The following is a 56,719-nucleotide window of genomic DNA, read 5'->3' as shown; positions in this document are numbered from 1 at the left end:
CTCGACGCCGCCTGCGCGGCCGGGACGCGGGCGGTGGAGGTGGCCGGACGCATCTCCTCGGCGCGCACCACCGAGTACGTACGCGACCTGCTGCACCGCCTGGAGCCGTACGGGGACGAGCCCCGCGTGGCCGAGCTGCGGGAACGGGCCCGTCCGCTCCTCGTCGCCCCCGCATAGGCCTGTCGCCCCGGCACAGGCCCTTCCCGGGCGGGGCCCCGGGGCTCCACCGGTACGCCCCGGTTTCGCCGGATCCGGAGAAGGCCCGGGGCGGGTCCGGGGAAGGCCCGGGGGAGAAACGTCCCGCCACGCAGACGCCTTCCCTGGTTTGAGCCCGTTGTCAGTGGGTCAGTGCACTATCGGGGTGGGAGGTGGCGTGATGATGACGCACGCGGCGTACGACTGCGATGTGCTGGTGATCGGTGGCGGAATCGTCGGTCTGTCGACCGCGTACGCGATCACGCGCACCGCGCCCGGGACCAGGGTCACGGTGCTGGAGAAGGAGTGGGGCCCGGCCAAGCACCAGACGGGACGCAACAGCGGGGTGATCCACAGCGGCATCTACTACGCGCCGGGCTCGCTCAAGGCGCGCTACGCGGTGCGGGGCGCCGCCGAGCTGGTGGACTTCTGCGCGGAGCACGACATCGCCCACGCGGTGACGGGCAAGCTGATCGTCGCGACCGACAGGGGAGAGCTGCCCCGGCTGCACGCCCTGGTGCAGCGCGGACGGGCCCACGGCCTGCCGGTCCGGGAGCTCGGCCCCGCCCAGATCGCGGAGTACGAGCCACGGGTGCGCGGCCTCGCGGCGATCCGGGTGGGGACGACGGGGGTGTGCGACTTCACCGCGGTCGCCGTCCGGTTCGCCGCCGAGGTGAGCGCCTCGGGCGGCCGGATCCGTTACGGCGCGGAGGTCGTCGCCGTCGACCGGCGCCCCTGGGGTGTCGCGGTGCGCACGGCCGACGGCCAGGTGGTCAGGGCCCGTGTGCTGGTCAACTGCGCGGGACTGCACAGCGACCGGGTGGCGCGTCTCGCGGGCGACGATCCGGGCGCGCGCATCGTGCCGTTCCGCGGGGAGTACTACGAGCTGGCCAGGCCGGAGCTGGTGCGGGGGCTGGTCTATCCGGTCCCGGACCCGGCGTTCCCCTTCCTCGGGGTCCATCTGACCCGGGGCGTCGACGGCACGGTCCACGTCGGCCCGAACGCCGTGCCGGCCCTGGCCCGCGAGGGATACGGCCGGGCGGTCGTCCACCCGCGCGAGCTGGCCGCCACCCTGGCCTGGCCCGGCTCCTGGCGGATCGCCCGGCGCCACTGGCGGTACGGGGCGGGCGAGGTGCACAGATCCCTGTCGAAGAGCGCGTTCACCCGGGCCGTGCAGCGGCTGCTGCCGGAGGTGACGGAGGCCGATCTGCGGCCCTCCCCGGCCGGGGTCAGGGCCCAGGCGGTCCTGCGGGACGGCACGCTGGTGGACGACTTCCTGATCCGGGACGCCCCGCACACCGTGCACGTGCTGAACGCCCCGTCCCCCGCCGCGACCGCGTCCCTGCCCATCGGGAGGGAGGTGGCGCGACGGGCCCTGCTGCGGGCTCGCGCGACGGGGTGGGCGCCTCCCGCCGTAGAATCGGGTCATTGTGTCTGAGCCCCTGAACCCCACCCCAGAGACGCCCGGCGCCGCCGCGGAGACGCCCGGCGCCACGCCGGAGACCGGCCCCGGTGCCACGCCGGACGCGGACGCCGCGGAGCGGCGCGCCGCCTCCTTCGAGCGACAGCGCAGGCTGCGCCAGGAGCCCCGCTTCCCCGGCGGCCCGGCCGCCGACCCGGCGGGCTCGCACCACGAGCGCCGGATCCGCAGCTTCCAGCCCCGCCGCAGCCGGGTGACCGCCGGCCAGGAGGACGCCCTCCAGCGGCTGTGGCCCAAGTGGGGCCTGGACATCGACGGCAAGGGCGTCCTCGACCTCCCCACGCTGTTCGACGGCCTCCCGGTGGTCCTGGAGATCGGCTTCGGCATGGGCGAGGCGACGGCGCAGATGGCGGCCGACGACCCCGGCACCGGGATCCTGGCCGTCGACGTCCACACCCCCGGCCAGGGCAACCTGCTGGGTCTCGCGGACCGGGCCGGGGTGTCCAACGTCCGTGTCGCCAACGGCGACGCGATCATCCTGCTCCGCGAGATGCTGGAGCCTGCCGCTCTGGACGGGCTCCGGGTGTATTTCCCCGATCCGTGGCCCAAGAAGCGGCACCACAAGAGGCGGCTGATCCAGCCGGAGTTCCTCGACCTGGTGGCGCGACGGCTGAAGCCGGGCGCGCTCGTCCACTGCGCGACGGACTGGGAGCCGTACGCGGAGCAGATGCTGGAAGTCCTGACGGCCCACCCCCTGTTCGAGAACACCCAGGCAGACGGCGGCTACGCGCCGCGGCCCGCGTTCCGGCCGCTGACCCGCTTCGAGGGCCAGGGCCTGGACAAGGGCCACGTCGTGCACGACGTGCTGTTCACCCGTCGCTGATCAGCCACGCACCGCCCTCTCGGCCACGGCGGCATGGCCAGGTGTCAGTGACCCTCGTTAGGGTCGTCGGGTGTACCAGGGGTCCGTGCAGCACCAGCAGCCGGACGTCCCGGTTCTCGAGGAGCAGAAGCTCGACGAGTTCCTGGGCGCCGTCCCGGAGCGAGGCCAGTGGCGTTACCGGCCCCGCCGCGTCGGCATGGTCTGGCGCAGCAAGGCGTTCCGCGCCGGTGCGCTGATCACGGTGCTCGCGCTCTGCGGTCTGGTGATCCTGGCCCTGGTGCGCCGGCAGACGGGCACCGAGGGCTTCCTGGTGGGGCTGGGGCTGGCCGTGCTGCCCGTGCCGCTGCTGATGGCGGCGTTCCGCTGGCTCGACCGGGTCGAGCCGGGCCCCTGGCGGAACCTGCTGTTCGCGTTCTCCTGGGGCGCGTGCGCCGCCGCCCTCGTGGCGATCATCGCCAACTCCTTCGCGACCCGGTGGATAGCGACGGCCACCGCGGACCCGGCGGGCGCCGACACCCTCGGGGCCACGGTCGTCGCCCCGGTCGTCGAGGAGAGCGCGAAGGCCATCGCGGTCCTGCTGATCTTCCTCTTCCGCAGACGGCAGTTCGGCGGGATCGTCGACGGCATCGTGGTCGCCGGGTTCACCGCGACCGGCTTCGCCTTCACCGAGAACATCCTCTACCTGGGCAACGCCTTCGGCGAGGACCAGCAGATGGGGACCACGGGCTTCGCCTCGGTGACGGCGGGGACGTTCTTCGTCCGCGTGGTCATGTCGCCGTTCGCGCACCCCTTGTTCACCGTGCTCTCCGGCATCGGCTTCGGCATCGCGGCGCTCGGCGGCTCGCGCCACCGGGTGCGCCGGGTCGTCCTGCCCCTGCTCGGGCTCACCCTCGCCATGGGCATGCACGCCCTGTGGAACGGCTCGTCGGCCTTCGGGCCGTACGGCTTCTACGCGGTGTACGGCGCGTTCATGGTGCCGTGCTTCGGGCTGGTGACCTGGCTGGCGGTCTGGTCACGCCAGCGGGAGCTGCGCACGCTCTCCACCGAGCTGCCGGTGTACGCGGCGGCCGGCTGGCTGACCCCCGCCGAGCCGCTCGCACTGGCCTCGATGCGGGCGCGGGGCATGGCCCGCGACATGGCCAGGCACTGGAACAGCCACCCGGACCGCGCCCGGGGCAGGGCCGCGGCCCGCGCCGTCGCGGAGTACGAGTCGTTCGCCACGTCCCTGGCCATGCTGCGCCGGAGGGCACGCCATGACGGCGCGGGCCCCGACTTCGCCCTCCGCGAGCAGGAGTTGCTGCACCATCTGTGGCAGCGCCGGGAGACCGCGGCGCCGGCTCTGACGTACGCGGCCCACGCGACGGGGCGGCTACGCACCTTCCGCCCGCAGGCCCCGCCGCCGTTCCCCCGTCAGTTCCCGTACGGCGGCCCGCCGCAGCACCTCCCCGCACCGCACCGGCACTACGGCGGCCACAACCCGTACCTGGAGGACGGCGGGCGCCCCGCCGGTCCGTCCTAGGCGGGCGCCCCGCCGGTCCGTCCTAGGCGGACGCCTCGGTCAGCTCCGCCAGCTCCCGGTCGGTCAGCCGGAGTTCCGCCACCGCCACCAGCGCCGGCAGCTGCTCGACCGTACGCGCGGAGGCGATGGGCGCGGTCACGGTCGGCCGCGAGGCCAGCCAGGCGAGGGCCACGGTGGCGATCTCCGCACCGTGCTCCTGGGCGATCCTGTCGAGCGCCGCGAGCACCTTGCGCCCGCGCTCGGTCTCCAGGTGCTTGGCCGCACCCTCGGCCCGCGCGCTCTCGACCGAGGCGCCCGCCCGGTACTTGCCGGTGAGGAAACCCGCGGCGAGCGCGAAGTACGGGACGGCGGCGAGACCGGAAGCGGCCGCCGTGTCCTGGAGCGCGCCCTCGTAGGTGTCGCGCGAGACGAGGTTGTAGTGCGGCTGCAGCGCGACGTAGCGGGCGAGGCCCTCGCGCTCGGAGAAGTCCAGGGAGGCCTGGAGCCGCTCGGGGCTGATGTTGGAGGCGGCGATCTCCCGGACCGTGCCCGCCTTCACCAGCTGGTCGAGCGCGGTGATGATCTCCTCGACGGGGACGCTCTCGTCGTCGAAGTGCGTGTAGTAGAGGTCGATGTGGTCGGTGCCGAGCCGGCGCAGGGACGCCTCGGCCGCCGCCTTGATCGTGGTGGGCGAGAGGCCCTTGTACGCGGGATGGGCGCCGACCTTCGTGGCGATGACGACATCGTCGCGGCGGGAGCGGGCCGCCAGCCACTTGCCGATGAGGGTCTCCGACTCACCGCCCTCGTTGCCCGGGACCCAGGCGGAGTAGGAGTCGGCGGTGTCGATGAAGTTGCCTCCGGCCGCCACGTACGCGTCGAGAACGGCGAAGGTGCGGTCCTCGTCGGCCGTCCAGCCGAAGACGTTGCCGCCGAGGGCGAGGGGGAAGACCTGGAGGCTCGAGGAACCGAGCGGGCGCAGAGAAGTCATACCCGGCGACAACGATCCGACTGAGGCGACTATTCCGTTTAGGGCCCGGACAGACCGACGGCCCTGACGTCGGGGGGTGGTGCGTCAGGGCCGTCGGGGTTCCGGTGCGCCGCGTGCGGCGCCGGCGTCCGAACGGGGTCGGTCAGCCGGCCCGACCAGGATCGGCCGGTGACCGAACGAAACCGGTCAGCGAAACCGGTCAGCGGGACCGGTCAGCCGGTCCGATCGGGAAAAGCCGGTCTCCGAGCGGGAGGAGCCGGTCTGCGAGCGGGATCAGATCGAGAGACCCTTGCTGCTCAGCCAGCCCATCGGGTCGATGCCGGTGCCGTCCGGGGTGTGGACCTCCAGGTGGAGGTGCGGTCCGGTCACGTTGCCGGTGGCGCCGACGCGGCCGATGGTCTCGCCCGTGGTGACCTTCTGTCCGGCGGTGACGTCCATCGAGGACTGGTGGCAGTACCAGATCTCCGTGCCGTCATCGAGCTCCAGGACCGTGCGGTAGCCGTACGAGCCGGACCAGCCGGCCGACTTCACGGTGCCGCTGTGCACGGCCTTGACCGGCGTGCCGGTAGGAGCCGCGAAGTCCAGGCCGGTGTGGTGGCCGGACGACCACATAGAACCGGACTGCCCGTAGGTCGAGGTGATGGTGTACGAGGAGGTCGGAACGGCGTAGCTGGCGGCGAGCTTGGCGAGGCGCTCGGCCTCGGCCTTCTTCTTCGCCGCCTCTTCGGCCGCCTTCTTCTTCGCGGCGGCCTTCGCCTCCGCCTCGCTCTGCTGCTTCGCCGCCTCGGCCGCGGCCGCCTCGGCCGCCGCCTGCTCCTCCGCCGCCTTGGCCTCGGCCTCGGCTCCGGCCTGCTGCTGCTCGGCCTGCTGGAGGATGCGCGCGCGGAGCGCCTCACCCGCGTCGGTGGTGCCCTGCTCGGCCTCGGCGGCGGTGATGCCCGCGCTCGTCAGCGGGGCGGACGCGGCGACCGTCTCGTGGTCCGCGTCGGTGTCGCCGGACATGAACGCACCCACGCCGGGAAGGGACTTGGCGTCAGGGAGATTGTCCGCGATGGAATCGGGAAGAGAAATGGAGACCGGCGGCTTGCTCTGGGCGGTGGCCATGCCACCCGCTCCGACGGCCGCGATGACGCCGACGCCGAGGACGGTGGAGCTACGGGCGAGACCGCGCTGCTTGGCCACGCGGTGCCGGCCGCGTACGGGACGGATGGACTCCTCGGTGGGGTTCCATTCCTCCCAAGTCCTGTCCTCGTGACCGAGGCTGTCGGCCCTGAAGGATGACGGGGCCTCGGGGGCAGGCTGATTGGACGCCACGTGGGCGCACTCCTTTCCTTCCTTCTCGCCTACCGGGTTAGCTGACGGGTTCGGAGCAGGAAGGTCTCCTACGGACCCCTTCGCCTCTCGCGAGACACAGGTGTCCGATTCACCCCATGTAGGTGGTTCCCCGGTTCCCTTGCGGAATTCGGCGCTGCGCACGGTGCCGTCTCTTGCGACGGCGGGTACAACCGCGCTGCGTTATCGAACGTTAATAGACACCCGGGTCCGATTCCAAGCTGTTCCCGTAGATCAGTCATGGCTGCGGCCTGGACTTTAAGGTGTCAAACGGGCGCAAACGGGCGAGTTGAGCGCCCCTCATCCGGCCGCCAGTTTCTGACGGTACGTCAAATGTTATGCGGAGCGAGGTCCTTCGACTACCGACGGTCGCGACCGGTCATTCACGGTCCCGCCCCACGATCTTCACCGTCGTCCGCCGCTCCTGCTGACCCCGCGCAGGACGGCCGACCGCGAGGAGCGCGAGGTCGTCCGTCGACCGGCCGCCGGTGTGCAGCCGTACGTCGTCGGTGAGCGCGGACAGAAGCTCCTCGGGCCCCGGGAAGAGCCGGCCGCGCAGCCGGGCCGCCGGATCGTAGAAGACGCCCTTCGCGTCCCGCGCCTCCGAGAGCCCGTCGGTGAACGTCAGGAACATCGACCCGGCCGGCAGTGTCCACTCGTCCGACCGGTCCGGCCACGCGTCCAGCCCCATCCCGAGCGGCAGCGCGGGCGCCGTCGGCGCCAGCACGTCGAGCGTCCCGTCCGCGTGCAGGACGAGCGGCTCGGGGTGCCCGCGGTTGACGACCCGCAGGACGTCCGACCCGGACGGGATCTCCGCGACCACAGCGGTGACGAACCCCTCCATGGAGTCGAGCCCGCCCCGCCGCGAGCCCTCACGGGCCAGCGCCCGCTCCAGCCGCTGCACGACCCCCTCCAGCGACATCTCCTGCTCGGCGGCCTCCCGGAACGCACCGATCACGACGGCCACCGCGGCCACGGCGTCCAGCCCCTTGCCCCGTACGTCCCCGAGGACCAGGCGCACCCCGTACGGCGTGTCCGCGACCGCGAACAGGTCGCCGCCGACGAACTCGTCCGCCTGGGCCGCCTCGTACCGCGCCGCGACCTGCAGCCCGCCGATGCGGTCATCGGGCGTCGGGAGCACCGCGCGCATCGCGGTCTCCGCGATGACCCTCGCCGAGGCCAGCTGTTCGTTCCTGCGGCGCACCACGCGGTTGATGACGAGGGAGAGCGCGGAGACCGTGACCAGGGTGAGCAGGTCGGTGACCGGCACGACTCTGCCGAGCTCGCCGTCCGAGATCCGGATGGCCAGCACCACGAGGATCGCGGCCGCCCCGACACGGACGGTGCTGGCCAGCGAGAAGAAGGGTGCGGCGATCAGCGGCGCCGCGGCGAAGAGCGGAACAGCGGAGACCACGGTCGGCGTCGCGAGGTCGAGAACGACGCCGGCACCGATCATCAGAGCCGGCAGCGCGCGCACGAAAATCCGGGAACGGGAGTTCCCAGGTGCGGTCCCCCGCCGTCCGTCCCGCTTCCCCACCTGTGCGCTCCTGCCCGCTCCACCCACGGGTGCGGACGGTACCGCGCCCCACCCAGGCTGGCCGGAGCCGCGCCGAACGGCGACTCTTCATCGGCCGAAGGGAGGAGCGCCCGGAGCCCCCGCCCGCCGGTGGTCAGCCGGGTAGCCGGTGCTGCGCGTAGATCGTCAGTGCGTCCCGTACGAAGACGGCGGTTCCGTCCCCGTGGCGATCGTAGTTCCTCCCGAACCGGGGATCGGCGACGTACATCTCCCCGATGCCTGTGACATACGCGCGCGTGACCTCCATGGTCACCGACAGCCACGCGCAGTGCCGACGCGCGATGTCCTGCACCTCGTCGCTGCCGGCCTCCAGGCCGGCCGCCCTGGCCGCCCCGTAGTCCCGGGCGATGGCATCGTGCGCGTCCTGGAAGCGGGCGCGCCCGTCCTCGCTCAGCCCGCGCCACCACCGGCCGCTCCGCTCGTACGCCTCCTCGCCCCAACGCTCGGTGACCTCCTGCTCGTACGCCGTGTGGTCGAAGCCGTCGAGCACTTCCTCGGCCATGAGTTCCTCCCCTTCCTCGGTCCTGCGGAGAGTGGTCCGCACCGAGGCGATCTGCCGCCCGATGCGCTCGCGCTCCTGTTCCAGCAGGCGCAGATGGGCCCGGAGCGCCGCCGAGGTGTCCCGCTGCCCTTCCAGCACGTCCTTGATCGCGGGCAGCGGGAGCCCCAGCTCCCGCAGGAGCAGAACGCGCTGGAGCCGGACCAGGGCCTCCTGGTCGTAATAGCGGTAGCCGTTGGCACCCGTGCGGCTCGGCACGAGGAGACCGATGTCGCCGTAGTGCCGGAGCGTCCGGCTCGTGGTGCCGGCCCGTCGGGCGATTTCCTGGATGGACCACTCCATGCCGGAACGCTAGATCTTTACGCAGCGTCAAGGTCAAGCCCCGCAGGGACGGCCGGGTGCCGGCATACGACAGAGGCCCGGATCCTCGAAAGGATCCGGGCCTCTGTCTTCAGTAGCGGGGACAGGATTTGAACCTGCGACCTCTGGGTTATGAGCCCAGCGAGCTACCGAGCTGCTCCACCCCGCGCCGTTGTGATTGCAACTCTACGCCATCCGGGACGGTGCTCCGACCACTTATGGCCGCACCCGCCCCGCGCCCCTGACGAGCGGGGGCCCCACGCCCCCGGCGCAATGCGTCAACACAGGGCGCATACCGTGCAGTTGCCGGGCGCGGTGACGCGCTCAAGGGTGTTTCCGCACCCCCCGATCTCGCGCGTCGCCCGCCTGGAGGGCTACCGGATGTCCACACCACACAGACCCGCCCGATCCCCCCGGCCACGCCGCAGGGCCGAGCCGGAGCCGTGCCCCGGCCAGGACCCGGGGCACGGCTCCGCGATTGCGCGGCATCCGGCGCGGCGGGACGCTGGAGGGGCAAGCCTTTCGGTGTTCGGTCCCGTCTGCGCGGCATTCCAGGTGCCGGCGTCGGCCCAGCTGCCTCACCCGACGCGGGGGTGTGCCAGGGGAGGCCGGGCGCATGTGTGCGCTAGGAGACGATCATGGACGGCACCCTGCTCGAAACGATGAGAACAGCTCTGCGCGGCCCGGTCATCGGCCCGGACGACCAGGAGTACGGGCAGGCCCGGGCGGTCTACAACGGCATGATCGACAAGAGGCCGGCAGCCGTGGTCCGGTGCCGCGACACGGCGGATGTCATGGCTGCCGTCGACTTCGTCCGCGAGAACGGCCTGGACGTCGCCGTCCGGGGCGGCGGGCACAGCGGCCCCGGCCTCGGCCTCCGGGACGACGCCGTGACGCTCGACCTCTCGCCCATGCACGGCGTACGGGTCGACCCGGCCACCCAGACCGCCCAGGCGGACGGCGGTGCGACGCTGGGAGACCTCGACCACGTCACCCATGCCTTCGGCCTCGCCACCCCGGCGGGGATCATGTCCACGACCGGCGTCGGCGGGCTCACCCTCGGCGGCGGGCACGGCTACCTCACCCGGAAGTACGGCCTCTCGGTGGACAACCTGGTCTCCGCGGACGTGGTCCTGGCCGACGGCAGCTTCGTCGCCACGAATCCGAGCGAGCACCCCGACCTGTTCTGGGCGCTCCGTGGCGGCGGCGGCAACTTCGGCATCGTCACGTCGTTCGACTTCGAGCTGCACCCCGTCGACACAGTGGGCGTCGGTATCACCGTCTGGCCCCTGGAGCTCTTCCATGACGTCATGCGCTGGTACCGCGACTTCCTGCCGCAGGCACCGGACGACCTGTACGGCTTCTTCGCCTCGCTGAGCGTCCCGCCGGGCCCGCCCTTCCCCGAGGAGATACACGGCCGGAAGATGTGCGGGGTCATCTGGTCCTCGACGGCCGACCCGGACTCCCTGGGCGAGACCCTCGCCGTGGTGAACGAACCGGGGCCGCCCGCCTTCCACTTCACCTCGCCGATGCCCTATCCGGCGCTGCAGTCGATGTTCGACACACTGATGCCGTCCGGCCTCCAGTGGTACTGGCGCGGGGACTTCTTCGACCGGATCACGGACGACGCCGTCGACGTGCACGCCGCCTTCGCCGAGAAGCTCCCCACCGGCCTGTCGACCATGCACCTGTACCCGGTCGACGGAGCCGCCGGCCGGGTCGGCCCCGACGACACCGCCTGGGCCTACCGCGACGCGCTCTGGTCGGGCGTCATCGCCGGCATCGATCCCGACCCGGCCAACGCGGCGGCGCTGCGGGAGTGGGCCGTAGGCTACTGGGAGGCGCTGCACCCGCACTCCATGGGTGGCGGCTACGTGAACTTCCTCGGCACGGGCGAGTCCCAGGACCGGGTCCGGGCCACCTACCGCGGCCACCACGACCGGCTCGCGGAGATCAAGCGGTCCTACGACCCGCACAACCTCTTCCACGCAAACCAGAACATCGAGCCCGCACCGCCGCACTGACCGTCACGCCGGGCTCGCAATACCGGGGGAAAGCCGTGCTGGGAGGGTTACAGTCTGCATGCACCGCTTGATGATCCGGACGCCCCCGGAGCGGCGCGGCACCGGTAGCGGCACATCGTCGCCCTACCGGTCAGGACCGGTCCGGCATGCACCGCAGCGATTCGGTCACGGGGCTCTCACCGCACACCTACGTACAGGACACCTGAGATGACCGACACGCCTGCCCGCACGGCCCAGCGCCACCACGACGCGGCCTCCGCGGCCACGACCGCCGACACGGGCGCCTCGCCGCTGCCCACTCCTCAGTACGCGGGCCTGTTCATCGAGCCCGACCTGCCCCCGGTCGCCGACGAGCCCGAATGACCGGGCTGCCGTGACCGGCCCCGCGGGTCCCTCCGGGAGCGGCCGGCCCGAGTGACCGGTACGGCCGCACGGTCGTTGGGAGACCATGCGCATCCGTATCGGCGTGGTCGTCCTCGCAGTGGTCCTGCTGATCGCCGCGTTCATCTCGAACATCCCGACAGAGGCCGAGACCGAGGCGGCCTGCCGGCGGGCCCTCGACAACACGTCGACGTGGACCTTCCGGCCGGACGTCTGCCTGGACGTGTCCGCGGAGACCTACCGGACGTTCCTCCTGATGTACCAGTTGCGGGAGGAGGGCCTGGACTGAGGGGGAGGGCGGGCCTCCGGCCCGTCAGCCCTGTTGTTCCTTCCACTCCGCCTGGGCCTCGTCGAGGTCCTCGGCGAACGTGTCCAGGAAGTCCTTGGCGCTGGTCTTGCCGAGCAGCACCTTCTGGAAGCCCGATTCGCTGTCGGCCTTGGACAGGGTGTTCCAGTCCGGCAGGTAGTAGGGCAGCTGGACGATCTTGGTGTCGCCCGAGAACAGCGCCTCGGCACCGAGCCGGGTGGTCTCGGCCTCGTCGAGCCAGGGGTCCTCGGCGGCTTCCTTGTTGGCCGGGATCAGGCCGGCGGACTCGCTGAACTTGGAGTTCGAGGCGTGGGACGCGGCGAACTCGATGAACTTCCAGGCCGCCGCCTTGTTCTCGGACGACTTGAGCAGCCCCAGGCCGGAGACCGGGTTGGAGACCATCACCCGGGTGCCGTCGGCCAGTTCGGGCTGCGGGATGCCGCGGAACCTGTCGGCGCCGAGTGAGCTCACGTGGTCCTGGTAGGACCCCAGGTTGTGGTTGAGCATGGCGATGCTGCCGGAGTCGAACTGGGCGACCATCTTGGTGAAGTCGTTGTTGAGGTCGGCCTCCGGGGTGGCCTTCCCGTACAGGCCCGCGTACTTCTCCAGCGCCGCCACGTTCTTCGGGTCGTTGACCGTCGTCCTCGTCCCGGACTCGTCCCAGAAGGAGTCGATGCCCGACTGCCCGTACATCGCGTCCAGCGCCTGCGCGATCGAGCCCGGGCCGCCGCGGATGGTGTAGCCGAACCGGTTCTTCTGCCGGTCCGTCAGCTTCGCGGCGGACCTGTAGAAGTCGTCCCAGGTGTCCGGCTCGCCCAGCCCGGCCTTCTTGAACAGGTCCGTACGGTAATAGAGGACGCCGTTGGTGGCGGAGATCGGCACCGTGTACATCTCGTCCCGGCCGGCGGCGCTCCGCACGTTCTCGATCATCGCCTCGTTAAGCTTGCCCTTGAGGGAGCTCGCCTCGACCCGGTCGTCCAGCGGCTCCAGCGCGTCCTGCGCGGTGATCCCGGCGACCATCGCGGCCCCCACGCCCCCGACGTCCGGCAGACCGCCGCCTTGGATGGCGGTGTCGTACTTGGACTGGGCCTCGGTGGACGCGATCCCCACGTACTGCACGTCGATGTCCGGGTTCGCCTTCTCGAAGTCCGCGATGATCTCTTTCCAGATCGCCGTACGGACACCCCCGTTCTCGTCCCAGAACACGATCTTCCCGGTGCCCGAGCCCTCCGCGCCCTTGGCGCCGGTGATCCCGCTGCCGTCGTCACCGCAGGCGGTGGCTGTGAGGGCCAGGGCGGAGACCAGGGATATCGCGGCGGCGAGTCGGCCGTTGCGGAGTTCGGTCATGGTCGGCTCTCTTCTCTGAGTGCTCACCTGCGGGGCGCTCGGCACCGTGCCGCCGCAACGTGTAGCCGTGGGGGGAGACTCGGCTCTCATATCGCGTCTCATATATGACATACGAAGACACGCGAAGAACGTAGAGTCGGCCCGTTCCCAGGGTCAATGCCCGTGCAGCAGAAAGTTCGTGGGCCCCGCACGCCGACGAGAGCCGCCCCGGTCACGCCTCCACGGCACCTGTCGCTTTGCATCGCGCACATGAGGTGGCCCGTTCGTGGAGCGCATCCCGGACCCGGGCGGGGGCATGGCCCGCAAGTTCCGCATCACCGAGGAGGGCGCGAGGACGCTCGACGCGGCACACGAAGGCATGGTCGGTCACTGCGCGGGTCATGGCCGACTGGCCCGACGAGGACGTCTCGGGGAGCAGTTTCCTCACATGCCGGCAGCAGGAAGCCCTTCACTCCGCTTCGGAAAAAATCTACCGTGGTCAAGGTAGACATTCGCCTTCGTGTGTGGCTACAGTTTCCCTCGTAGCCAGGACAGCAAAGAGGGCACGGCAGACATGAACTGCCGTGCACGCAGGATCAGAACACGCGGAACGGCGGTGGAGCGGGGGAGCCGGAAACGGTGGGTTCCCTCACTGGCTGCCGGGCCGAGCGGCCCTCGGGGCCGCACGCAGTACAGCAGGATCCGCAGTGACAACCGATACAGAGAACAAGGTAAGGAGCAGACACCATCAGGATCGCCCGGGCGCGAAGAAGCACCGCCCGGGTACCGCAGGCCCCAGAACGGAAGGTGGTCCCCGGTCACGCATACGCGATCCCCGTACCTCCGCCCTCTCAGGCGGACAGGCGGAACAAGAAGGCCGGCGCAGTCAGCCGGTAGATGGTGTTGAACGCTCGGGGCCCGGGTGCCGTAAGGCACCCGGGCCCCTCGGACGTGTCCCCGAAAGAAGAGGTGCTATGCCCCCTCGCAGTCCCCGCCCCGCCGACAGCCTCGACGACGACGATTACCCCGCCTACACGATGGGCCGTGCCGCCGCCATGCTCGGCACCACCCCCGCCTTCCTCCGCGCCCTCGGCGAGATGCGCCTGATCACCCCGCTGCGCTCGGAAGGCGGCCACCGCCGGTACTCCCGCTACCAACTGCGCATCGCCGCCCGTGCCCGTGAGTTCGTCGACCGGGGCACCAAGATCGAGGATGCCTGTCGCATCGTCATCCTCGAAGACCAACTCGAAGAAGCCCAGCGCATCAACGCCGAGCACCGGGCCGCGTCGAAATCCGGAACCCCGTAAGGCGGGTCTGACACCAGGTCTCCTGCACGCCCGCCCTTCCGCTCACGCACGTGTCCAGGCACGACGAAGCGCCTCGACCGGCCGAAGCCGGTCGAGGCGCTGAGCAGCAGGTCAGAGGATTGAGCCCTCTCCTGCACCAGGTAGGCCGTGTGGGACTCGAACCCACAACCAACGGATTAAAAGTCCGCTGCTCTGACCAATTGAGCTAACGGCCCCTGATGGATCACCCCCGAGCATAGCTGCCCCGGGCCCGGCAGCCGATCGGGTATCGGGTGCCGGGCCCTGTCACGGCCGGGGCGGGCCGGTCAGTCCGTGCTCGTGCGCTTGTGATCCTGGGCTTCCGGCTTGAGGAACCAGTGGCGGGCCGAGACCAGCCACCAGACCGCGGCGAAGCCGAGCACCACCAGCACAGCCAGCGGGGCGTAGTTGAAGCTCTCCCAGGTCACCGGGGACACCTGGGGCAGCATGAAGAGCACCGTGATCACCGCGACCCAGGTCACCGCGATGACGCCGATGGGGCGGGACCACCGGCCAAGGTGCCAGGGCCCCCGCACGAAGTCGTCGCCCCGCAGGAGCCTGAGCAGCGTGGGGATGACGTAGGCGATGTAGAGGCCGATGACAGCGATGGACGTCACGGCGGCGTACGCGGTGACGTTGATGAGGTACGGCAGGCCGAGGGCCAGGGCACCGAGAGCGGCCAGCCAGACCGCCGCGACGGGCGTGCGGGTGCGGGGGCTGACCGTGTGCCAGACGCGGGAGAACGGCAGCGCCCCGTCGCGCGAGAAGGCGTAGATCATGCGGCTGTTGGCGGTCACCGAGGCCATCCCGCAGAACAGCTGGGCCCCGATCACGACGAGCAGCAGGAGCTTGCCCGTGGTGGCTCCCAGCGCGTCCAGGAGGATCTGGGCGGGCGGGGCGCCGGTCGGGGAGTTGAGCGCGCCGTCGTACGACTGGATGGCGAAGGTGAAGCCGAGCAGGAGCACGAAGCCGGCGATCCAGGACGTCCAGATCGACTGCACGATGCCGCGCGGGCCCGCCACGGCCGCGTCGTGGGTCTCCTCCGTCATATGGGCGGAGGCGTCGTACCCCGTGAAGGTGTACTGCGCCATCAGCAGGCCGATCATCACGACGTAGAAGCCGCTCCCCCAGCCGGTGTTGTTGACGAACTCGGTGAACACGTACGAAGCCGACTGGTGCGAGTCCGGCACGAAGGTGAGCGCCCCCACGATGACGGCGACCCCCACGACGTGCCACCACACACTGACATTGTTCAGGACGGCCACGATGCCGACCCCGAACGTGTTCAGCAGGCCGTGCAGGATCAGGATCGCCGCGAAGAGCAGGATCGTACGGCCGGGTGTGACCTCGAAACCGAACTGGAGGTTCAGGTACGCCCCGAGGAAGGACGCCGCCCCGAAGTCGATGCCGGCGGTGACGGCCACCTGGCCGAGCACGTTGAACCAGCCCGCGAACCAGGCCCACGCCGCGGCCGAACGCGGCGGAGCCAGGCGGTGGGCCCAGAAGTACAGGCCCGCGGACGTCGGGTACGCCGAACAGATCTCGGCCATCGCCAGGCCGACGAACAGCGTCATCAGCCCGACGCCGACCCATCCCCAGGTGATGACGGCGGGACCGCCGGTGTTCATGCCGAACAGATACAGCGTCAGGCAGCCGGAGAGCACCGAGATGATCGTGAACGAGACGGCGTAGTTGGAGAAGGCGGACATCCGGCGCGCGAGCACCTGGGTGTAGCCGAGTTCTGCCAGCCGCTCCTCGTCGGAGGTGGGCGCGGATGGACTCCGGAGGGCGTCCGGCGGTGGCTCTGCCGCCACGGCTTCGTCGTTTGTCATGCCCCCAGCGATGCCCTGGCACGGACGCCGGAAACGCCGCGGGGCCCGTACGCCACCGAAGTGTCGTACGGGCCCCGCGGTCGGTCAGCCTGTCAGCCGGACTCAGCCGTTGCGCTTCCAGCGCGGCTTGTCGTCCCGGCGGCCGAAGGTACCGGTGCCGGTACCCGTGCCGGTGCCACCACGGTGGTCGTCGCGGCGGCCGGTCGGGCGGTCGCCGCCGCCGGAGCGGAAGCCGCCCGAGGGACGGTCGTCACGACGGTCGCGGTTGAACGGACGGTCGCTGCCACCGGAGCGGAAGCCACCGGACGGACGCTCGTCACGACGGTCGCGGTTGAACGACGGACGGTCGTTGTCACGACGCTCGAACGAACGGCCACCCCGGTCGTCACGACGGTCGCCGCCACCGGAGCGGAAGCCGCCCGAGGGACGGTCGTCACGACGGTCGCGGTTGAACGACGGACGGTCGTTGTCACGACGCTCGAACGAACGGCCACCCCGGTCGTCACGACGGTCGCCGCCACCGGAGCGGAAGCCACCGGACGGGCGGTCGTCACGACGGTCGTTGCTGCCGCGGAACGACGGGCGGTCGTTGCTCCCGCGGTAGCCGGTCCCACCGGAGGGACGGCCACTGCGCTCGCCGGTACCACGGTCGTTGCCACCGCGGTAACCCCCGCGGTCGCCGCCACGGTCGTCACGGCGGTTGAAGTTGCCCCGGTCGTCACGACGATCGTCGCGCGCGGCCGGCTGCTCCGGGACGGACACCGCTGCGATGAGCGCCGCCTCGGCCTCGGCGGCCACCTCGGCCACCGCCGCCTCCGGGTCGTCGCCCCGCTCGCGGGCGGCACGGGCGACCAGACGGTCGGCCTCCTCGCGCAGCTCGACGGCACGGCGCTGGACGCGCTCCAGCTGCTTGGTGAGGTCGGCCGCCTCGCGCTCGGCCTGCTTGGCCGCGTTGTTCGCGGAGTCGGCCTGGACCTCGGTCAGCGAACGGGCACCGGTGATCTCGGCGACCTCGGGCTCGAAGACGCCCGCGCCCTGCACGATGTGGCGCGAGGCGTCGACGCCCGCGTCCTCCATCAGGCGGAAGATCTGACGGCGCTGGTGCGGAAGCGCCAGCGAGACGACGACACCGGACTTGCCGGCGCGCGCGGTACGGCCCGAGCGGTGCAGGTAGTCCTTGTGGTCGCCGGCCGGGTCCACGTTGAGGACGAGGTCGATGCCGTCGACGTGGATGCCGCGGGCGGCGACGTCGGTGGCGACGAGGGCGTTGACGTAGCCCTTCTTGAAGTCCTCGAGGACGCGGGTACGAGCGCCCTGCGTCATGCCGCCGTGCAGCGCGTCGGCCTTCACGCCGGACTCGATGAGCTGCTCGGCGATGCGGTCGGCGCCCAGCTGGGTGCGGACGAAGATGATCGTGCGGCCCTTGCGGGCGGCGATCGCGGCCGTGACGGGCGCCTTGTCCTTCGGCTTCACCACGAGGACGTGGTGCGACATCGTGGAGACGTTGCCCTGGGCGCTGTCGACCTCGTGCGTGACCGGGTTGCTCAGGTAGCGCTTGACGAGCGTGCCGATCTCGTTCTCCATGGTGGCGGAGAAGAGCATGCGCTGGCCGCCACCGGGGATCTGGTCGAGCAGCTCGGTGACCTCGGGCAGGAAGCCCAGGTCCGACATCTGGTCGGCCTCGTCGAGGACCGCGACCTGGACGTTCTCCAGGGAGCAGGCGCCACGGTTGATGATGTCGCGCAGCCGGCCCGGGGTGGCGACGAGGACGTCGACACCGCGCTCCAGCGCGTAGATCTGGTTGCCCATCGACGTACCGCCGCAGACGACCTTCATCTTCAGGCCGAGCACGTCGCCGTAAGGCTGCAGCGCGTCCGCGACCTGCATCGCGAGCTCACGGGTCGGCGTGAGGATGATCGCGCGGGGCTTCTTCTTCTCGGTGTGGCCGCCGGACAGCGCGGCCAGGGTGGGCAGACCGAAGGAGAGGGTCTTGCCGGAGCCGGTACGGCCACGGCCGAGGATGTCCTTGCCGGCCAGGGCGTCCGGGATGGTCGCGGCCTGGATCGGGAAGGGGGCCGTCACACCGTTCTGCGCGAGCTTGCGCACGATGCCGTCGGGCAGTCCGAGCGAGGCGAAGGTGATGCTCGGCTCGGCGTCCTCGTCGGACGCGGCCTCGTCGGAGGTCTCCGTGGCGGAGCTCTCCGCGATCGGGGCCTCCGTCGCGGGGGTCTCGTCGGCTGCCTCGGGGGCCTGGGCCACTACGGCCTCGGCGGCCTCCACGACCTCGATGTTCTCGACGTCGTTCTCGGGCATGACGGTGTGGTCAGAACTGGAAATTGACATGCGAAATGCGAAACCTTCCGGAGTCTCGGCACGCGCCCGTAACTCCGTGTTTTCGCAATTTCGACCGCCTCAATGCGGTCCAGCCACGGCAAGGGAGAGTACGCGCCACACGGCGCTCTTCTGTGTCGGCGCCGGGCATAGGATCAAACGATCTACTACCATACGCACCCTCCCCCCATTCGCGCAAACCGGGGCCCTCCCGAGGCGGCTCACACCGGCGCGACCTGCGGTGATACCCGGGGAGTGGGCCACACCTCGATCCTCCCCGGCGCCCCCATCGCGTCCGTACGGGACTGCGCGGCCGGCGAGGCCGAAGGCTGCTCCGGCGGCGGCGAGGGTTCCGGCTCGGGCGAGGGCGGAGGCTCCTCGGGAGTGACCGGCGGAGGCGGCGGCTCACCCGGACCGGGCTCGCTGGGCGCCGGGGTGGGCAGGGGTCCGCCCCGGGTCGGCTCAGGGGCACCGGGGCCACCGGGCTCCGGGCGGGTGCCCTTCGGCCCGGACGACGGGGCGCGGCCCGAGGCCTTGGCGTCCGGCTCACGGGAGGCGCCCCGGTCGGACTGCGCCTCGGCACGGCCGCCGCCCGATCCGGACCGCCCGGTGCCGGACACGGTGCCGCCGTCCGGGCGGTCCGGCGCACCTTTCTCGCCGGCGGTACGCGAAGGCGCCGGCTTCCCGGCGTCGTCGCCGACGCTCACACAGCCTGTGGACGCGGCGATCGTCAGCACGGTGACGGCTGCCCAGCGGACGCGGGCGGACAACTGGCGCACGGTACGGCACCTCCGGGGAGGAGAGACGGCGGAGAGGAGAGCGATGTGTCCAACTCCCCCGCACCCGCCGGGGACACGCCCCGGCACAACACCCGCACACACGCCGGCCCGCACGGGTCACCCGCCGGGGCCCCCGAAGCCGCCGGCGAGCTCCGCCCCCAGGAACACGGCCCCGAGCCCCACCAGCAGGGACGCCAGCAGATTGGCACCGGCCAGGAAGCCGCGGCCGGTCTCGGCCAGCCGCAGAGTCTCGTACGAGAACGTCGAATACGTCGTCAGCGCCCCGCACAGCCCCGTACCCAGCAGCGCGTACACCGGTGTGGACACCATGGCTCCCGTGAGTACGCCGAGCAGCAGGCTGCCCGCCGCGTTCACGGTGAACGTTCCCCACGGGAACACGTACGGCAAGCCGGCGCCGTGCCGCGCCTGCACCGCACGGTCCGTCAGATAGCGCAGCGGCGCCCCGACCGCGCCCCCGAGGACGACCAGCAGCCAGTTCACGCCGTGCCCCACCGCCGGTCCGCCAGCGCCCGGGTGAGCGCGGCCGCCCCCCACACCGCGCCGAGCGCCGCCACGGCCGTCGCCGCCGCGTACGCCATCGCCGTGGCCACCTCCTGACGCGCCAGCAGCCGGGACACATCGGCCGCGTACGTCGAGAACGTGGTGAACCCGCCGAGCACCCCGACCCCCAGGAACGGCCGCACCAGCGGATGCGTGATCCTCCCCCGCTCGGCGGTCAGCACCATCAGCACACCGATCAGGGCGCAGCCCGCCACGTTGACCACGAAGACCGCCCAGGGGAAGCCGTCCCCGGCGGTGGGCCAGGCGAGGGACGCCGCGTACCGCGCCGTGGCCCCGGCCGCGCCGCCCGCCGCGATCACCGCCAGGACCCGCCACCTGCCCGCGCCCGCCGTCTCGGCGCGCTGCGCGGGCACGGAGAGGTCGACGTCAGGGTCGACGACGGGCCGCTCGGGCGGTGGATCCTGGGTGCTCACCCGTACCCCAGCTCGTGCAGCCGCTCGTCGTCGATGCCGAAGTGGTGGGCGATCTCGTGGACCACGGTGATCTCCGTCTCGGCGACCACGTCCTCGCGGGTCTCGCACATCCGCAGCGTCGGCCCCCGGTAGATGGTGATCCGGTCCGGCAGCACGCCCGCGTACCACTCGCCACGCTCGGTGAGCGGCGTGCCCTCGTAGAGTCCGAGCAGCTCCCGGTCCTCCGGGTCCTCCGGCTCCTCCTCCACGAACACCGCGACGTTGTCCATCAGCCGCATCAGCTCCGGCGGGACCCGGTCAAGAGCCAGGCTCACCAGCTCTTCGAACTCCTCGCGCGTCATCTCCAGCACCCCGCCATTGTCACGTACGCCGGACGGGAACGGGCGGCCCGCAGCCGCCCCCGCGGCCACCCGCCCGGCCCACACCTCCCCGGCCTCCCGCATGTCCGCCGCCCGATCGGGGCATACGCGCCCAATGGCACGCCCGTTCCACGCCGCAGCCGTCCGTGTCCGCCGCCTCCGCAGCTCCCGCCCGCGCGCCACCGCCCCCGCCGGCGGACTCGTCCCCGCCGCGCACCCCTGGAAACGGGCCTTCGGCCTGCTGGCCGTGGTCGTGCTGGGCGCCTGGCTGGGACTGCTGGTCGTCGGCAGCGTGCGTACGCCGGTGGGGCCCATGGACACCACCATGACGCTGCGGCCGTCGGCGGTCGGCGGCACCAAGATCAACGTGTCCCCGCTCGGTGCCCTGGAGCTGGACTCCCACCACGCCCCGGTCCGCCTGGACGTGGACGTCGACCAGCTCGACCCGGAGCGCTCCCAGGCCCTGGTCAAGCACCCCGAGCGCCTCTCGGGCCTCCAGGACGAGGTCACCGACGACGTCGCCGCCGGCACCCGGGAGCTGGCCGTCCGCTCCTGCGTGGCCGTGGTCTCCGGCGCCACCGCACTCGGCCTCGTCGTCTACCGGCGCCCGCGCCGCGCCCTGGCCGCCGGAGGCCTCGCCCTGGCCCTGCTGGCCGCCTCGGGCGTCAGCGCCTACGCCACCTGGAACCCGAAGTCCGTCCTGGAGCCGAAGTTCTCCGGGCTGCTCTCCAGCGCCCCCTCGGTCGTCGGCGACGCCCGCTCGATCGTCACCGAATTCGACGTCTACCAGCAGGAGCTGGCCCGGCTCGTCACCAACGTCACCAAGCTGTACGACGCCACGTCCACGCTCCCCGTGTACCAGCCGGACCCGGCGACCATCCGGGTCCTGCACGTCTCCGACATCCATCTCAACCCCGCCGCCTGGCACATCATCGGCTCACTGGTCGAGCAGTACGAGATCGACGTGATCATCGACTCGGGCGACACCATGGACCACGGCACGGCCGCGGAGAACGGCTTCCTCGACCCCGTCCGCGACCTCGGCGCCCCCTATGTGTGGGTGAGGGGCAACCACGACTCCAAGCAGACCCAGGCCTATCTGAGGAAGACCAGGAACGCGTACGTACTGGACGAGGGCCACGCCGTGAGCGTGGCCGGGGTGCGGATCGCGGGCACCGGCGACCCCCAGTTCACCCCCGACCGGTCACGCCCCACCGGCGGCAAGGCCTCCGAGCAGCTCGCGGGCATGCGCCTCGCCTCGGCGCTGCGTGACCAGAAGCGGGCGGGCACCCCGGTGGACATCGCGGTGGCGCACGACCCGAACGCGGCGCGGGAGACGGACGGAACGGTTCCGCTGGTCCTGGCCGGCCATGTGCACCACCGGGTCAACGAACTGCTGCCCCTGGGCACCCGGCTGAAGGTCGAGGGCTCCACGGGCGGTGGCGGACTGCGCGCCGTGCAGAACCAGAAGCCCGAGAAGGTGCGCGCCTCGGTGCTCTACCTGGACCGCGCCAGCCGGCATCTGCAGGCGTGGGACGAGATCACCCTGGGCGGTCTGGGCCTGACGACGGCCGAGGTCAGCCGCCATCTCCCGGAGGAGAACCTGAAGAGCCCGGCACCCTCCCCGAGCGTCCCGACGCCCTCGCCGTAGGGCCTCTCGAACGAGAGGCCCAAACCGTTTTGGCGATACCTCCCCGCATCCCATATGCTTCTCACGTCCCCGACGCGCTGGAAAGCGCGCAGGTGGGCCCTTAGCCCTCATCGTCTAGTGGCCCAGGACGCCGCCCTTTCAAGGCGGTAGCACGGGTTCGAATCCCGTTGGGGGCACGCTTAACCGTGTGCGAGACTTGTCTCGCACATTAGCTAGGTCCTGTGGAGCAGTTTGGAGTGCTCGCCACCCTGTCAAGGTGGAGGCCGCGGGTTCAAATCCCGTCAGGACCGCTGCAGCCCGTATGAGCTGCGTGGCTGGGTAGCTCAGTTGGTACGAGCGATCGCCTGAAAAGCGATAGGTCGCCGGTTCGATCCCGGCCCCAGCCACCACCCGAAAGCCCCGTCCCCCGGACGGGGCTTTCGCCGTACTCACCCGGTGTCACGCCGCCGCCGCACCGCCTGCACGGTCAGTCCGAGCAGCACCACGGCCGCCACGGCCGTCAGCGCCGCCCCGTCCGGAACCCGCTGTCCGAGGCGCTGGGCCCACTGCTCGACGGCGAACGAGTCGTCCACGTCCAGGAGTCCGGGCAGCGCGGTCGTCCCGTCGTACACGAGGAAGAGCACTCCGAGCCCGATGAAGAAGAGGCCGGAGAGGAGCGTGGTGCTGTGCAGCTCGAAGCGGCCGGCCCGCAGCGGCCTGCCTCGCAGCCAGGCCCGGCGGCCGAGGTCGAAGCGTTCCCAGAGCAGGGCGAGCACGAACAGCGGAACGGCCATGCCCAGCGCGTACACGGCGAGCAGCAGTCCGCCGTAGACGGGGCTGCCACTGACGGCGGCCACCGTGAGGACGCTGCCGAGGATGGGGCCCGCGCAGAACCCCGCCAGCCCGTAGACCGCGCCCAGGGCGTAGACGGAGAGGGCGGTGGTGGGCCGGATCCGGCCGCTGACGGCGGCGATCCGCCGGGAGGCGAAGCCCAGGCCGACGATCTGGGCGAGGCCGAGCCCGATGATCAGCCATCCCGCGCCGACGACGAGCGCGTCACGGTGCCCGTAGAAGAGCCGCCCGGCGTACGAGCCCGCGGCGCCGAGCGGGACGAGGGTGGTGGCGAGACCGGCGTAGAAGATGCCCGTACGCGCCAGGAGCCGTGAGGCGGAGTCCACGGAATACGCGAAGAAGGCCGGGAGCAGCAGGGCGCTGCACGGGCTGACGAGGGCTAGGAGGCCTCCGAGGAGGGCGGCGAAGTAGCCGATGTCCGGGGTCACTTCGCGGGGTCCCCGGCGCTTCCGACGTTGGCCTCCTCCGCCGCCGCGTCCTCGATGGCCTCGGTGAAGACGGCCATGGGCTGGGCGCCGGCCAGGGGGCGGCCGTTGATGAGGAAGGACGGGGTGGACGTGGCGCCGATCCCGTAGGCCTGCTCCCGGTCCTCGCGGACCGCTTCGGTGGCGGCCGCGCTGTCCGTGTCGCGCGCGAAACGGTCGAGGTCCTTCACACCGGCCTGCCGGGCGAGCGCCCTGAGGCGCTCCTTGCCGAAGCCCTTCTCCTTGGCGCCCTCGGCGTAGGCGGCCCGGTGGAAGGCCCAGAAGCGGTCCTGCCGGCCGGCCGCCCAGGAGGCGCGGGCGGCGGCCTCGGAGGCCTCGCCGAAGATCGGGAAGTTGCGCCACTCGATGCGCAGGGTGCCGTCCTCGACGTACCTCTTGATCAGTTCGGGTTCGGTGTCCCGGGCGAACTTCCCGCAGTAACCGCACTGGAAGTCGGCGTACTCGATGAGGACGACGGGGGCGTCGGCGCGGCCCTGGGCGAGCTTGTCGCCGGCGTCGCGCCGGGCCAGTCCCGCCAGCTCCTCGTAGATCTCGGGGTCCGGTCCCGCCGTCGTGGCGGCGGCCGGGGTGTCGGACGCGGGTGCGTCCGGGGCGGTCGCCCGGTAGGAGACGAAGCCGAGCAGCCCGGCGGCGAGCACGACGACGAGGCCGAAAAGCATCGGCTTCCTCGCGGAGGACGGCTTCTTCGCGGAGGGCGAGGGGCGGGCGGGCGTGGGCATACGGCGCTCCGTGCGGGTGCGGTGCGGGGAAGGGCGAGCGTGGTCCGCGGGAGGCGCGGGGTCGCCCTGTGACGGGGAACGGATGATCAGTTGCCCGAAATGGTACGTCCTGTGACGGCGCCGTCCCGCTCGGTCACCGGCGCCGTCGCGGGGGCCCTTCCGGGGAGAGGTGTGACACGGCCCGGACGAAATAGGTTCGCCACTCCTCGCGCCCGGGTGAGATCCTGGGATCCGTATGTCTACTTCCTTCGCCGATCTCCAGTCCCAGCTCGGGCAGCTCTCGCTCCGCGACGCGCACAGGCTCGGCCGTCGCCTCGAGGGTGCCCGCCGCATCCGCAAGCCCGAGGCCCGCCAGTCCGTGGTGGACGAGATCTCGGCCGAAGCCGGGAAGGCAGCCGAACGGCTCGCGGGACGCGCCGCGCGGATGCCCGCCCTGTCGTACCCGGAACAGCTCCCGGTCAGCCAGAAGAAGGACGAGATCCTGGAGGCGATACGCGACCACCAGGTCGTGATCGTCGCCGGTGAGACCGGCTCGGGCAAGACCACGCAGATCCCCAAGATCTGCATGGAGCTGGGGCGCGGCGTCCGCGGCATGATCGGGCACACCCAGCCCCGCCGGATCGCGGCACGCACGGTCGCCGAGCGCGTCGCGGACGAGCTGAAGACCCCGCTCGGCGAGGCCGTCGGCTGGAAGGTGCGCTTCACCGACCAGGTGAACCCGGACGCGACCTTCGTGAAGCTGATGACGGACGGCATCCTGCTGGCCGAGATCCAGACGGACCGCGAGCTCCTCGCCTACGACACGATCATCATCGACGAGGCCCACGAGCGGTCCCTGAACATCGACTTCCTGCTGGGCTATCTGGCCCGGCTGCTGCCCAAGCGCCCCGATCTGAAGGTCGTCATCACCTCGGCGACCATCGACCCGGAGCGCTTCGCCAAGCACTTCGGCGAGGCGCCGATCGTGGAGGTCAGCGGGCGTACGTATCCGGTGGAGGTGCGCTACCGCCCTCTCCTGGAGGACGATTCCGACGACTCCGACCGCGACCAGATCACCGCGATCTGCGACGCCGTCGACGAGCTGGACCACGAAGCCCCCGGCGACGTCCTGGTCTTCCTCTCCGGGGAGCGGGAGATCCGCGACACCGCGGACGCGCTGAACAAACGCAACCTCAGACACACCGAGGTGCTCCCCCTCTACGCCCGTCTCTCGCACGCCGAGCAGCACCGGGTGTTCCAGCGCCACACGGGGCGCAGGATCGTCCTGGCGACGAACGTCGCCGAGACGTCCCTGACGGTCCCCGGCATCAAGTACGTGATCGACCCGGGCAACGCCCGCATCTCCCGCTACAGCCACCGCACCAAGGTCCAGCGGCTGCCGATCGAGCGGATCTCCCAGGCCAGCGCCAACCAGCGCAAGGGCCGCTGCGGCCGTACGTCGGACGGCATCTGCATCCGGCTGTACTCCGAGGACGACTTCGTCACGCGTCCGGAGTTCACCGACCCCGAGATCCTGCGGACCAACCTCGCCTCCGTCATCCTCCAGATGACCGCGGCCGGTCTGGGCGACATCGAGAAGTTCCCTTTCATCGACCCGCCGGACCACCGCAACATCCGCGACGGCATCCAGCTGCTCCAGGAGCTCGGCGCGCTGGATCCGGGCGAGAAGGATCCGAAGAAGCGGCTCACCCCGCTGGGCCGCAAGCTCTCGCAGCTGCCCGTGGACCCGCGCCTGGCCCGCATGGTCATCGAGGCCGAGAAGAACGGCTGCGCCCGCGAGGTCATGGTCATCGCGGCGGCGCTCTCCATCCAGGACCCGCGCGAGCGGCCCTCGGAGAAGCAGACCCAGGCCGATCAGCACCACGCCCGCTTCAAGGACGAGACGTCCGACTTCCTGGCGTTCCTGAATCTGTGGCGCTACGTCCGGGAGCAGCAGAAGGAGCGCGGTTCCTCCAGCTTCCGCCGGATGTGCAAGCAGGAGTACCTGAACTTCCTGCGGATCCGTGAGTGGCAGGACATCTACGCGCAGCTGCGCACGGTGGCCAAGCAGATGGGCATCGAGCTCAACGAACAGGACGCGCCGGAGCAGTCGGTGCACACCTCGCTGCTGGCCGGCCTGCTGTCGCACATCGGGCTGAAGGACACGGAGAAGAACGAGTACGTGGGCGCCCGCAGCGCCAAGTTCGCGATCTTCCCGGGCTCCGCGCTGTTCAAGAAGCAGCCGCGGTTCGTGATGTCGGCGGAGCTGGTCGAGACGTCCCGGCTGTGGGCGCGGGTCAACGCGAAGGTCGAGCCGGAGTGGATCGAACCGCTGGCCCAGCACCTGCTGAAGCGCACCTACAGCGAACCGCACTGGGAGAAGGACCAGGCGGCGGTCATGGCGTACGAGCGGGTCACGCTCTACGGGGTACCGATCGTCGCCCAGCGCAAGATCAATTTCGGCCGAATCGACCAGGAGGCGTCGCGCGATCTGTTCATTCGCAACGCCCTGGTCGAGGGGGACTGGCGCACCCACCACCAGTTCTTCCATGACAATCGCAAACTCCTCGGCGAGGTCGAGGAGTTGGAGCACCGCGCGCGGCGCCGCGACATCCTCGTGGACGACGAGACCCTCTTCGATTTCTACGATCAGCGGATTCCGGAGCACATCGTCTCCGGGGCGCACTTCGACTCCTGGTGGAAGCACAAGCGCCGTGACGAGCCGGACGCGCTCGACTTCGAGCGCTCGATGCTCATCAACGAGAAGGCCGGGGCCGTCACCAAGGACGACTACCCGGACTCCTGGCGGCAGGGGAAGCTCAAGTTCCGGGTGACCTACCAGTTCGAGCCGGGCGCGGACGCCGACGGTGTGACCGTCCACATCCCGCTCCAGGTGCTCAACCAGGTCACCTCCGAGGGCTTCGACTGGCAGATCCCCGGCCTGCGCGAAGAGGTGGTCACCGAGCTGATCCGCTCGCTGCCCAAGCCGATCCGCCGGCACTACGTCCCCGCCCCGAACTACGCCACGAAGTTCCTGGAGCGCGCGGTGCCGCTCCAGGAGCCGCTGCCGCTGACGCTCGCCCGTGAGCTCCAGCGGATGGTGGGCGTCCCGGTCACGGCCGACGACTTCGACCTGTCCCGGATCCCGGACCACCTGAAGATCACCTTCCGGATCACCGACGAGCGGCGGCGCAAGGTCGCCGAGGACAAGGACCTGGAGGCGCTGAAGATCCAGCTGCGCCCCAAGGCCCGCCAGGCCCTCTCCAAGGCCGCCGCGGCCACCGCGGGGCCCTCGGGGGAGTCCGTCGAGCGTTCGGGCCTCACGGACTGGACGATCGGCACCCTGGACAAGGTCTTCGAGACCCGGAGGGCCGGCCAGCCGGTCAAGGCGTATCCGGCCCTCGTCGACCAGGGCGAGACCGTCGCCGTACGGCTCTTCGACACGGAGGCCGAGCAGCAGCAGGCGATGTGGCGGGGCACCCGGAGGCTGATCCTGCTGAACATCCCGGTGAACCCCGCGAAGTTCGCCTCGGACAAGCTCACCAACCAGCAGAAGCTGGCGCTGTCGCGCAATCCGCACGGCTCCGTCCAGGCGCTCTTCGACGACTGCGCGACGGCGGCGGCCGACCGGCTGATCGCCGCGCACGGCGGGCCGGCCTGGGACGAGGCGTCGTTCCGGAAGCTGTACGACAAGGTGCGCGCCGACCTCGTGGACCTCACCGTCCGCACGATCGGGCAGGTGCAGCAGATCCTGGCCGCCTGGCAGGCCTGCGAGCGCCGGCTGAAGTCCACGAACAGCCTGGTCCTGATCAACAACGTCACGGACGTACGGGACCACCTCGCCCGTCTCGTGCCGTCCGGGTTCGTCACCATGACGGGGCTGCGCAGGCTGCCCGACCTGATGCGCTACCTGGTCGCCGAGGACCGCCGGCTGCAGCAGATGCCGACGAACGTCCAGCGCGACACCACGCGCATGGAGAAGGTCCACGAGATGCAGGACGAGTACGCCTGGCTGCTCGAACAGCTGCCGCAGGGGCGGCCCGTGCCGCAGGAGGTCCTGGACATCCGCTGGATGATCGAGGAACTGCGGGTGAGCTACTTCGCGCACGCCCTGGGCACCGCACAGCCGGTCTCCGACAAGCGGATCGTGAAGGCGATCGACGCGGCCGCACCGTGAACCCGGCCCTCCACGGAGCCGTAGCGGCGCCCCCACTGTGAGTGAGTTCGACCTGGCCCTCGGACCTCCTGTACAGTCTGTCTTCGCAGCAGGCCGCAAGGCAGGCAGCGAAAACCTGGTCCTGTGGAGCAGTTTGGAGTGCTCGCCACCCTGTCAAGGTGGAGGCCGCGGGTTCAAATCCCGTCAGGACCGCAGTAGACGGAAGCCCGGATCCCCTGGATCCGGGCTTCCGTGCTTCTTGACGCCGGCTCCCGCCGCGGGTAACTCCGTAGGACGGAGTCCGCCCCTCTTTCCCTCGACGCGGGGCGGCCGGGTCCACCGGGAGGCCGCACGCATGTCTGCGCCCACGGAAAGGCACGAGACCCGCGCGCTGCTGCGCGCCCATCTGGCGGCCGCCTCCGGCTACCGCCATCTCACCCGGCACTGTCCGATCTGCCACCGCCTGCTGCGGCTCGCCATGGAGCCGCTGACGGCCCCACAGGAGCCGCGTACGGCGCGGCAGGCCGACAACGTGGCCGGGCCGCCGCCGGCCCCGGAGGCCACCACCGGTGCGCTCGCGCAGGGCGCCCCCGCCGAGGCCTCGCCGCCGGAGGGCCACACGGCCGGTGCGGACCCCCTCACGCGCCGCCCTGCGGGCCGCCCTGTGGACGAAAGTCCTCCCACGACATGACCATCTGCCGCAGCCGGACGCCCTCCCGCAGTGGCAGGCTCGTAGTTGGCAAGACCGCGCGGGTGTGACGGGAGTCACCGCATCAGTTTTGCGCGGGGGGTACTTTACGCACTTCCTACAACTGGCGAATTTAATATGTGCAATTGCACTGCCCTGGAAGTACATCCCGGACCGTTCCACCCGAGCTGCCCCACGACGCCCGGGACCCGGGCGAACAGTCCCGAACAGCCCCGACCGGAGTCGCACACAGACGCCCCGCAAACCGACCCGTCGGCAGGTTCGGGCGCCCCGCGGGACCGTCCGGACACCCTTCGGGCGTCCTCCGTACGCCGGCGGGAGCCCTCCCGGGCAGCCGGCCCGCACCGCTCCGGGCACAAAAAGATCGCGCTGGACCCGGCGGAGTCCAGCGCGATCGAACGACGTACCCGCATCTCGCCGGGATGGCGCCCGTTGGGGCGGGCGCCCGTCGTGTGGAGCTATGAGTGGGGACACCGAGGGTTGGGGGACCCTTCAGCGCCCTGTTGTGGCTGCGGCGACAGGGGTGTGTCAGGCCTCGCTGCGCTGCTGCGGAATACCCGCAAGCAGTGCGCGGACCTCTGCCTCGCGGTACCGGCGATGCCCACCGAGCGTGCGGATGGACGTGAGCTTGCCAGCCTTTGCCCAACGGGTGACCGTCTTCGGGTCCACGCGGAACATCGTGGCAACCTCAGCCGGGGTCAGCAGCGGCTCGGCATCAGGGGTGCGAGCGGTCATGAGCGGCCTCCTCGGGAGAACCGAACCATCTCGGTTCTTTCCTCTAAATTCTGCACCTTGACCCGCGTTGCCCGAAATGGCGGACGCGGGCCGAGTCGGTTATAGGACGAACGGCTTGTCTTCGGCACTACAACTACACCATCCGTCCAGCCACGTCGGCCAAACCGATGGAATTGCCCTCCCAGGTGTTCATCAGCGACGGAAGCCGATGGACCATGCCATAGCGGACAGTCACGCCCCAGTAACGATCAGTCACAGGACAACCAGGAGTCGTCAGAAGTCGTCAGACCCCCCATAGCGTGCAATGCTGAGCATCCCGCCCATAGTTGGGCGGACAGAGTCCTCCCCGGACTCCTTGTCCTATTTTGGCATGAGGAGTAGGGAAGGGCGCAAGGGCCCCGTTAGTGCTATCCATCACGCTTGAGGCAAAGGCCCGGTTCGGGACGTAGGTCCCGGCCCCGGCGAGCGGTCTCCCGCCCCACCTGTCGCACGCGTCACACCGGGCGCCGGTTCACGGCCCGTCAGTTCCCCTCAGGACATCTCCGTTCACCTCCGCCGGGCTTCCTCGGTGCCCACGGATGTCGGACACCTCACAGGATGTCTCTTCCCTGCGGATAGCCCCTCTATGCGACGGTGCAATCCCATTCACACCGCTTCGGGCTAGTTGGAGGATTGTAGGTCACGCACCGCCCGCCAGCGGTCGGCGAGACGTCCGTACGCCACACCCGCCGCGTCACTGTCCCCGGAGCGCAGCGCCGCGATGCCCTCGGCCACGTCCGCCGCCGACCGGTCCGCGGCGAGCTGCTCACCGCTCAGCGCGTGGACCAGACCGCCGTAGTCCAGCTCGACCATGGCGCGCGGATGGAACTCCTCCAGCCAGCGCCCCACCTCCACGAGCCCCTCGGTCAGCGGACCCTCGTCCACGGTCTCCCGCAGCGTCCGCAGCGCCCTCGCCAGCCGGCGGCGCGCCTGCACCATCGGGGTCCGGTACCGCAGCAGCCGGTCCCCGGCCCCGCCCGCCGTCAGGTACTCCCGCTCCTCGTCGTCGAACAGCACGAACCAGCGCACCGGGACGTGCCACACCGTGGTCCGGATCCAGGGGCGGGCGTCCGGGTTCCGCTCGGCCCACCGCTCGTAGTCCGCCGCCGCCTGCCCCCGCACCACCGGGGGCAGGACCGCGTCCAGCACTGTGGCCGGAAACAGACCCCCCAGTTCGCTCATTGCCATCCAGCCGCGCATCCGGGTACGCCACGGACAGACGCAGACCACTCCGTCGACCAGCGCCACGAAGGCGTCCGCGCTCTCGTGCACCGGTACGGCCACCGGAGGGGTGGGGACCAAGTCGGCGAGCGAACGGCGCAGTTCGTCCTGGGCCGTGGGGAGCTCGGAGCGCTGCGCGTAGCGCGTCCAGTGGCCCCGTTCGGGTTCGCGGAAGGCGGCGAGCGGTTCGTACACCCGCAGGTAGGACGCGTAAGGGATGAGCACCGAGGACACCACCGACATGCGGTAAATCGTGTCACGCCGGTACGCCACAGGGGGGTGATCCCGGGCACGGGAACAGATCTACGCGTCACGAGGACTTACGCTCTTGCCCAGTCGGACCGTCCCGTCGCGGTCGGTCCGGGGCCCTCCCCACCTTCAGGAGGGTCTTCCGCCGCTTCGTACTTGGGAGTCACCACAGTGACCGATGTGACCGGCGTGCCAGACCCGTCAGATGTCCTGCACACCCTGTTCCACTCGGACCAGGGGGGCCATGAGCAGGTCGTCATCTGCCAGGACCGTGCCAGCGGCCTCAAGGCCGTCATCGCCCTCCACTCCACCGCCCTGGGCCCGGCCCTCGGCGGGACCCGCTTCTACCCGTACGCCTCCGAGGCCGAGGCCGTCGCCGACGCGCTGAACCTGTCGCGCGGCATGTCGTACAAGAACGCCATGGCCGGCCTCGACCACGGCGGCGGCAAGGCCGTCATCATCGGCGATCCCGACCGGATCAAGTCCGAGGAACTGCTCCTGGCCTACGGACGGTTCGTGGCCTCGCTCGGCGGGCGCTACGTGACCGCCTGCGATGTGGGCACGTACGTCGCCGACATGGACGTCGTCGCCCGGGAGTGCCGCTGGACCACCGGCCGCTCCCCCGAGAACGGCGGCGCGGGCGACTCCTCCGTCCTCACCGCGTACGGCGTCTTCCAGGGCATGCGGGCCTCCGCCCAGCACCTCTGGGGCGACCCCACGCTGCGCGGCCGCAAGGTCGGTGTCGCGGGCGTCGGCAAGGTCGGCCGCCACCTGGTCGAGCACCTGCTGAGCGACGGCGCCGAGGTCGTCGTGACCGATGTGCGCGAGGAGTCCGTACGCCGGATCACCGACCTGCACCCCGAGGTCTCCGTGGCCGTCGACACCGACGCGCTGATCCGCACGGAGGGGCTCGACATCTACGCCCCGTGCGCTCTCGGCGGCGCGCTCGACGACCACAGCGTTCACGTGCTCACCGCCAAGGTGGTGTGCGGCGCGGCCAACAACCAGCTCGCACACCCGGGCGTCGAGAAGGACCTTGCCGACCGATCGGTTCTGTACGCACCGGACTACGTGGTGAACGCCGGCGGCGTGATCCAGGTCGCCGACGAGCTCCACGGTTTCGACTTCGACCGGTGCAAGGCGAAAGCCACGAAGATCTTCGACACCACGCTGGCCATATTCGCACGTGCGAAGGCGGACGGAATCCCGCCGGCCGCGGCGGCCGACCGGATCGCCGAACAGCGCATGGCGGACGCCCGGCGTCGCTGACCCGTCACCCCGGAGTCGAGCACCCGTCACCGGACAGTGAGGAAGGCCCGGTGGCGGAGGCTCCGTACGGGCGGGGGATCAGCCGGCCGGGCCCCAGGGAGACAAGACTCACTCCGGTCGGCGGGTCGGCCGTCCACAAGAGGTTAAAATCGGGGTTGACCAGCGAGGACGGGCTCCTCTGCGGTCCTGCACCGAGGCGCGTGATGCGGGCGGCGTACCGTATGGCCGAGGAAGCAGGTACCGTTAAAGCCACGGGCGCGGTCTCTCAGCTGAGAGTCCGTCCTGAAACATGAACGCGTGTCAAGACTCTGGGGCCGTCGAGCCCCGTCACCGAGGGGGTCGAGCCATGGGGCGCGGCCGGGCAAAGGCCAAGCAGACCAAGGTCGCCCGCCAGCTGAAGTACAGCAGCGGCGGGACAGACCTGTCGCGTCTGGCCAATGAGCTGGGCGCATCGCCTTCGAGTCAGCCACCGAACGCCGAGCCGTTCGAGGACGACGACGAGGAAGATGACCCGTACGCACAGTACGCGGATCTGTACAACGACGACGAGGACGCGGACGAGGACGACCAGTCCGGTCCGTCGTCACAGCGCCGCGGCGCTTGACCTCGCGCTGACACATCAACCCGGTCCGGGCCTGCCCGGACCGGGTTCTGTGCTGTCCCGGCGCGGATGCGCGGAGTCCCTCGTGACAGGCCACCGGCCCCGCCGGCCCGGTGGTGTGCCGGACCGGCGGTGACGGAGCGTTCTACCGTGCGTAGCTGCCGGTCAGCTCGGCGCCCGTGGCGTGGTCACCGCGCTCGGTGATCTCGCCCGCGACCCAGGAGTCGACACCCCGGTCGGCCAGCGTCGTCAGCGCCGCGTCCACCGAGTCGGCGGGGACGACCGCGATCATGCCGACGCCCATGTTGAGCGTCTTCTCCAGCTCCAGCTGCTCAACCTGCCCGGCCTTGCCGACCAGGTCGAAGACGGCGCCCGGCGCCCAGGTGGACCGGTCGACCGTGGCGTGCAGCCCGTCCGGGATCACCCGGGCCAGGTTGTTGGCCAGGCCGCCCCCGGTGACGTGGCTGAAGCCGTGCACCTCGGTCGTACGGGTCAGTGCCAGGCAGTCCAGGGAGTAGATCCTGGTGGGCTCCAGGAGCTCCTCGCCGAGCGTCCTGCCGAACTCCTCGACCTCGCGGTCCAGGGTCCAGCCCGCCCGGTCGAAGACCACGTGGCGCACGAGCGAGTACCCGTTCGAGTGAAGACCGGACGACGCCATCGCGATCACGGCGTCACCCTTACGGATACGGTCCGGCCCCAGCAGCCTGTCGGCCTCGACCACGCCCGTACCGGCGCCGGCGACGTCGAAGTCGTCGGGGCCCAGCAGGCCAGGGTGCTCGGCCGTCTCGCCGCCGACCAGGGCGCAGCCCGCCAGGACACAGCCTTCGGCGATGCCCTTCACGATGGCCGCGACACGCTCGGGATGCACCTTGCCGACACAGATGTAGTCGGTCATGAAGAGCGGCTCGGCGCCGCAGACGACCAGGTCGTCGACGACCATGCCGACGAGGTCGTGGCCGATGGTGTCGTACACGCCCATCTGCCGGGCCAGGTCGACCTTCGTGCCGACGCCGTCGGTGGCGGAGGCGAGCAGCGGGCGCTCGTAACGCTTGAGCGCCGAGGCGTCGAAGAGGCCGGCGAACCCGCCGAGGCCGCCGAGGCCCGCGACCTCGGGGCGCTGCGTCTTCTTCACCCACTCCTTCATCAGCTCGACGGCGCGGTCACCGGCTTCGATGTCGACGCCCGCCGCAGCGTAGGAAGCACCTGTTGTCTCAGACATGGCCCGGGATCTTTCGTGTGGGAATACGGGGCTGGTGGGGAGGCAGCCGGTCGGTCCGGGTCACGGACGACGCAGCGCGTCGGACGCCGCGGTCGCGGCGGGACCGGCCGCCAGCTCGGTCTCCAGCAGCTGCTTGCCGAGCAGCTCCGGGTCCGGAAGCTCCATCGGGTATTCGCCGTCGAAGCAGGCGCGGCAGAGGTTCGGCTTGGCGATCGTCGTGGCCTCGACCATCGCGTCGAGCGAGATGTACGAGAGGGAGTCGGCACCCATGGAGGTGGCGATCTCGTCCACGGACATGCCGTTGGCGATCAGCTCGGCGCGCGTCGCGAAGTCGATGCCGAAGAAGCAGGGCCACTTCACGGGCGGGGAGGAGATCCGGATGTGGATCTCGGCGGCGCCCGCCTCGCGGAGCATCCTCACCAGGGCGCGCTGGGTGTTGCCGCGGACGATCGAGTCGTCGACGACCACCAGGCGCTTGCCCTTGATGACTTCCTTGAGGGGATTGAGCTTGAGCCTGATGCCCAGCTGGCGGATGGTCTGTGAAGGCTGGATGAAGGTCCGGCCGACGTAGGCGTTCTTGACCAGACCTGATCCGAACGGAATTCCGCTCGCCTCGGCGTAACCGATGGCCGCGGGGGTTCCCGATTCCGGCGTCGCTATGACCAGATCGGCCTCGACGGGGGCCTCGGCCGCCAGCTTCCGGCCCATCTCCACGCGGGAGAGGTAGACGTTCCGCCCGGCGATGTCGGTGTCGGGACGGGCCAGGTAGACGTACTCGAAGACGCAGCCCTTGGGCTTCGCTTCTGCGAAGCGGGTGCTGCGGAGGCCGTTCTCGTCGATGGCGACGAGCTCGCCCGGCTCGATCTCGCGGACGTAGCTGGCGCCGCAGATGTCGAGGGCGGCGGACTCGGAGGCCACCACCCAGCCACGCTCGAGCCGGCCGAGGACCAGGGGGCGGATGCCCTGCGGGTCGCGGGCCGCGTAGAGCGTGTGCTCGTCCATGTAGACGAGGGAGAAGGCGCCCTTGACCTCGGGGAGCACCTTTGCGGCGGCCTCCTCGATGGTGAGCGGCTTGTCGTCGTCATCTCTCTGGCCGGCGAGCAGCGCGGTCACCAGATCGGTGTCGTTCGTCGCGGCGACCTGGGTGGCACGGCCGTCCTTGCGGGGAAGGTCGGCGACCATCTCCGCGAGCTGGGCCGTATTGACCAGGTTGCCGTTGTGACCCAGGGCGATCGAGCCGTGCGCGGTGGCACGGAACGTCGGCTGCGCGTTCTCCCACACCGAGGCACCGGTGGTGGAGTAGCGGGCATGACCGACCGCGATATGGCCCTGGAGCGATCCCAGAGACGTTTCGTCGAAGACCTGCGAGACCAGTCCCATGTCCTTGAAGACCAGGATCTGGGACCCGTTGCTCACTGCGATGCCCGCGGACTCCTGTCCACGGTGCTGCAGGGCATACAGTCCGAAATAGGTGAGCTTGGCGACCTCTTCGCCCGGAGCCCAGACACCGAAGACGCCGCAAGCGTCCTGGGGGCCTTTCTCTCCGGGGAGCAGGTCGTGGTTGAGTCGTCCATCACCACGAGGCACGCCACCGAGTGTAGGCGAGATCGACCACCGGTCCGAATTGGGTGGCCGTCCGCCCGGAGCCACGGGCGGGGCGGCGGGGACCTTTCCACGAGCGCCCGACCAGGCACCACGCGATCACTCCGGGTGAACACGACCCTCTCGGCGCTCCGCCTCCACCCCGGCCCCAGAGCGCCCCGAGGCCGCCGATGCCCGGGATGGACGGCTGTTACCGACGAGTCGGGGGGCTCGGCCGTTCCGCGTCGGCGCCGCCTCCCTCGTGGCGCTCGGTGAGCCGGGACTGCCCGCGAAGCGGACGGTGGCCGAACGCTCGTTTCGTGGTGAGCCTCACACCGCGCGGGCCCGGCCGGGCCCCGCCGACCGCGTCCGGCGGCTCATGGGGACAGTGTCCGCAGTGCGAGATCACCGTTGACAGGCTCATGGCCCGTTGGGCAGGCTCCTTGCCCATGCAGCCCCTCGGTGATCACTCGGTCACGCTCGTGGAGCGCCGCCACGTCGATCTGGGACGTGTCGCGAGCGCCATCTGTCGCTGCGCCTGAGCCTGCCGCACCCCCGGAGCCTCCCGTAGGACTCACGCCCCGGACTCCGGCACATGTGCACGCGTTTCCCCCCTTCTCACGCTCTGCCCCGTCATGCCCGGGTACGCCCGCCCGCGCACCCTTTCCGACGGATCACCGCACCCGCCCCCTCGCACGCCGCCCCTCCCCCACCGGCGCGCGGGCCCCGCCCTGGAGCCCTCATGACGTCTCGTAATTCGAATACAGATTCGAATGAGCCTGCCAACTCACCGCTGAGCCGACGCGCCTTCACCACCGCCGTGGGCGCGACCGCCGCGACCGCCGCCGTCGGGATACAGGCCACCGCCCCGGCGGCCGCCGCCTCCGGGACCGCGTCCGACGGCGTGACGCGGGAGCGGCCGTTCCGCGCCGCCCGCGGCAAGCACTCGCGCCGCCCCAACATCCTGTTCATCCTCGGCGACGACCTCGGCTGGGCGGACCTCTCCTCGTACGGCGCTCCGCACATCCGCACCCCCAACCTGGACAGGCTCGGGCGGCAGGGCGTGCGGTTCACGGACGCCTACTCCGGTTCCGCCACCTGCTCACCCACCCGGTTCAGCCTCTACACGGGCCGCTATCCGGGGCGTACGAAGGGCGGGCTCGCGGAGCCCATCGCCGACCGGTCCGTGGGGCTGGAGCCCACCCACCCGACGCTGGCCTCCCTGCTGCGCGGCGCCGGTTACGCGACCGCGCTGATCGGCAAGTGGCACTGCGGGTTCCTGCCGGACTACAGCCCGACCAAGTCGGGCTGGGACGAGTTCTTCGGCAACTTCGGCGGGGCCCTGGAGTACTACTCCAAGCTCGGACAGGGCGGCGAGTACGACCTGTACGAAGGCGATGCCGAATACAAGGACCTGCGCTACTACACCCGGATCCTGACGGAGCGGGCGAGCGAGTACGTCCAGCGCGACCACGACAAGCCGTGGCTTCTCAATCTGAACTTCACCACCCCGCACTGGCCGTGGATCGCCGACGGCGACACGGAGGCCAGTGCCGAGATCGTCCGCCGGATCAAGGCCGGCGAGGGACGCGCCCTGTGGAACGCCGACGGCGGCTCGGTCGAGAAGTACACGGAGATGGTCGAGGACCTGGACCGCTCCGTCGGCGAGGTGCTGAAGGCGCTGAAGCGGTCGGGGCAGGAGGAGGACACCCTGGTCTTCTTCGCCAGCGACAACGGCGGCGAGCGGTTCTCCTACAACTGGCCGCTGTCCGGCAACAAGAGCTCCCTCCAGGAGGGCGGCATCCGCGTGCCCTCGGTGCTGCGCTGGCCCGCCCGGATCGACGGTCACCAGGTCAGCGATCTCCCGGTGTTCTCGCCCGACTGGACGGCGACCCTGCTGGAGCTCGGCGGAGCACGGCCGGACCCCGCCCACCCGCTGGACGGCGTCAGCCTCGCGGGATATCTGCTGCGCGACGAGACCCCGAAGGAGCGCGACCTGTTCTGGCGGGTGCGCGGTGAGCGGGCGCTGCGGCGCGGCGACTGGAAGTACTACAGGGGGAAGAGCGGAACCGACCAGCTCTTCAACCTGGCCGACGACCAGCGCGAACAGGCCGACCGTGGGGCGGCCGAGCCGGAGCGGCTGGCGGCGCTGCGGGCGTCGTGGGAGAGGACGGACTCCGGTCTGCTCCCGTATCCGACCGGTTCCTGAGGCATCGGTTCCGGACGGACGAGCCCCGGCCGGTCAGTCCTCGGCCGCCGGGGCGGCGGCGTCGAGCCCCTTGCCGCCCTTGCCCTCGATCGACAGGGAGCGGTGATCGATCTCGTACGTCGTCCTCCCCTCCAGCACACCCTGCAGCGCGCGCTCCAGCTCCATCTCCGGGCCCGCGCACATCTTCCGGGTGGAGGCGAGCGGACCGAAGGTGAGGGTGGAGCCGGAGACCGCCGCCTTTCCGTGGAAGGAGTTGCAGCCGAGGTTCCCCTCCACCGAGCCGTCCTTGCCGAAGGTGAGATGCGCCTTCTTCTCCGTACCGGCGGGCAGGGAGGTGACGACACTGCCGGACACGAGTCCGGTGACCTTCCAGGTGGTGCCGGTGAGCGGAGCCGGCGGCTCGGAGCTGAGGGCGATGGAGTCGCCCTGCGCGGTGGTCAGGGTCAAGGCCTTCCCGCCGCTCCGGTCCGCCACCGCGGCCTTGAGCTCGCCGCTGAAGGCACGGCCCATCGCCTTCTCGAACTGCTGGACATCCTCCTCGCACCCCATCTCCGTGGTCGTGTTCGGCCCGACGGTCACCTTGTCGCCCTCGACCTGGACGTCGGCGGTGAAGCGGTTGCAGCCCAGACTGCCGGTGGCCTTGCCGTCGGGGCCGATCTCGACATGGGCACCCGCGGGGGCGGTGGTCTTCTTCCCGCCGACGGTCAGGGAGGACACGTTCCAGTGGACACCGGTCAGGGATGGGCCCGTCCGTACGGTGCCGCTGCCGTCCCCGGAGTCCCCGGAACCCGCTCCGGAGCCCGACTCCGTGCCGCAGGCGGCAAGGGTGAAGGTGGCCAGGACGACAACGGCGCTGACAGCCATACGTTGTTTGCGCATGGCCATGGGACGGATCGACCGGCCGATCCGGTTCCCCTCAGCCCATCAGAGGCAGCAGCGGGGCGAGGTCGGCCCGCTCACCACTGGCGCTGACCTGCGCCGCTTCGAGCGCGTCCGCCCACCGCGTACGTCCGGTGGCCAGCCGGATCCAGGTGAGCGGGTCCGTCTCCACGACGTTGGGCGGCGTGCCCCGGGTGTGCTTGGGGCCGCCGATGCACTGGACGACGGCGAAGGGCGGGACGCGCACCTCGACGGAGCCGCCGGGCGCCTTGTCCGCGAGCGCGTCGGCGAGCAGCCGGGTGCAGGCGGCGAGCGCCTGCCGGTCGTACGGGATGTCGAGGCCGGTCGCCCGGTGGAGATCATCGGTGTGGACGACGAGTTCGGCGGTACGGGTCACCAGGAAGTCGCCCAGCCGCATCGTGCCCGCCCGGGTCGTCACCAGCCGGTCGCCGGCGCCGTCGGGCACCAGCTCGGCGAACCGGGCGGCCGTCCGCTCGTACAGCGCGCCGAGGTCGGGGTGGGCCTCGGCGAGGTCCCGGGTGTGGTCGGCGATTCCCGCGGCGTTCCCCGCGGTGGAGAAGGGCCACTCCAGCAGGGCGATCTCCGGCTTGGGCCCACCGGCCGGCTCCGGCAGTTCCATCGACCGGCTGACCCGCTCCAGCGCCGTGGTCATGTGCGCCATGAGCTCACGCACGGTCCACTCCCCCAGCCCGGGCAGGGCCAACTGCTGCGGCGTCAGCGTGCGGAGGGCGTCCTGGACGTGGGCGAACTGGGCCAGGACCGCGGTCCTGGTCCGGGACATGTCGTAGGCGCGGGGGCGCTTCTTGGCCGGTGGCATAGGGGCGAGACTAACCGGCGGGGCCGACAGCGGACCCGTGCACCGCCGGACTCAGTTCCGCGCGAAGTCCGCCGCGTCGGGACGGACGACGTCCGTGCAGCCGCGGCGCCCGGTGGCGTCGTCGACGTACGCCCGGAACAGGGCTTCCAGCGCTTGTTGAAGGCGTTGCCCCAGGGTCCGCGGTCGGGCCACTCCCGTACGACGCCGTCCTGCTGCGCACCGTCCCGATCGTCCACCGTCGCCCCCCGTACGGTCCCCCGCTTACGTTCGCCAAGCTATCAGCCGGTACCGACAGTCCCCTCGGCCGTGAACGCCTCGCCGTTGGCCGGTACGCCGACGCCCCGCCAGGTGAAGGGGATACCCCGCGCCACGTCGAGATCCGGGTGGTCCATCAGCTGGAAGTGCACATGCGGCTCGGTGGAGTTGCCGGAGTTCCCGCAGCGGGCCAGCACCTGCCCCTCCCGGACGGTGTCCCCCGCCTTCACCTGGAGGGAGCCGTTCCGGACGTGCGCGTACGCGGCGTACGTCCCGTCGCCGAGGTCGAGCACGACGTGGTTGCCGACGATCCTGTGGGCGCCGGTCATGTCACGTACAGATGCCTCCACCAGCATCAGATACGCCAGGGCGGGGCCGGAGTTCCGGCTGAGGTGGTCGCGCTGGCCGTCGCTCGCGTGCACGACCGTGCCGTCCGCCACCGCGACGAGCGGGGCGTCGAAGGCCGGGAAGTCGCGGTTGGGCCGGGCGACGGGCCACAGCCACCGGAAGGGGGGCCGGCCGCCCTCCTCCGGTTCGGCGACGATGTCGATCGCGTACGTCTGCCCGTAGCCGTGGGTGCCGTGGCTGGGGACCTTGTCGGCCGGGCTGTTGACCGCGGTCCAGCGCCCGGTCACCGGTGGCCCCACCTCGACGGCCGGCCGGTCCTTCGCCAGATCCTCTGCGCTGCGGCGGCCCATCAGGAGCCCGATGAGGATCGCGGCCCCCGCGGGCACGAAGGTCAGCCCGAAGGGCACCAGCGGCTCGGCGAAGAGTCCGGCCAGCACCAGCGCGACGAACACGAGCCAGCAGCAGCGGTACGTGACCATCGCGGCCTTACGTGCGGACATGAGGCCCCCCTCGGTCTCGGCGTACAGGTCTCAGGGCCGGGCGGCCGTGAGCACCACCAGCAGCGGCACCACCCGGGCGCCGGGCACCTCGTAACGCCCGCGGCCCGTCGTGTGCAGCCAGCCCGCGCCGGTCAGCAGGCGCAGATGGTGGTAGATCTGGCCGGTCGTGCCCGTGTCGTCGAGCTCGGCCAGTTCGGCGGCCGTGCGGCGGCCGCCGAGGATCTCGCGGAGCAGCCGCAGCCGGACCGGATGGCCCAGCGCCGCCAGGGGTTCGGCGGCTTCCGCCCAGTCGGGACGGTCCTCGTCCGTGCTCCCCAGGAGGCCCACGGTGAGCGCGCCGTACTGCCACTCGTACCGCTCGCCGGCCGGCAGCTTCACCGCGCCCGTGAACAGCACCCCGCCGTCGGCCGCCGCGTCCCCGACCTGGCCGAGCTGTTCCTTCAGCCCGTCCAGCGCCCAGAAGTCCCCGACGCCCAGCTCCGGCTTCTCGCTCCCGGCAGCCGACTCCAGCACCGCGAGGCGCCGCTCCAGCTCGGCGACGCGCTCCTCCAGCTCCATGGCTTCCACCTTACGTAATTACGTAATCTCGATCAACGGGTACGGCAGGAATGCCGAAGCCCCCGCCCGGTCGACCCGGACGGGGGCTTCGGTACAGGCGGAACCTAGGCGAACAGACCCTCCAGGGTCCCCTCGTGCGCGGTGCGCAGCTCGCTCAGCGGGATGCTGAACTCGCCCTGGATCTCGATCTCCTCGCCGTCCACGACACCGATCCGGGCGACGGGCAGACCCCGCGCACCGCACATGTCGTTGAAGCGGAGCTCCTCGCTGCGCGGGATCGAGACGACCGCACGGCCGGCCGACTCCGAGAACAGGAAGGTGAACGCGTCCAGGCCGTCCGGGACCACCAGCCGGGCACCCTTCCCGCCACGCAGGCAGGACTCGGTGACCGCCTGGATCAGACCGCCGTCGGAGAGGTCGTGCGCCGCGTCGATCATGCCGTCTCGGGAGGCCGAGATCAGGATCTCGCCGAGCAGCTTCTCGCGGCCCAGGTCGACCTTCGGCGGCATGCCGCCGAGGTGCTGGTGGACGACCTCGGACCAGGCCGAGCCGCCGAACTCCTCCCGGGTCTCGCCCAGGAGGTAGAGCAGCTGGCCCTCTTCGGCGAAGGCGACCGGCGTGCGCCGGGTGACGTCGTCGATCACACCGAGGACGGCCACGACCGGCGTCGGGTGGATCGCCGTCTCACCGGTCTGGTTGTACAGCGAGACGTTGCCGCCGGTGACCGGGGTGCCCAGCTCCAGGCAGCCGTCCGCGAGACCACGGGTGGCCTCGGCGAACTGCCACATGACATCCGGGTCCTCGGGCGAACCGAAGTTCAGGCAGTCGGAGATGGCGAGCGGCTTGGCGCCGGACGCGGCGACGTTGCGGTAGGACTCGGCCAGCGCGAGCTGCGCGCCCGTGTACGGGTCGAGCTTGGCGTAACGGCCGTTGCCGTCGGTCGCCATGGCGACGCCCAGGTTCGACTTCTCGTCGATCCGGACCATGCCGGCGTCCTCGGGCATCGCCAGCACGGTGTTGCCCTGCACGAAGCGGTCGTACTGGTCGGTGATCCAGGACTTGGAGGCCTGGTTCGGGGAGCCGACCAGCTTGAGGACCTGCTCGCGCAGCTCCGCGCCGTTCGCCGGACGGGCCAGCTTCCCGGCGTCGTCGGCCTGGAGGGCGTCCTGCCAGGAGGGGCGGGCGAACGGCCGGTGGTAGGTCGGGCCCTCGTGGGCCACGGACCGCGGCGGTACGTCCACGATCTGCTCGCCGTGCCAGAAGATCTCCAGCTGCGTGCCCTCGGTCACCTCACCGATGACGGTGGCGATGACGTCCCACTTCTCGCAGATCTCCATGAAGCGGTCCACGTGCTGCGGCTCGACGATCGCGCACATGCGCTCCTGCGACTCGCTCATGAGGATTTCCTCGGGCGAGAGGGAGGAGTCGCGCAGCGGCACGGTGTCCAGCTCGACGCGCATACCGCCGGAGCCCGCGGAGGCCAGCTCGCTCGTGGCGCAGGAGAGCCCGGCGCCGCCGAGGTCCTGGATGCCCGCGACGAGCTTCTCCTTGAAGATCTCCAGGGTGCACTCGATGAGGAGCTTCTCCTGGAACGGGTCGCCGACCTGGACGGCGGGGCGCTTGGTGGGCTTGGTGTCGTCAAAGGTCTCCGAGGCCAGCACGGAGACGCCGCCGATGCCGTCGCCACCGGTGCGGGCGCCGTAGAGGATCACCTTGTTGCCGGGGCCGGAGGCCTGGGCGAGGTGGATGTCCTCGTGCTTCATCACGCCGATGCAGCCGGCGTTGACGAGCGGGTTGCCCTGGTAACAGGCGTCGAAGACGACCTCGCCGCCGATGTTCGGCAGGCCGAGGCAGTTCCCGTAGCCGCCGATGCCCGCGACGATGCCCGGCAGGACCCGGCGGGTGTCGGGGTGGTCGGCCGCACCGAAGCGCAGCGGGTCGACGACCGCGATCGGCCGGGCACCCATGGCCAGGATGTCGCGGACGATGCCGCCGACGCCGGTGGCCGCGCCCTGGTAGGGCTCGATGTACGAGGGGTGGTTGTGCGACTCGACCTTGAAGGTGACCGCGTAACCCTGGCCGACGTCGACCACACCGGCGTTCTCACCGATGCCGACGAGCATCGCGTCGTTGGCGGGGACCTTCTCGCCGAACTGCTTGAGGTGGACCTTGCTGCTCTTGTACGAGCAGTGCTCGGACCACATCACGGAGTACATGGCGAGCTCGGCGCCGGTGGGACGGCGGCCCAGGATCTCGCGGATCCGGGCGTACTCGTCCTCCTTGAGGCCGAGCTCCTTCCAGGGCTGCCCGGCGTCCGGGGTTTCGGCCGCGTGCTTGACCGTGTCCAGGCTCATGCGTTGACCAGCTTCTTGATGATCGAGGTGAAGAAACCCAGACCGTCGGTGCGACCGGTACCGATCAGCGGCTCGACGGCGTGCTCCGGGTGCGGCATCAGACCGACGACGTTGCCCGCGGCGTTGGTGATGCCGGCGATGTCGCGCAGCGAGCCGTTCGGGTTGACGTCGGCGTAACGGAAGGCGACGCGGCCCTCGGCCTCCAGCTCGTCGAGCGTGCGCTCGTCGGCGGTGTACCGGCCGTCCACGTTCTTCAGCGGTACGGAGATCTCCTGGCCCGCCGAGTAGTCCGTGGTCCAGGCGGTCTCCGCGTTCTCCACCCGCAGCTTCTGGTCGCGGCAGATGAAGTGGAGGTCGTTGTTGCGCAGCATCGCGCCGGGCAGCAGGTGTGCCTCGGTCAGGATCTGGAAACCGTTGCAGATACCCAGGACCGGCATGCCGGCCTTCGCCTGCTCGATGACGGTCTCCATCACCGGCGAGAAACGCGAGATGGCGCCGGCGCGCAGATAGTCGCCGTAACTGAATCCGCCCGCCAGGATGACCGCGTCGACCTGGTGGAGGTCCTTGTCGCGGTGCCAGAGGGATACGGGTTCTCCACCCGCGATCCGCACGGCCCGCAGGCTGTCCTGGTCGTCGAGCGTGCCGGGAAAAGTGACGACGCCGATACGGGTGGTCACTTCTCCTCCTCCACCTTGACGGTGAAGTCCTCGATGACGGTGTTGGCGAGGAAGGTCTCGGCCAACTCGTTAATACGGGCGAGGGCGGCATCGTCGACCGGCCCCTCGACCTCGAGCTCGAAACGCTTTCCCTGACGAACGTCCGCGATTCCGTCGAAGCCGAGACGGGGCAGTGCGCGCTGCACAGCCTGTCCCTGCGGGTCGAGGATCTCCGGCTTGAGCATGACGTCGACTACGACGCGTGCCACTGGCACTCCCGGTGGTGTGGTGCGGCTGTGTCTCCGAGGGGTTCCCCAGATCCCCGCGGGTCCTCTCAGCGTACCTGGCCCGAAATTCTACGCGGGTAGATATCGGGCTGCCCTGATCACGACGAGATATCGGAGGCGACAACAGCCGGGAAAAATCCTGGAAAAAATCTTCACCCGGATTGCACGCGGACACACGACGGCAACACGCGGACGCAATTGGCCGGGCTTCACAATGCGGCTCCCACCGCTGTACAAATGAATACCGGGGAAAGCACGATTGCCCCGGAACAGTCGACAGCCGTCGATCCGTATCCGCCCAGCCGCCGGAAGGCCGGCATCAGCGCATGTCAGGCGCGCCGATGCCGTAGGAAAGGACCGATATCCGTGGCTCAGCGCGTCGTGGTCACACTCTCCGACGACATCGACGGGGGAGAAGCGGCGGAAACGGTCACCTTCGCCCTGGACGGGAAGTCGTACGAGATCGACCTCAATCCCGCCAATGCAAAGAAACTGCGTAAGTCGCTGGCCCCGTACGTCGCGGCAGGCCGAAAGCAGACAAATACCGGCAAGCGCGGCAAGGCTCCGGTGTCGTACCACCACACGTCGCTCGCGCCGGACCCCGCGGCCGTGCGCGCCTGGGCCCGCTCGCACCGGATGGAGGTGCCGGCCCGCGGCCGGATCCCCAAGAAGGTCTACGAGGCGTTCGACGCGGCCAGTTGAGGCGGCGCCCGGAATGCTCCATTCCGCTCCGGCCTCCGCCGGACCCCGGTGCGCCACCTCGGGGAGCCGACTTGCACAACACCCCTGCAGGTCGGCTAGAGTCTGGAGCACGCCGAAGGGCAAGGCCGAAAGGCCGGGTCCGACGCAGCGTGCGGGTGTAGTTCAGTAGTAGAACATCCCCCTTCCAGGGGGAAGGCGCAGTGTGCAATTCCTGTCACCCGCTCTGCACTGCCTTACCGGACCACTGAGTGGATCAGGTAGAGTGGTGAGCGCTCCACCGGTGAAAGCCGAGTGGCGGCAATGCGGACGTAGCTCAGTTGGTAGAGCGCAACCTTGCCAAGGTTGAGGTCGCCAGTTCGAACCTGGTCGTCCGCTCTTGATTCAAAGGCCCCGGTCGATATCGACCGGGGCCTTTGGCGTTTCCGGTTATCGACCCATGACGTTTGTCATGAGCAGCGATGACAATGCGCACTGCTCGCGGCAGTGATCCTGCGGAAGTCTTGAGCGAGAGGTCCACGGGGAACGAGGGGGAGCGAGACCGTGTGGGTACGGACACAGGTGCGCGGCTGGCAGCGGCGTGAGGGCTTCGACAAGATCGATCTCTACACGCGGGGCACCATGCACTCCATGGTCTGGGGAATGGTCGTGTGCGTGGCGCTCCTGTCGGTGACGCGCCCGGTCCGGCTCTCCGACGCACCCGCCGCCCTGATCGCACTCACCGTCCTGACCGTGATCGCGCAGGGCGTCTGCTCGGTGCCGCTGGTCTCCCGGGCCCTCGACGGCTACCTCGGCCGCAGGGGCGTCGGACGACGCCCGATGGCCCTGGCGGCCACCCTGTTCCTCGTGAACGCGGCAAGCCTGCTGGCGCTCGGCGGTTACGCCGGCACCGAGACCTACCCCGAGCTGCCGGTGGCCCTGGGGGCGGTTGCGTGGCCGTTCCTGACGCCGTTCGTCCTCGCCGTCCCGGTGTGGGCGTCCACTGTGTGCATCGCGGTGGTGGCGGCCGGCATGAGCGGCGGCGCCCTGCTGGCCGGAGGCACCGGTTCCTTCGCCCTGGCCACCCTGACAGGCGTGGGCTTCGGCGGTCTGCTGATCTGCTCCACCGTGCGCCTCTCCGCATGGACGCTCGGCATCATGCAGAAGCTCCGCGACGCCCGGGACATCGAGACCCGGCTGGCGGTCGCCGAGGAGCGGCTGCGGTTCGGGCGGGACATGCACGACGTGCTGGGCCGGAATCTGGCGGTCATCGCACTGAAGAGCGAGCTCGCGGTCGAGCTGGCGCAGCGCGGGAAGCCCGCCGCGACGGACCAGATGGTCGAGGTGCAGCGCATCGCCCGCGCCTCCCAGCAGGAGGTCCGGGACGTCGTACGGGGCTACCGGGAGGCCGATCTCCGTACGGAACTGCTGGGAGCCCAGGGGGTCTTGCGGGCCGCGGGAATCGAGTGCGCCGTCCACGGCGACGGCGGGCAGCTCCCCTCCCCCGTGCGGTCGGCGCTCGGCTGGGCCGTACGCGAGGGGGCCACCAACGTGCTGCGGCACGGCGATCCGCAGTGGTGCGACATCCGGCTGGAGACCGCGCGGGACGGGGTCCGTCTGGTGGTGGCGAACGACGGTGTGACACCGGACAAGGCCGTCGTCCCCGGCGGCGGCTCAGGACTCCACGGGCTCCGGGAACGGCTGGCCGCGGTCGGCGGTTCGCTGGAGGCGGGGCCGACGGGTGACGGGCGGTTCCATCTGACCGCGACTGTCCCGCTGCCCTCGCCACGGAACACCGCACCCTCCCCGCTGGAGTTGAGATGACACCCGCACCGGACCCCGTCCGCGTCCTGCTCGCCGACGACGAGCACCTGATCCGGGGCGCGCTGGCCGCTCTCCTCGCCCTGGAGGACGACATCGTCCTGGTCGCCGAGGCGGCGACCGGGCCGGAGGCGCTCGCCATGGCGATGGCCCACCGGCCCGATGTGGCAGTCCTGGACCTGGAGATGCCGGGCGCCGACGGTGTGAAGGTCGCCACATCGCTGCGGACCGGACTGCCCGGCTGCAAGACCATGATCGTGACGAGTCACGGTCGGCCCGGGCACCTGAAACGCGCTCTGGCGGCGGGCGTCCGGGCGTTCGTCCCGAAGACGGTCAGCGCCCGGCGGCTGGCCGAGATAATCCGCACGGTGCACGCCGGAAACCGTTATGTGGACCCGGAGTTGGCGGCCGACGCGATCTCCGCCGGGGACTCGCCCCTGACCGCGCGGGAGGCGGAGGTGCTGGAGCTCGCGGCGGACGGCGCACCGGTCGCGGAGATCGCGGAGCGGGCGTCGCTGTCACAGGGCACCGTGCGCAACTACCTGTCGGCGGCCGTCTCCAAACTCGGGGCGGAGAACCGTCATGCGGCAGTGCGTCTCGCACGGCAGAGAGGTTGGGTATAGTAGGCACCGCGCTTCGGCGCACGCGGACGTAGCTCAGTTGGTAGAGCGCAACCTTGCCAAGGTTGAGGTCGCCAGTTCGAACCTGGTCGTCCGCTCCGCACAAGAAGGCCCCGGTCATCGCGACCGGGGCCTTCTGCTGTCACACGCCCTGGGCCGGCCAACTCGTGCCGGTCAGGAGCTCGTACGCGTCGATGTACTTGGCGCGGGTCGCGTCGACGATCTCCTGCGGCAGCGGCGGGGGCGGCTGCTCGCCGTGGCGGTCCCAGCCGGAGGCCGGCGAGGTCAGCCAGTCACGCACGAACTGCTTGTCGTACGAAGGCTGCGCCTTGCCCGGCTCCCAGCTCTCGGCCGGCCAGAAACGGGAGGAGTCGGGCGTCAGCACCTCGTCCGCGAGGATCAGCTCCTCGCCGCCGTCCGCGGTCGGCGCGAAGCCGAACTCGAACTTCGTGTCGGCGAGGATGATCCCGCGCTCACGGGCGATGTCCCGGGCGCGGCCGTAGACGTCCAGCGTCGTCCGGCGCAGCACGGCCGCCGTCTCGGGGCCGACCTCGCGGGCGACCTCCTCGTACGACACGTTCTCGTCGTGATCGCCGACCGCGGCCTTCGTGGCCGGGGTGAAGATCGGCCCCGGGAGCTCGGAGCCGTCGACCAGGCCCTCGGGCAGACCGAGACCGCAGACGGTCCGGGTGGCGTTGTACTCCGTCAGACCGGAGCCCGTCAGATAGCCACGCGCCACACACTCGACCGGGACCATCCGCAGCGAGCGGCAGATCAGGGTCCGGCCGGCCCAGTCGGCGGGGGCGCCGGGCGGAAGCTCCGTCGACAGCACATGGTTGGGGACGAGATCGGCGAGCTGGTCGAACCACCACAGCGACAGCTGGGTGAGCACACGGCCCTTGTCCGGGATCTCGGTGGGCAGGACCCAGTCGTACGCGGACATACGGTCACTGGCGACCATCACGAGGTCACCCGCCTCGTTCCGGTACAGGTCGCGCACCTTGCCGGTGTGCAGGTGGGTGAGCCCCGGCACCTGCACGGGCTCGGGCTTTTCTACGAAACCGGACACGCTGCCTCCGCGTAGGTTGATCCAGGAGTCGTTCCGATTGTCCCGCATGCCGGGGAGCCGCGCCGCCAGGGGTCGCCCCGTGGACAGGGCGGGGCCGCCCAGGGGCCGGAGCAGGAGCTCGCGGGGCGGACGGACGACGGGTTCCGCTTCTCAGTCCCGCTTGCAGATCCGGTCGAGCAGGTTGGCCGTGGCCCGCTGGATACGGGAGTCGACGTGGCCCGGCCGGTCCAGGGCCGGGGACCAGGCGAAGGTGCCCGAGGCGAAGACGAGCGCGCCCGACGGGGCGCGGTACAGCGAGGTCTCCTGGTGCCGCGTCGCCCCCTCGCCGTCGGCATACGGGGAGTGTGCGAGCAGCATGCGGCTCTCGTGCTCGGGCAACGCCGTACGCGGGAAGTAGCGGTCGGCCTCACCGGCGACCAGCCCGTCGATCTCGTCGCCCTCGGCCGCGCCGGTGGCCTCCCAGAGCCAGTGGCTCGCGTTCCGCACGACCAGCGGGTGCGGATCGGGGACCCGGCCCGCGTACTGGATGCCGAGCAGCTGCTGTTCGGGGCGGTCGACCTCTCGCCACAGCGCGGGCTTTCCCGGGCCGCGGCGCTTGCGGCAGGTGAGCAGGCGGTCGGGAACACCGGAGGGGGACGGGCCCAGGCCGACCTGCCAGTACATGGTGTTGGCCGAGAGGAAGACGAGCGAGGTGCCGGTGTCCCTGGCCAGCTCGGCGGTGCGGCGCATCGGCACCGACCAGTACTCGTCGTGGCCGGGGAAGACCAGGCCCCGGTAACGGCCGGGGTCCACGCGTCCGGCGTGCAGGTCGCGGGCGTCGGCGTACGCGAGGTCGTAGCCGTAACGCTCGGCCCAGCGGATGAAGTCGTAGGCGTGGCCGACGTGGAGAGGCAGCCCGGCGCCCGCGTAGGGGCGGTCGAAGGAGATGGTGACGGCGGCGTCCTCCTCGCCCAGCAGCCGGCCCCGCTCGTCCCACGCGTGGTACAGGCTCGCGCCGGTGCGGCCGTCCTCCGGATAGAGGTTGTAGGCCTGCCAGGTGACGTCCGGCAGCAGGAGCAGCAGGTCCGCGGGGTGGTCGTCGCGGACCGTGAAGGGGACGTGCGAGCGGTGACCGTCGGCGGTGGTGAGCACGGCGACGTACGCCCCGACCGACCAGTAGCTGGGGATCTGGAGCCGCCAGGAGAGCCACCAGTGATGGCAGGAGACCGTCCGCTCGGCGGTCAGCGGTGCCGGCTGGACGATGCCGGAGAGACGCGGGCTGGTGGTGATCTTGGCGGCGCCGTCACCCGCGTAGTGCCCGATGCGGTAGACGTCGACGGAGAACTGCTGGGGCGGGTCCACCGTGATGTGGAAGTCGATCGCCTCGCCGGGTGCCGCGGCGCCGGGGGACACGAACCCCTTGATCTGCTGGTGCACGTCGTCGGCCGTCCGCGTGCCGCCGCCGGTACCGCCGCGGCCGAGCTCGGGGTCGGCGTACCAGGGGACGACCTGGCCGGTGTCGTCGAAGTAGTTCTCACTTCCTCGCAGCCAGGGCAGCGGGCCCTGCCCGAAGGGGTCGCTCACGGCATGCGCGAGGGCACCCGATTCCCATCGCCGGATCTGCTCCGCCCCCATCCCGCTCCCCTCCCTCGTCCCCCGACATGTCTGCCGCGCCGGGTCCCGGCGCCGTCCCCCAGCACATCACATTACGCACGCACTCCGTTACCGTTCGTCGCGAATTGACGTGAGCGGAGCCCGATCTTCCGGGTATCGGGGGGATACTTCAGGCATTTCGCCACCTAAGTGGACGGACGACCGTGCAACTCGGGCGGCCGTCGACACAGGCGCACCTCTCAGCCCAGGCGTACGGGTTTGTCGGTGCGCACCCCTACCGCCGTGAGCCAGGAGAGCAGCGGCTCCGCGTCCCCGTCCTCGACGAGGCTGGAGACGGGGGCGCCGAGGTCCGACCTGCGGCCGCCGTCGACCAGCAGCGCGGGGCCGTCGAGCCAGTCGAGTCCGGGCGCGGCCCCCGCCGTGTCCACGGCGGCGCAGCAGACCATCGCCACGACGTGGTCGGCGAGCAGCTCCGTGCCCGTACGGGGCGGCTGGAGGGGGAAGAGCGGGAGCGGGACGGGCCCCCAGAGGTCGAGGGGGCCGGTGTCCGCCGCGGCCTGCGTGCCGCCGGCCGGGGAGCCGCTCCCGTCGGTCCTGGGCCGCGGGGCCGCCTTCTCCTCGTCGCGGGCGACCGCGGCACCGATCCCGGCCGCGAGAGCCTCGCTGTCCGCGCCCGGTGTGGCGAGGTGGTCGATCACACGCGCCAGTGTGGGCACCGCCGAGCCGTGGGCCGCCGTGTCCGGGGCCCCCACGGAGACGCTGGTGGCCACTCCCATGGCGTCGAGCACCCGGTGCAGGCGGGCGGCCTCCGTACGCCATTTCCGGTCCACCACCTCTTCCGGATACTGCTGCCAGTCGACCGGGGACCAGCCCGGCCCGGGCTCGGCCGGCCCTCCGTGGAAGAGCCGGGCGGCCAGCAGGGAGGCCGCCTCGTCGGCCGCACCGGGCTCCTCGATGAGATCGCAGGCGGGGCGCTCCCCCAGCCGGGAGGTGAAGTCCTCCGCCAGCCGGTCGCGCCGGGAGAGCTCCGTGAGCGCGGAGACGACACCGGCGTCGAGCCGGGAGGGCCAGCGCCCCATCCGCCAGGCGGGCAGCGCGACACGGGTCAGCAGCCGGTCCCAGCCCGCGTAGGCCAGGCCCACCTGCTCCTGGGCGACGATCCGCAGCCCGTAGTCCACCTCCTGGGCGCGGCCCGACGCGGCGGCGGCGACGCAACGCTCCATCTCCGCCGCATGACCCCGACAGCCACGCAGCAGCACCTTGGCGACCCATCCCACGAAGGCCGCGGGAATCCTGCGTACGCGCCCCTGACCGGGCACGGTGGCGTCCGCGACCGCGGCGTCCAGGCCGCGGACGAAACGGCGGGCGGCGGCTATGTCGGGGTGGGCGGACGGCCCGGTGCCCGCGACGACCGGGGCGAGAACCGCCCGGAGCTCGGCCACCCTCATCCACCACAGGAAGGGGGAGCCGATCACCAGCACGGGCGCCGCCGGGACCCGGCGGCCACGCCGGGACCCCGCCGGCCCCTTCGGCTGTGCGGCGGGGTGCGTACGGTCCTCCAGCCAGCTGTCGCAGTCGGGGGTCAGCGCTATGGCCGACGGAGCCGGGACGTCGAGCCGGTCGGCGAGGTCCCTGACCAGCCGGTAGAGATCGGGGGCCGCCGCCTCGGTGAGAGGCACGGTCGGACTGACGGCGGGCCTGGCGCGCGCCACCGCCACGGCGACCGCCGCGGCGACCAGCAGGACCACGACGGCGCAGGCCGCCACCGCCCAGCTGACCGTGGACCACACGCCCGGGCCGATGCGTCCCTGGGCGACCGCGACGAGCAGCACGACGGCCGCGGCCGCGGGCAGGATCGCCAGGGCCGTGGCTCTGCTCCGGATGCGCAGCAGGGCCATTGCCCTGGCCCGCGCTGCGTGCGCACCCAGCTCCTCAACCGAACCGGTACCGGACACGGCTGGACGTCACCCCCTCTGCCCCCGCGACGGTGTTGGTCACTCCCCCACTGTGGCACCCGTCACTGACATCGCAATGCCGGTGGGCCAAGTGCCGGAACGCTTGCGCCGCACCCTAGTTGGGGCCTCGGCGGGCGTCATCCGGATGGCCGAGCCGTCACCCGATGGAATGGCTTTGGGTAAAGCTGCTGACGTGCCGGTGCCCAGGCGTTCGGTGATACGGCGGCCCCGTCAGGACGCCCCTGACACGCCTGTGCCCGGCGCCTCCGTGAAGGGCCGGGCACAGGGTCGGACGGTCCTCAGGCCTCTTCGGCGGCCTTACGGGCGATGTCCGTGCGGTGCTGGGAGCCGTCGAGCCGGATCCGGCCCACGGCGGCGTAGGCACGCTCCCGTGCCTGCGTGAGGTCCTTGCCGGTCGCCGTCACGGACAGCACGCGCCCTCCGGCGCTGACCACCGCGTCGCCCTCCTGCCGGGTGCCGGCGTGCAGGACGAACGCGTGCGGCGCATCCTGCGCCACCACATCGGCGAGGCCCTCGATCGGGTCACCCGTGCGGGGCGTGCCCGGGTAGTTGTGCGAGGCGATGACCACGGTGACGGCGGCGTCGTCGTGCCACTTCAGCGCGGGCACGACGTCCAGGGTGCCGTTGGCCGAACCGAGCAGGAGCCCCGCGAGCGGCGTCTTCAGGCGGGCGAGGACCACCTGGGTCTCCGGGTCGCCGAAGCGGGCGTTGAACTCGATGACCCGCACGCCGCGCGAGGTGATCGCGAGGCCGGCGTACAGCAGCCCGGAGAAGGGCGTACCGCGGCGGCGGAGCTCGTCGACCGTGGGCTGGAGGACGGTCCGCATGACCTCGTCGACCAGCTTCGGGTCGGCCCACGGGAGCGGGGAGTACGCGCCCATGCCACCGGTGTTCGGGCCCTCGTCACCGTCCAGGGCGCGCTTGAAGTCCTGGGCCGGCTGGAGCGGCAGCACCGTGGTGCCGTCGGTGATCGCGAAGAGGCTGACCTCGGGGCCGTCGAGGAACTCCTCGATGACCACGCGGTCGCAGGCCAGGGCGTGGGCCCGCGCGGCTTCGACGTCGTCCGTGACGACGACGCCCTTGCCGGCCGCGAGACCGTCGTCCTTCACGACGTACGGGGCGCCGAAGGCGTCCAGGGCCTCGTCGATCTCGGCGGGGGTGGTGCAGACGTAGCTGCGGGCGGTCGGGACGTTGGCCCCGGCCATGACGTCCTTGGCGAACGCCTTGGAGCCCTCCAGCCGGGCGGCTTCGCCCGAGGGGCCGAAGCAGGGGATGCCGGCCGCGCGCACGGCGTCGGCGACACCGGCGACAAGCGGTGCCTCCGGGCCGACGACCACCAGCTCGGCGCCCAGCTCGGTGGCGAGGCGCGCGACGGCGTCGCCGTCGAGTGCGTCGACCGGGTGCAGTTCGGCCACCTCTGCGATTCCGGCGTTGCCGGGGGCGCAGTACAGAGCGGTGACATCGGGGTCGAGGGAGAGAGAGCGGCACAGGGCGTGTTCGCGGGCGCCGCCGCCGATGACGAGGACCTTCACGGGGTGCAGCCTAGCCGCCGGGGACCGGGCGGCTCGACGGGCTCCGCTCCGTGGACGGACCGGAGGCCGGTACGTGGGGTGCGGGCTGTGGGGCGCGTGCCCGTGGGGCGCGTGCCGTGGGGCGCGCTACTCGTTGGTGAACTCCTCGACGACCGTGGCGCCCAGTTCGCGGACGATCAGGTCGTGCCCGGAGAGCGCGGAGTCGACCAGGTCGGGGTCGTCCGCCTCGGCGGTGTCGTCCTCCGGCGCGACCGACCGCGGCGGCTCGGGAGCCCCACGGTCGTACGACGACTGCTCGGGGCGCGCGTGCTGCTGCGCCGGGGGCTGCTGGGCGGGCGGCGGCGCCTGCTGGACGGGTGCGGCCGGCCGGGATTCGTACGACGGTGCCGACGGCCCGGGCGGGGGCTGATACGGGGCGGCCGGGGGCCTGCCGCCGCCACCGCCGCCACCGCTCTGCGCGGGCTGGCCGCCGCCGCCCGACGGGTCGACGACCGCGTCGACCTTCCACTTGGCGTTGAACTGCTCGGCCAGAGCCTGCTTGAGCACCTCTTCGCTGCCGCTGCTCGAGAAGGTGTCGCGGGCACCGGCGTTGAGGAAGCCGATCTGCAGGGTGGCGCCGTCGAAGCCGGTGACCTGGGCGTTCTGGCTGAGCAGGATCCAGGTGAAACGGCGGCGGTTCTTCACGGCCTCCAGGATGTCCGGCCACATGGTGCGCACCTGGGCGGCGCCCTGCGCCATGTCCTGACCACCGCCGGGCGCGGGCGCCGGGGCGGCCGGGGCCTGGGGCGGGGCGGCGGGCGCCTGGGCGGGTGCCGGGGCCTGCGGTACGCCGCTTCCGGGCGCGGAGGCGGTCGGCCAGCCGCCGGGCCGGCGCGCCGCTTCGGCACCGCCGCCGCTGCCGGCTCCTGCCGCCGCGGGCCAGGCGCCGGGGCGCTGGCCGGCGGGCGCGGGAGCTGGGGCCTGCTGAGCCGGGGCCTGGTGGGCCGCAGTCTGGTGGACCGGAGCCTGGTGGACCGGAGCCTGGTGGACCGGAGCCTGGTGGACCGGAGCCTGGTGGACCGGAGCCTGGTGGACCGGAGGCGCTTCCTGCGGTGCCACTGGAGGAGCGGCGGCTTCGACGGCCGCGGGTGCGGGAGCGGCCCGGGGGGCGTCGGCGGGGACAACGCCCGGCGCCTCGCCCCGGGCGGCCGCACGGGCCGCGGCGGGGCCTCCTCCCGAGGGCATACCGACACCGGCCCCATGGGCCTCGGGCCCGGGCACGTACCCCATGGCGGGGCCCGGCCCGGCCGCGGCGAAGGACGCGCCGCGCTCCAGCTTGTCCAGCCGCGCCTGGAACGAACGCTCGTCGTCGAAGGCGGCGGGCAGCAGCACCCGGGCACAGATCAGCTCCACCTGGAGCCGGGGCGAGGTCGCCCCGCGCATCTCGGTGAGCCCTTCGTTGACCAGGTCGGCGGCGCGGCTCAGCTCCGCGGCGCCGAAGACGGACGCCTGGGCCTGCATCCGCTCCACCACATCGGCGGGGGCGTCGATGAGCCCCTTCTCCCCGGCGTCCGGCACGGCGGCCAGGATCACCAGGTCACGCAGCCGCTCCAGCAGGTCCGCGACGAAGCGCCGGGGGTCGTTGCCGCCCTCGATCACCTGGTCCACGACCTCGAAGGCCGCCGCCCCGTCGCCCGCCGCGAAGGCGTCCACGATCGAGTCCAGCAGGGACCCGTCCGTGTAGCCGAGGAGCGAGGTCGCCATGGCGTATGTCACACCGTCGTCGGCGGCGGAGGCCAGCAGCTGGTCCATGACGGACATCGAGTCACGCACGGATCCCGCGCCGGCCCGCACCACGAGCGGCAGCACACCGTCCTCGACGGAACTGTTCTCCTTGGCACACACCTCCGCGAGATATCCGCGCAGCGTCCCGGGCGGCACGAGCCGGAAGGGGTAGTGGTGCGTACGCGACCGGATCGTGCCGATGACCTTCTCGGGCTCGGTGGTCGCGAAGATGAACTTGAGGTGCTCCGGCGGCTCCTCGACCACCTTCAGCAGGGCGTTGAACCCGGCCGGGGTGACCATGTGCGCCTCGTCGATGATGTAGATCTTGTACCGACTCGACGCGGGCCCGAAGAACGCCTTCTCCCGCAGGTCACGGGCGTCGTCCACGCCACCGTGCGATGCGGCGTCGATCTCGATGACGTCGATCGAACCCGGCCCGTTGCGCGCGAGGTCCCGGCAGGACTGGCACTCCCCGCAGGGAGTCGGCGTAGGCCCCTGCTCGCAGTTCAGACAGCGGGCCAGGATGCGCGCACTGGTCGTCTTTCCACAGCCACGCGGCCCGCTGAACAGATACGCGTGATTGACCCGGTTGTTCCTCAGGGCCTGCTGCAACGGGTCAGTGACATGCTCCTGACCGATGACCTCGGCGAAGGACTCGGGGCGATAGCGGCGGTACAGCGCAAGGGACGACACACATACGAGGTTATCGGGGCGGACCGACAACCGGCCCCGCCCCGGACCGGGCGCCCGGCGGGACACCACACCCCGGACACGCAAGGGCCCCCCACGCACCCGCCAGAGCCGACCTACCCTTGCTGCCTTCCGGCCCTGGGGGAGTTCAGTCAGATAGCGCCACGTGAGGGGCTGACGCCCACCTTAACCGATCCCGACCCCCTGCCGTCCACCCGCTCCCCGGCCCCACCCCTCC

General features: G+C 71.1%; 48 protein-coding genes, 9 tRNA genes, 1 other RNA gene and 1 riboswitch (1 of these 59 only partly in view). Of the genes, 25 read left to right on the top strand and 33 right to left on the bottom strand.

Translation table 11 applies throughout. The features are described from left to right. From ACIP63_RS34305 to ACIP63_RS34290, 4 genes are all read left to right on the top strand, one after another. A protein-coding gene (locus tag ACIP63_RS34305; RefSeq protein WP_401523744.1) for a sporulation protein crosses the window boundary here: on the top strand, nucleotides 1-177 show its 3' portion. The gene continues 1,320 nt to the left of window position 1, outside the view; 177 of the gene's 1,497 nt are visible here — the last part of the coding sequence; its start codon lies beyond the left edge, outside the window; it ends in the stop codon at nucleotides 175-177. 199 nt (nucleotides 178-376) lie between these two features. After that, nucleotides 377-1,633 carry an L-2-hydroxyglutarate oxidase gene (gene lhgO / locus ACIP63_RS34300; RefSeq protein WP_401523741.1) on the top strand — a complete coding sequence of 419 codons (1,257 nt, stop codon included), beginning with the start codon at nucleotides 377-379 and terminating at the stop codon, nucleotides 1,631-1,633. Continuing rightward, on the top strand, nucleotides 1,626-2,498 hold the full coding sequence (gene trmB / locus ACIP63_RS34295) for a tRNA (guanosine(46)-N7)-methyltransferase TrmB (protein ID WP_401523739.1): 873 nt from the start codon (nucleotides 1,626-1,628) through the stop codon (nucleotides 2,496-2,498). Before lhgO ends, trmB begins: the two co-directional genes overlap by 8 nt. Nucleotides 2,499-2,568: 70 nt before the next feature. Then, nucleotides 2,569-4,017: a PrsW family intramembrane metalloprotease gene (locus ACIP63_RS34290; protein WP_401523738.1), complete on the top strand. Its 1,449-nt coding sequence runs from the start codon at nucleotides 2,569-2,571 to the stop codon at nucleotides 4,015-4,017. 22 nt (nucleotides 4,018-4,039) lie between these two features. Here the strand turns inward: ACIP63_RS34290 and ACIP63_RS34285 are convergent, their stop codons facing one another. The 5 genes from ACIP63_RS34285 to ACIP63_RS34265 all read right to left on the bottom strand — a co-directional run bounded on the left by ACIP63_RS34285 (nucleotide 4,040) and on the right by ACIP63_RS34265 (nucleotide 8,920). After that, nucleotides 4,040-4,984, bottom strand: a complete 945-nt coding sequence (locus ACIP63_RS34285; RefSeq protein WP_401523735.1) for an aldo/keto reductase — start codon at nucleotides 4,982-4,984, stop codon at nucleotides 4,040-4,042. A 273-nt stretch (nucleotides 4,985-5,257) separates the two neighbouring features. Then, nucleotides 5,258-6,298, bottom strand: a complete 1,041-nt coding sequence (locus ACIP63_RS34280; protein ID WP_401523733.1) for a M23 family metallopeptidase — start codon at nucleotides 6,296-6,298, stop codon at nucleotides 5,258-5,260. An 11-nt stretch (nucleotides 6,299-6,309) separates the two neighbouring features. Further along, nucleotides 6,310-6,462, bottom strand: a riboswitch (cyclic di-AMP (ydaO/yuaA leader). 233 nt (nucleotides 6,463-6,695) lie between these two features. Next, nucleotides 6,696-7,853 (bottom strand): PP2C family protein-serine/threonine phosphatase, encoded by a 1,158-nt coding sequence (locus tag ACIP63_RS34275; RefSeq protein ID WP_401523730.1) that lies wholly within the window; start codon nucleotides 7,851-7,853, stop codon nucleotides 6,696-6,698. Between the two features lie 133 nt (nucleotides 7,854-7,986). Next, a complete protein-coding gene (locus tag ACIP63_RS34270; protein ID WP_401523727.1) occupies nucleotides 7,987-8,733 on the bottom strand; it encodes a MerR family transcriptional regulator in 747 nt (248 codons plus the stop codon). Between the two features lie 113 nt (nucleotides 8,734-8,846). Next, nucleotides 8,847-8,920, bottom strand: a tRNA-Met gene (locus ACIP63_RS34265). 469 nt (nucleotides 8,921-9,389) lie between these two features. Between ACIP63_RS34265 and ACIP63_RS34260 the strand changes: the two genes are divergently transcribed. The 3 genes from ACIP63_RS34260 (at nucleotide 9,390) to ACIP63_RS34250 (ending at nucleotide 11,445) form a co-directional block, all read left to right on the top strand. After that, nucleotides 9,390-10,775: an FAD-binding oxidoreductase gene (locus ACIP63_RS34260; RefSeq protein WP_401523724.1), complete on the top strand. Its 1,386-nt coding sequence runs from the start codon at nucleotides 9,390-9,392 to the stop codon at nucleotides 10,773-10,775. A 207-nt stretch (nucleotides 10,776-10,982) separates the two neighbouring features. Further along, a complete protein-coding gene (locus ACIP63_RS34255; RefSeq protein ID WP_401523722.1) occupies nucleotides 10,983-11,138 on the top strand; it encodes a hypothetical protein in 156 nt (51 codons plus the stop codon). 85 nt (nucleotides 11,139-11,223) lie between these two features. Next, entirely contained in the window at nucleotides 11,224-11,445 is a 222-nt protein-coding gene (locus tag ACIP63_RS34250; RefSeq protein ID WP_104787660.1) for a hypothetical protein, read from the top strand. 24 nt (nucleotides 11,446-11,469) lie between these two features. On the opposite strand, the gene ACIP63_RS34245 is transcribed toward ACIP63_RS34250, so the two are convergent. Then, nucleotides 11,470-12,810 (bottom strand): ABC transporter substrate-binding protein, encoded by a 1,341-nt coding sequence (locus tag ACIP63_RS34245; protein WP_401523718.1) that lies wholly within the window; start codon nucleotides 12,808-12,810, stop codon nucleotides 11,470-11,472. 953 nt (nucleotides 12,811-13,763) lie between these two features. On the opposite strand from ACIP63_RS34245, the gene ACIP63_RS34240 reads away from it, so the two are divergent. After that, nucleotides 13,764-14,096 carry a MerR family transcriptional regulator gene (locus tag ACIP63_RS34240; RefSeq protein ID WP_401523717.1) on the top strand — a complete coding sequence of 111 codons (333 nt, stop codon included), beginning with the start codon at nucleotides 13,764-13,766 and terminating at the stop codon, nucleotides 14,094-14,096. A 141-nt stretch (nucleotides 14,097-14,237) separates the two neighbouring features. On the opposite strand, the gene ACIP63_RS34235 is transcribed toward ACIP63_RS34240, so the two are convergent. The 7 genes from ACIP63_RS34235 to ACIP63_RS34205 form a co-directional block, all read right to left on the bottom strand. Next, nucleotides 14,238-14,311 (bottom strand) — tRNA-Lys (locus ACIP63_RS34235). 90 nt (nucleotides 14,312-14,401) lie between these two features. Further along, nucleotides 14,402-15,946 (bottom strand): amino acid permease, encoded by a 1,545-nt coding sequence (locus tag ACIP63_RS34230; protein WP_401523715.1) that lies wholly within the window; start codon nucleotides 15,944-15,946, stop codon nucleotides 14,402-14,404. Between the two features lie 102 nt (nucleotides 15,947-16,048). After that, entirely contained in the window at nucleotides 16,049-18,259 is a 2,211-nt protein-coding gene (locus tag ACIP63_RS34225) for a DEAD/DEAH box helicase (RefSeq protein ID WP_401523713.1), read from the bottom strand. Nucleotides 18,260-18,498: 239 nt separating this feature from the next. Beyond that, a complete protein-coding gene (locus tag ACIP63_RS34220) occupies nucleotides 18,499-19,056 on the bottom strand; it encodes a hypothetical protein (RefSeq protein WP_401523711.1) in 558 nt (185 codons plus the stop codon). 117 nt (nucleotides 19,057-19,173) lie between these two features. Further along, nucleotides 19,174-19,557, bottom strand: a complete 384-nt coding sequence (locus tag ACIP63_RS34215; RefSeq protein WP_401523709.1) for a fluoride efflux transporter FluC — start codon at nucleotides 19,555-19,557, stop codon at nucleotides 19,174-19,176. Further along, nucleotides 19,554-19,991, bottom strand: a complete 438-nt coding sequence (locus ACIP63_RS34210; protein WP_401523789.1) for a CrcB family protein — start codon at nucleotides 19,989-19,991, stop codon at nucleotides 19,554-19,556. Before ACIP63_RS34210 ends, ACIP63_RS34215 begins: the two co-directional genes overlap by 4 nt. A gap of 56 nt (nucleotides 19,992-20,047) precedes the next feature. Continuing rightward, nucleotides 20,048-20,401, bottom strand: a complete 354-nt coding sequence (locus ACIP63_RS34205) for a metallopeptidase family protein (RefSeq protein WP_015578045.1) — start codon at nucleotides 20,399-20,401, stop codon at nucleotides 20,048-20,050. A 124-nt stretch (nucleotides 20,402-20,525) separates the two neighbouring features. Here ACIP63_RS34205 and ACIP63_RS34200 point away from each other — a divergent pair, with 124 nt between their 5' ends. The 4 genes from ACIP63_RS34200 (at nucleotide 20,526) to ACIP63_RS34185 (ending at nucleotide 22,450) form a co-directional block, all read left to right on the top strand. Next, a complete protein-coding gene (locus tag ACIP63_RS34200) occupies nucleotides 20,526-22,061 on the top strand; it encodes a metallophosphoesterase (RefSeq protein WP_401523707.1) in 1,536 nt (511 codons plus the stop codon). Between the two features lie 103 nt (nucleotides 22,062-22,164). After that, a tRNA-Glu gene (locus tag ACIP63_RS34195) sits at nucleotides 22,165-22,237 on the top strand. A 39-nt stretch (nucleotides 22,238-22,276) separates the two neighbouring features. Further along, nucleotides 22,277-22,351 (top strand) — tRNA-Asp (locus ACIP63_RS34190). Nucleotides 22,352-22,373: 22 nt separating this feature from the next. Continuing rightward, a tRNA-Phe gene (locus tag ACIP63_RS34185) sits at nucleotides 22,374-22,450 on the top strand. Nucleotides 22,451-22,489: 39 nt separating this feature from the next. Here ACIP63_RS34185 and ACIP63_RS34180 read toward each other — a convergent pair. Further along, on the bottom strand, nucleotides 22,490-23,320 hold the full coding sequence (locus ACIP63_RS34180; RefSeq protein ID WP_401523705.1) for a cytochrome c biogenesis CcdA family protein: 831 nt from the start codon (nucleotides 23,318-23,320) through the stop codon (nucleotides 22,490-22,492). After that, the gene (locus ACIP63_RS34175) at nucleotides 23,317-24,096 is read right to left on the bottom strand and encodes a DsbA family protein (protein WP_401523702.1); all 780 of its coding nucleotides are present in this window, start codon (nucleotides 24,094-24,096) and stop codon (nucleotides 23,317-23,319) included. Before ACIP63_RS34175 ends, ACIP63_RS34180 begins: the two co-directional genes overlap by 4 nt. A gap of 235 nt (nucleotides 24,097-24,331) precedes the next feature. Here ACIP63_RS34175 and hrpA point away from each other — a divergent pair, with 235 nt between their 5' ends. From hrpA to ACIP63_RS34160, 3 genes are all read left to right on the top strand, one after another. After that, a complete protein-coding gene (hrpA, locus tag ACIP63_RS34170) occupies nucleotides 24,332-28,252 on the top strand; it encodes an ATP-dependent RNA helicase HrpA (protein WP_401523699.1) in 3,921 nt (1,306 codons plus the stop codon). Nucleotides 28,253-28,369: 117 nt separating this feature from the next. After that, nucleotides 28,370-28,444: transfer RNA gene (locus ACIP63_RS34165), tRNA-Asp, on the top strand. A gap of 142 nt (nucleotides 28,445-28,586) precedes the next feature. Further along, nucleotides 28,587-28,922, top strand: a complete 336-nt coding sequence (locus ACIP63_RS34160; RefSeq protein WP_401523697.1) for a DUF6274 family protein — start codon at nucleotides 28,587-28,589, stop codon at nucleotides 28,920-28,922. 546 nt (nucleotides 28,923-29,468) lie between these two features. Here the strand turns inward: ACIP63_RS34160 and bldC are convergent. Both bldC and ACIP63_RS34150 read right to left on the bottom strand, forming a co-directional pair. Then, nucleotides 29,469-29,675: a developmental transcriptional regulator BldC gene (gene bldC / locus ACIP63_RS34155; RefSeq protein WP_003949541.1), complete on the bottom strand. Its 207-nt coding sequence runs from the start codon at nucleotides 29,673-29,675 to the stop codon at nucleotides 29,469-29,471. Between the two features lie 660 nt (nucleotides 29,676-30,335). Further along, a complete protein-coding gene (locus tag ACIP63_RS34150) occupies nucleotides 30,336-31,178 on the bottom strand; it encodes a hypothetical protein (protein WP_401523694.1) in 843 nt (280 codons plus the stop codon). 177 nt (nucleotides 31,179-31,355) lie between these two features. Here ACIP63_RS34150 and ACIP63_RS34145 point away from each other — a divergent pair, with 177 nt between their 5' ends. Further along, a complete protein-coding gene (locus tag ACIP63_RS34145) occupies nucleotides 31,356-32,453 on the top strand; it encodes a Leu/Phe/Val dehydrogenase (RefSeq protein ID WP_401523691.1) in 1,098 nt (365 codons plus the stop codon). A 346-nt stretch (nucleotides 32,454-32,799) separates the two neighbouring features. Then, nucleotides 32,800-33,057: a DUF3073 domain-containing protein gene (locus tag ACIP63_RS34140; RefSeq protein ID WP_014155056.1), complete on the top strand. Its 258-nt coding sequence runs from the start codon at nucleotides 32,800-32,802 to the stop codon at nucleotides 33,055-33,057. 142 nt (nucleotides 33,058-33,199) lie between these two features. Here ACIP63_RS34140 and purM read toward each other — a convergent pair whose 3' ends face one another. Beyond that, nucleotides 33,200-34,273: a phosphoribosylformylglycinamidine cyclo-ligase gene (gene purM, locus ACIP63_RS34135; RefSeq protein WP_362936142.1), complete on the bottom strand. Its 1,074-nt coding sequence runs from the start codon at nucleotides 34,271-34,273 to the stop codon at nucleotides 33,200-33,202. Between the two features lie 60 nt (nucleotides 34,274-34,333). Next, nucleotides 34,334-35,860 (bottom strand): amidophosphoribosyltransferase, encoded by a 1,527-nt coding sequence (purF, locus tag ACIP63_RS34130; RefSeq protein ID WP_401523687.1) that lies wholly within the window; start codon nucleotides 35,858-35,860, stop codon nucleotides 34,334-34,336. A gap of 185 nt (nucleotides 35,861-36,045) precedes the next feature. On the opposite strand from purF, the gene ACIP63_RS34125 reads away from it, so the two are divergent. Both ACIP63_RS34125 and ACIP63_RS34120 read left to right on the top strand, forming a co-directional pair. Further along, nucleotides 36,046-36,396, top strand: coding sequence for a putative leader peptide (locus tag ACIP63_RS34125; RefSeq protein WP_401523684.1), 351 nt, complete (start codon nucleotides 36,046-36,048; stop codon nucleotides 36,394-36,396). 200 nt (nucleotides 36,397-36,596) lie between these two features. Further along, nucleotides 36,597-38,063: a sulfatase-like hydrolase/transferase gene (locus ACIP63_RS34120; RefSeq protein WP_401523682.1), complete on the top strand. Its 1,467-nt coding sequence runs from the start codon at nucleotides 36,597-36,599 to the stop codon at nucleotides 38,061-38,063. A 33-nt stretch (nucleotides 38,064-38,096) separates the two neighbouring features. On the opposite strand, the gene ACIP63_RS34115 is transcribed toward ACIP63_RS34120, so the two are convergent. From ACIP63_RS34115 to purS, 8 genes are all read right to left on the bottom strand, one after another. After that, nucleotides 38,097-38,942 carry an META domain-containing protein gene (locus ACIP63_RS34115; protein ID WP_401523679.1) on the bottom strand — a complete coding sequence of 282 codons (846 nt, stop codon included), beginning with the start codon at nucleotides 38,940-38,942 and terminating at the stop codon, nucleotides 38,097-38,099. Between the two features lie 37 nt (nucleotides 38,943-38,979). After that, nucleotides 38,980-39,780, bottom strand: coding sequence for a sterol carrier family protein (locus tag ACIP63_RS34110; protein WP_401523676.1), 801 nt, complete (start codon nucleotides 39,778-39,780; stop codon nucleotides 38,980-38,982). A gap of 51 nt (nucleotides 39,781-39,831) precedes the next feature. Then, nucleotides 39,832-39,972: a hypothetical protein gene (locus tag ACIP63_RS34105; RefSeq protein ID WP_401523673.1), complete on the bottom strand. Its 141-nt coding sequence runs from the start codon at nucleotides 39,970-39,972 to the stop codon at nucleotides 39,832-39,834. 86 nt (nucleotides 39,973-40,058) lie between these two features. After that, entirely contained in the window at nucleotides 40,059-40,883 is an 825-nt protein-coding gene (locus tag ACIP63_RS34100; protein WP_401523670.1) for a M23 family metallopeptidase, read from the bottom strand. Between the two features lie 30 nt (nucleotides 40,884-40,913). Beyond that, nucleotides 40,914-41,441 carry a helix-turn-helix domain-containing protein gene (locus ACIP63_RS34095; RefSeq protein WP_362936123.1) on the bottom strand — a complete coding sequence of 176 codons (528 nt, stop codon included), beginning with the start codon at nucleotides 41,439-41,441 and terminating at the stop codon, nucleotides 40,914-40,916. A 104-nt stretch (nucleotides 41,442-41,545) separates the two neighbouring features. After that, entirely contained in the window at nucleotides 41,546-43,795 is a 2,250-nt protein-coding gene (gene purL, locus ACIP63_RS34090; protein ID WP_401523667.1) for a phosphoribosylformylglycinamidine synthase subunit PurL, read from the bottom strand. Continuing rightward, nucleotides 43,792-44,472, bottom strand: coding sequence for a phosphoribosylformylglycinamidine synthase subunit PurQ (gene purQ / locus ACIP63_RS34085; protein ID WP_401523664.1), 681 nt, complete (start codon nucleotides 44,470-44,472; stop codon nucleotides 43,792-43,794). The genes purL and purQ overlap by 4 nt, the downstream gene beginning before the upstream one ends. Further along, nucleotides 44,469-44,720: a phosphoribosylformylglycinamidine synthase subunit PurS gene (purS, locus tag ACIP63_RS34080; protein ID WP_031097355.1), complete on the bottom strand. Its 252-nt coding sequence runs from the start codon at nucleotides 44,718-44,720 to the stop codon at nucleotides 44,469-44,471. Before purS ends, purQ begins: the two co-directional genes overlap by 4 nt. 384 nt (nucleotides 44,721-45,104) lie before the next feature. Between purS and ACIP63_RS34075 the strand changes: the two genes are divergently transcribed. From ACIP63_RS34075 to ACIP63_RS34050, 6 genes are all read left to right on the top strand, one after another. Then, complete coding sequence (locus tag ACIP63_RS34075; RefSeq protein WP_401523663.1) at nucleotides 45,105-45,440, top strand: Lsr2 family protein; 336 nt, start codon at nucleotides 45,105-45,107, stop codon at nucleotides 45,438-45,440. A 151-nt stretch (nucleotides 45,441-45,591) separates the two neighbouring features. Then, nucleotides 45,592-45,663, top strand: a tRNA-Gly gene (locus ACIP63_RS34070). 79 nt (nucleotides 45,664-45,742) lie between these two features. After that, nucleotides 45,743-45,815, top strand: a tRNA-Gly gene (locus ACIP63_RS34065). Nucleotides 45,816-45,980: 165 nt separating this feature from the next. Next, nucleotides 45,981-47,240, top strand: a complete 1,260-nt coding sequence (locus ACIP63_RS34060; protein ID WP_401523660.1) for a sensor histidine kinase — start codon at nucleotides 45,981-45,983, stop codon at nucleotides 47,238-47,240. Then, the gene (locus tag ACIP63_RS34055; protein ID WP_401523658.1) at nucleotides 47,237-47,860 is read left to right on the top strand and encodes a response regulator; all 624 of its coding nucleotides are present in this window, start codon (nucleotides 47,237-47,239) and stop codon (nucleotides 47,858-47,860) included. Before ACIP63_RS34060 ends, ACIP63_RS34055 begins: the two co-directional genes overlap by 4 nt. A 22-nt stretch (nucleotides 47,861-47,882) precedes the next feature. Next, a tRNA-Gly gene (locus ACIP63_RS34050) sits at nucleotides 47,883-47,955 on the top strand. 44 nt (nucleotides 47,956-47,999) lie between these two features. Here ACIP63_RS34050 and ACIP63_RS34045 read toward each other — a convergent pair. From ACIP63_RS34045 to ffs, 6 genes are all read right to left on the bottom strand, one after another. Further along, nucleotides 48,000-48,926 (bottom strand): phosphoribosylaminoimidazolesuccinocarboxamide synthase, encoded by a 927-nt coding sequence (locus ACIP63_RS34045; protein ID WP_401523655.1) that lies wholly within the window; start codon nucleotides 48,924-48,926, stop codon nucleotides 48,000-48,002. A gap of 150 nt (nucleotides 48,927-49,076) precedes the next feature. Next, on the bottom strand, nucleotides 49,077-50,540 hold the full coding sequence (locus ACIP63_RS34040) for a N,N-dimethylformamidase beta subunit family domain-containing protein (RefSeq protein WP_401523653.1): 1,464 nt from the start codon (nucleotides 50,538-50,540) through the stop codon (nucleotides 49,077-49,079). A 218-nt stretch (nucleotides 50,541-50,758) separates the two neighbouring features. After that, complete coding sequence (locus tag ACIP63_RS34035; RefSeq protein ID WP_401523651.1) at nucleotides 50,759-52,474, bottom strand: hypothetical protein; 1,716 nt, start codon at nucleotides 52,472-52,474, stop codon at nucleotides 50,759-50,761. 299 nt (nucleotides 52,475-52,773) lie between these two features. Next, a complete protein-coding gene (purD, locus tag ACIP63_RS34030) occupies nucleotides 52,774-54,027 on the bottom strand; it encodes a phosphoribosylamine--glycine ligase (protein ID WP_401523649.1) in 1,254 nt (417 codons plus the stop codon). Nucleotides 54,028-54,153: 126 nt separating this feature from the next. Next, a complete protein-coding gene (locus tag ACIP63_RS34025) occupies nucleotides 54,154-56,484 on the bottom strand; it encodes a DNA polymerase III subunit gamma and tau (RefSeq protein WP_401523647.1) in 2,331 nt (776 codons plus the stop codon). A 79-nt stretch (nucleotides 56,485-56,563) separates the two neighbouring features. After that, nucleotides 56,564-56,660, bottom strand: an RNA gene (gene ffs, locus ACIP63_RS34020) — signal recognition particle sRNA small type. Nucleotides 56,661-56,719 lie beyond the last annotated feature (59 nt).

The sequence above is a fragment of the Streptomyces sp. NPDC088746 genome (assembly GCF_044751065.1).
Classification (GTDB): Bacteria; Actinomycetota; Actinomycetes; order Streptomycetales; family Streptomycetaceae; genus Streptomyces.
Note: the sequence above shows the minus strand (reverse complement) of the source record. Positions and strands in the feature narration are given on the sequence as shown.

What these genes read in the sequence shown, in the direction of transcription:
- ACIP63_RS34225 (WP_401523713.1), bottom strand. Translation starts at nt 18,259, where the DNA reads ATGCCCGAGAACGACGTCGAGAACATCGAGGTCGTGGAGGCCGCCGAG.
- purL (WP_401523667.1), bottom strand. Translation starts at nt 43,795, where the DNA reads ATGAGCCTGGACACGGTCAAGCACGCGGCCGAAACCCCGGACGCCGGG.
- hrpA (WP_401523699.1), top strand. Translation starts at nt 24,332, where the DNA reads ATGTCTACTTCCTTCGCCGATCTCCAGTCCCAGCTCGGGCAGCTCTCG.
- lhgO (WP_401523741.1), top strand. Translation starts at nt 377, where the DNA reads ATGATGACGCACGCGGCGTACGACTGCGATGTGCTGGTGATCGGTGGC.
- ACIP63_RS34095 (WP_362936123.1), bottom strand. Translation starts at nt 41,441, where the DNA reads ATGGAGCTGGAGGAGCGCGTCGCCGAGCTGGAGCGGCGCCTCGCGGTG.
- purM (WP_362936142.1), bottom strand. Translation starts at nt 34,273, where the DNA reads ATGTCTGAGACAACAGGTGCTTCCTACGCTGCGGCGGGCGTCGACATC.
- ACIP63_RS34150 (WP_401523694.1), bottom strand. Translation starts at nt 31,178, where the DNA reads ATGTCGGTGGTGTCCTCGGTGCTCATCCCTTACGCGTCCTACCTGCGG.
- ACIP63_RS34055 (WP_401523658.1), top strand. Translation starts at nt 47,237, where the DNA reads ATGACACCCGCACCGGACCCCGTCCGCGTCCTGCTCGCCGACGACGAG.
- ACIP63_RS34200 (WP_401523707.1), top strand. Translation starts at nt 20,526, where the DNA reads ATGGCACGCCCGTTCCACGCCGCAGCCGTCCGTGTCCGCCGCCTCCGC.
- ACIP63_RS34260 (WP_401523724.1), top strand. Translation starts at nt 9,390, where the DNA reads ATGGACGGCACCCTGCTCGAAACGATGAGAACAGCTCTGCGCGGCCCG.
- ACIP63_RS34250 (WP_104787660.1), top strand. Translation starts at nt 11,224, where the DNA reads ATGCGCATCCGTATCGGCGTGGTCGTCCTCGCAGTGGTCCTGCTGATC.
- ACIP63_RS34125 (WP_401523684.1), top strand. Translation starts at nt 36,046, where the DNA reads ATGCCCGGGATGGACGGCTGTTACCGACGAGTCGGGGGGCTCGGCCGT.
- ACIP63_RS34285 (WP_401523735.1), bottom strand. Translation starts at nt 4,984, where the DNA reads ATGACTTCTCTGCGCCCGCTCGGTTCCTCGAGCCTCCAGGTCTTCCCC.
- ACIP63_RS34255 (WP_401523722.1), top strand. Translation starts at nt 10,983, where the DNA reads ATGACCGACACGCCTGCCCGCACGGCCCAGCGCCACCACGACGCGGCC.
- ACIP63_RS34160 (WP_401523697.1), top strand. Translation starts at nt 28,587, where the DNA reads ATGTCTGCGCCCACGGAAAGGCACGAGACCCGCGCGCTGCTGCGCGCC.
- ACIP63_RS34140 (WP_014155056.1), top strand. Translation starts at nt 32,800, where the DNA reads ATGGGGCGCGGCCGGGCAAAGGCCAAGCAGACCAAGGTCGCCCGCCAG.
- ACIP63_RS34120 (WP_401523682.1), top strand. Translation starts at nt 36,597, where the DNA reads ATGACGTCTCGTAATTCGAATACAGATTCGAATGAGCCTGCCAACTCA.
- ACIP63_RS34040 (WP_401523653.1), bottom strand. Translation starts at nt 50,540, where the DNA reads ATGGGGGCGGAGCAGATCCGGCGATGGGAATCGGGTGCCCTCGCGCAT.
- ACIP63_RS34115 (WP_401523679.1), bottom strand. Translation starts at nt 38,942, where the DNA reads ATGCGCAAACAACGTATGGCTGTCAGCGCCGTTGTCGTCCTGGCCACC.
- ACIP63_RS34245 (WP_401523718.1), bottom strand. Translation starts at nt 12,810, where the DNA reads ATGACCGAACTCCGCAACGGCCGACTCGCCGCCGCGATATCCCTGGTC.
- ACIP63_RS34270 (WP_401523727.1), bottom strand. Translation starts at nt 8,733, where the DNA reads ATGGAGTGGTCCATCCAGGAAATCGCCCGACGGGCCGGCACCACGAGC.
- ACIP63_RS34100 (WP_401523670.1), bottom strand. Translation starts at nt 40,883, where the DNA reads ATGTCCGCACGTAAGGCCGCGATGGTCACGTACCGCTGCTGCTGGCTC.
- ACIP63_RS34110 (WP_401523676.1), bottom strand. Translation starts at nt 39,780, where the DNA reads ATGCCACCGGCCAAGAAGCGCCCCCGCGCCTACGACATGTCCCGGACC.
- ACIP63_RS34175 (WP_401523702.1), bottom strand. Translation starts at nt 24,096, where the DNA reads ATGCCCACGCCCGCCCGCCCCTCGCCCTCCGCGAAGAAGCCGTCCTCC.
- ACIP63_RS34230 (WP_401523715.1), bottom strand. Translation starts at nt 15,946, where the DNA reads ATGACAAACGACGAAGCCGTGGCGGCAGAGCCACCGCCGGACGCCCTC.
- bldC (WP_003949541.1), bottom strand. Translation starts at nt 29,675, where the DNA reads ATGACCGCTCGCACCCCTGATGCCGAGCCGCTGCTGACCCCGGCTGAG.
- ACIP63_RS34240 (WP_401523717.1), top strand. Translation starts at nt 13,764, where the DNA reads ATGCCCCCTCGCAGTCCCCGCCCCGCCGACAGCCTCGACGACGACGAT.